We start from the raw sequence: 53,914 nt of genomic DNA, 5'->3' as shown, positions 1-53,914 counted from the left end.
GCCACTCGTGTTGTGTTATTTATCGTGCCGGAATCACAATAAATATACAACGCTTGTGGCCTTATTGCATTCTTTAAGTGAGAAATACGGGTTAGCCCAAGAAGTGGAAGGAAGGGCACCCCTTGAACCCGTACAACAGAACGACCTGGACGAACTCAAGCGATTGACGGAGCCGAAGCCGTGAACAAAGAAGGTGCGGAGGCCATTGCCCGTGACTATTTCAACACGCGGATCAAATTGGAATTCTTTTCAAAATTGCCGACCGGGTTGTACAGGTTCAATCCAGAGGATGAAATTTTATTCAGATTCGATTTGTTCGAGACGCCTCATCTTGGCGATTCGAAGTATGTGGCTGTTTCCAAGGTTACAAGACAAGCGAGATATGTCGGAAGGATTGGAGAGTAATCTGTCGCGCACCTGGAGAGAATTATGCTGATCAACCCCGAGTCGACCGGCATCTATCCTGTCTGAGTTGTTCTCGCGCCATGCCCTTGGAAGAAAAGATGGGTCTTCGGGATTGAGCGTTCGTGCAGTGAAAAATGAGTAGAAAAAAGAATGGACATACAGTCCTTATCAAAAGCGACCAAGGGGCAGCCTGTTCAATCTATCGTCGAGGACAGGGACCGGAGGGCGGGGACAGACAGGAAGGAGACTGCTGGAGTCCGCCGGCGGGGAAGGATTGACCAGAATTTGCCTACAAGTTCTGAAAAGAGAAAGCCCGCTGCATATTCTGCAACGGGCTTTTATATAAAACGCCTTAATATTCGGCTATTTATGAATGGTGGCGATGCAGGGACTTGAACCCCGGACACTGCGGATATGAGCCGCATGCTCTAACCAGCTGAGCTACATCGCCTCACGATAAGGTCAGTTTAAATACATCATTCCGCCCTTCGATGTCAATACCTTTTTCCCTGAAAGGACAGAGATGGCGGATCGCCATCGGCAGTTCGATTTTCCGTGTATCCATGACGTAGTGCCGCCGAAAAGAAAAAGGCCTCTTTGCAAGAGGCCTTTTTCTTTATTTACAGGCAGACCCAACCTCTACACGGCAGGTCGGGTCGCAGGGTATTACATCATGCCGCCCATACCGCCCATGCCGCCCATGCCGCCCATGCCGCCAGGCATACCGCCGGATGAATCCTTGTCCTCCGGCAGATCGGCGATCACGCATTCGGTGGTCAGGAGCATACCGGAAACGGATGCAGCATTCTGCAACGCGGTCCGGGTGACCTTGGCCGGGTCGATAACACCGGCGGCAATCAGGTCCTCGTACTCCTCGGTGGCGGCGTTAAAGCCCATCGCACCGGTGAGGCCCTTGACGTGCTCGACGATGACCGAGCCTTCACGGCCGGCATTGTTGGCAATCTGGCGTATCGGCTCCTCGAGGGAACGAAGCAGGATATTCTTGCCGAGCTGCTGTTCGCCTTTCAGCTTCAGCTCAGCCAAGGCCGGCAGGCAGCGGATGTAGGCAATGCCGCCACCGGGAACGACGCCTTCCTCGACCGCGGCGCGGGTGGCATTGAGGGCATCCTCGACGCGGGCCTTCTTCTCCTTCATCTCAACCTCGGTAGCGGCACCGACGTTGATGACGGCAACGCCGCCGATCAGTTTCGCCAGCCGCTCCTGCAGTTTCTCGCGATCGTAGTCGGAGGTCGTGTCCTCGATCTGGGTGCGGATCTGCTTGACCCGAGCCTCGAGTTTGGCCCTGTCACCGGCACCGTCAACGATGGTGGTGTTGTCCTTGTCGACAACGATGCGCTTGCAGGTACCAAGATCATTGAGAGTGACGTTCTCGAGTTTGATGCCGAGATCTTCGGTGATGACCTGGCCGCCGGTGAGGACGGCGAGATCCTCGAGCATCGCCTTGCGGCGATCACCGAAACCGGGAGCCTTGACGGCGGCGACATGCAGGGTGCCGCGCAGCTTGTTGACGACCAGGGTGGCCAAGGCCTCGCCGTCGACATCCTCGGCGACGATGAACAGGCCCTTGCCCATCTTGGCGACCGACTCGAGTACCGGCAGCAGGTCCTTCATGCTGGAAACTTTCTTCTCGACAAGGAGGATATACGGGTCTTCCATCACGACTTCCATCCGGTCGGGATCGGTGACGAAGTACGGCGACAGGTAGCCGCGGTCGAACTGCATGCCTTCAACGACCTCGAGGGTGGTATCCATCGATTTGGCTTCCTCGACGGTGATGACGCCTTCCTTGCCGACCTTGTCCATGGCCTCGGCGATGATGTTGCCGATGGTCTCGTCGCTGTTGGCGGAGATGGTGCCGACCTGGGCGATTTCCTTCTGCTCCTTGGTCGGGGTGGCGATCTTGGCCAGTTCAGCGATAACAACCTCGACACCCTTGTCGATGCCGCGCTTGATCTCCATCGGGTTGCCGCCGGCGGCGACCAGCTTGACACCCTCGGTGTAGATGGCCTGAGCCAGAACGGTGGCGGTGGTGGTGCCGTCACCGGCGACATCGGAGGTCTTGGAAGCGACTTCCTTGACCATCTGGGCGCCCATGTTCTCGAACTTGTCCTTCAATTCAATCTCTTTGGCTACGGTGACACCGTCCTTGGTGATGGTCGGGGCGCCGAAGGACTTCTCAATCAGTACGTTCCGGCCCTTGGGACCGAGGGTCACCTTGACGGCATCCGCCAGCGTGTTCACGCCCTTGAGAATCGACTCGCGAGCCTTGACTCCGTATTTGAGTTCTTTTCCAGCCATTATATCTTTCTCCCTAAGTAGTTATCCGTTTAAAATTCAACAATGCAGCATCCGTCGCTGCCTGATTTATTCAATTACGCCAAGGATATCATCTTCGCGCATGATGAGGTAATCATCACCGTCGAGTTTCACATCAGTGCCGCCATATTTGGAGAAGAGGACCCGATCGCCCTCTTTAACCTGCAGGCCGACACGCTCTCCCTTGTCATTGAGCTTGCCGGGACCAACGGCGACAACCTTGCCCTCGGCCGGCTTCTCTTTGGCGGTGTCGGGGATGATGATCCCACCTGCGGTCTTTGCCTCTTCTTCCAGACGTTTCACCAGAAGACGATCATTCAATGGACGAATTTTCATTACTACCTCCTACATGACATATATTGATTTCCGAACGGGCCCATCATGCAGAAATGTGTGGTTTCCCAATTCGATTTTTGCCCGATTTTCGGGCAGCTACCTCAAACTGGGCACACTATATGGCCAAAATCACAAAAATCAAGGGACGGCCGGGAAAAATTTCAGTAACACGAAAAAATTATAAAATCGATAAGTTATCGATAATGATCACGATATCCCCAATGATCAGCAGACCCGTACGACCCACTTGAACGGATCGTCGCCATAACCGCACTGGATGGCCTGCAATTCGGTGAACAGCCGTTGCGAAAGGGCGCCGATCTTCCCATCGTTGACATGATACACCTTCTCCCTGTACATCAGTTCCCCGACCGGTGAGATGACAGCGGCCGTACCGGTGCCGAAGGACTCCTGCAGGCGACCGTCGGCACAGGCCGCCAGGACCTCGTCGATCGTGATCCTGCGCTCGGCGGTCCTGATCCCCCAGCCGGCGGCCAGCTTCAGCACCGAATCACGGGTGATGCCGCCGAGGATCGACCCCTCCAGCGGCGGGGTAATCAGCTCGTCTTCGATCAGGAAAAAGATATTGCTCGTCCCCACCTCCTCCACATACCTGTGTTCACAGCCGTCAAGCCACAGCACCTGGGTATAGCCGGCCTTTTTGGCCAGCTGGGTGGTGAACAGCGAGGCGGCGTAATTGCCGCCGGTCTTGACGTTGCCGACTCCGCCCTTGACGGCCCGGACATACTCGTCGCTGACATAGATTTTTGTCGGGTTGAAACCCTCGGCATAATAGGCCCCGACCGGCGACAGGATAATATAGAAATAATAGGTTTCGGAAGGCCTGACCCCAAGATAGGGGTCGACGGCGATCATCGTCGGCCGGATATACAGAGACGCCCCCGCTGCCGATGGGATCCACTGCCGCTCCAGGTAGAGGAGGGCCTTCAATGACTTCAAGACCTTGTCAACCGGGAAACGGGGCATGCACATCCGCAATGCCGAGTTGTTCATCCTGTCGAAATTGTCCTGCGGCCGGAAAAGGAAAATCTGGTCGTCCTTGCCCCGGTAGGCCTTCATGCCCTCGAAAATCGCCTGACCGTAATGGAAGACCATCGAGGCGGGGTTGAGGTGGAAATCCTGATACGGGCAGATCTTCGTATCATGCCAGCCGTCCTGCCGGTTCCATTTCATCCACAGCATATGGTCGGTGAAATGAAGACCGAAACCGAGTTTGTCCTGCGGCGGCTTGGCCTTCATCCGGTCCTTTGCCACCTTCTCGAGCGCCACATCAAGATTTTCCCACATCCTGTGATTCTCCTTGCTGCCGTCTGTTTGTCTTTTATAAATCGACCGAACCATATATACTTGGTCCGGATTACATGCTCAGCAAACTGCTTACGATACCTCAGCTCTCTCGCTCATTGCAACGTTAATTGATGCCGACAAACAACGCCAGCCGCCCCACCGGCCCCGATCTGCAGCCGATCGAACCGCCCTCCCGGCAGCAATCCGCCAATCTCCAGCCGGTCAGGTATTTCCTCGCCGTCTTCCTCATCTCGACCTTCTTCCTCGGGCGGATCCTCTGGCCGTTCTGGTCGATCCTCGTCCTCTCCTTCCTGCTCACCAGCATGTTCCGGCCGGTGTATGCCTTTTTCCATCGCTGGCTGCCGGAATACGCGGCCTCCATTCTCACCTGTTTTTTGATCGTCGCCCTGGTCTTCGTCCCGTTGATCTTCTTTACCGGCTCCCTTGCCGGCGAGGCGCTGAATCTTTACAACTGGGGCAGGGACGCCCAGGTCGGCCTCAAACTCCAGACCTTCCTCCAGGAAAGCCCCCTCATCGTCCGCCTGCAGCAGCAGCTGCTCGAGTTCGGTCTCGAGTTCAAACCCACCATGGTCACCGACACCCTGACCTACCTGGCCAAGGAGGGGGGACTGTTCCTCTACAAGCAGGCGAGTGCCTGGGCCGCCAACATCATGCAGTTCCTCGGTCTGTTCTTCATGATGATCCTGGTGATCTTTTTCCTGCTGATCGATCTGCCGCGCCTGATGGAGTACCTGATCCGCCTCTCCCCCCTGCCGGACGACGAGGACCGCCTGCTGCTGGAGAAGTTCGAGCAGATCGCCAATGCGATCCTGATCGGCAACGGGATCTGCGGACTGACTCAGGGCATACTCGGAGGAGGGATTTACTCGATCATGGGGCTCAACTCGCCGATCCTGTGGGGGTGCATCATGGGGGTGCTGGCCTTCCTGCCGATCTTCGGCATCGGCCTGGTGATGATCCCGACGGCTATCATCCTGGCGATCAACGGCCGGGTCGGCGAAGGAATCTTCCTGTTCTGCTACTACTTCGCCCTGTCGATGTCGGTCGAGTATCTCCTCAAACCGAAACTCGTCGGCCGGCAGGTAAAGATGCACACCCTCCTGGTACTGCTGGCGATCCTTGGCGGACTGGCGGTCTACGGCATCCTCGGCATCATCTACGGACCGATTATCGTCACCGCCTTTCTGACCTTGTCGGATATTTATCTGAAAAAATACGCCCAGAATATCGAGAGGAACTGAGCCTTACGGCTGTCCGTCAACTCCGGGCGACCGGCAACCTGACGGTGAAACTGGCGCCGCCGCCGGCCGCCGTGCCGACGATGATCCTGCCGTGGTAATGGTCGACGATCTTCTTGACGCTGTACAGCCCCACGCCGCTGCCTTCCTTGCTGTCCGGGGCCTGAAAATACTCATCGAAGATCTGCTCGCGATACTGTTCCTGTATCCCCATGCCGTCATCTTCGATCACCAGGATCAGTTCATCATCCTCCCGGGTCAGCAGGATGTTGACCCGGCTCCGCGCATACTTCACCGCATTGCCGACCAGGTTCTCGATAAGGGTTTGAATCCTGGCGCAGTCGCCGGTAAACGGCATCGCCCCGGCATCATCTTTCCCCCTGCATTCCATCCCCAATTCGATATGCTCGACCTCGGCCTGCGGCCTGAAGCTTTCGACCACCGATTCCAGCAGGCCGCCGATGTCGAAGACTCCGTTGGCGAAATTGGGCTGCAGCCGGTCGCCGCGGAGATCGGCCGATACATGGTCGATGGTCGACGCGAGTTTCATCGCCGAATCATGAATGGCCCCGGCATACTCGACGATCTTGTCCCGATCGATCTCTTTTTGGGCCGACAGCTTGCGTGAAAATCCGATGATCGGCACAAGCGGTCCCTTGAGGTCATGAATCAGCATCGAGGTGAACCGCTTCCGTTGGTCGCTCAAGGCCCCGGTTCTCTCGTCGATCAACTCCTCGAGGTGAAAGCGGTGCTGCTCCAGCTCTTTTTCGCTGGCCTGCAGATGCTCCACCATGGTGTTGATATGGGCGCCGAGGATACCGATTTCGTCCCGCCCCACCTTTGTGATCCTGGTCGTCAGATCGCCGCCGGCAACACTGTCGATCGTTCGGGTGAATTCCCGCAGGGGCCGGACGATCCCCGCCGTGAGCACGGCGACGAGCAGACCGCTGATCAGCAGCAACAGACAATTGGCGACCAGCAGGACCATCCTGGTCCTGTCGAACACCCGCCCGGCCCTCTCGACGGCGGCAGATGCCGCATCTTTATGGAAGTCGGCCATCGCCGACAGGTTGTCGAGCCACCGGCGCTGCAGAGTCCGGACGGAGTCGAGCAGCATGGCCACCGCCTTCTCCTGGTCGCCGGCCCCCCCGAGTTCGATGACCGTTCGCCAGAGATCACGAACCACAGCGCCGTCGGTCTTGACCGCGACAAGCAGTTCCTTTCCTCCGGCCTCCATTTCCAGCGCCTCCAGCCTGTCCAGGCACTCCTGGTATCTTCGTCCATCCGCCGCCAGCCTCTCGAGCTCATACTCGATCGTGCCCGTATCCTTTGTCAGGAGGACGTTGCGGACTATCACGGCGCTGTTCCTCGCCAGGAAACGCAGATCCTGAGCCAGGACCAGCTGTTCGCCGCTCTTCAGCACGATCTCGTCAAGATTGCGCTTGATAGTGGCGAGAGATTTCATCTCAACCAGCATCACGGCCAGCATCAACAGGAAGACGGTGCCGACGACGAGGCCGATCCGGACGATAATCCGTACATTGCTGAAAGACATTATGCTGTACAGCCCTTTAGATTCATATCAACCTTCGCAATATGGACCAATATCCGTAAAAAAACGGACACTGCTCACGTGAAATCGATCGGGATCACATCCCAACAGGTCACAATGTCGCCGTTCCAGGTCACCGCCCGGACCTCGGCATCCTGGGAGACAACGATACCGAGAGCCTGATGCAGTCGGTTGCAGAGATAGTAGAGCGAGCGGTGGCGGGTGCCGACGCCCTCGATCTTCTCGATCTTTTTCCGTTTCCCTTCCGGGTCAAGGGCCCGCGCCACCTCGCCGCCCATCTCGAAGGTCCCCTGGATGATCCCGCCGAAACCGATCAATTCCGGCCCCTCGGTGGTCACCACCGCCCCGTCGATCCCGGTCAGGCGGGCAACAAAGCGGGCAAACTTGAATATCTGCTCATCCAGGGCGGCGACCTCGTCTCGCGGCAACTGGACGTAATCCCTCCAGCCGGCGACATAGGTGGGGCCGTGGCGTTTGCCGCACCTGATCGCCATCGTCTGCATGATCTCGAGAACCAGTCTCTTGAGCTGGCTGCGCGCACCTCCCTCGGCGAAGCGGTATTTCATCGAAATATACGGATTATCGTTAAAAACCATGTCTCCCAGGCCGGCCGGAAGGGAGATGATGGTCCCGCCATGACCGGAACGCCGAACCGTACTGATGACATGCTTGAAAAATTCAAGGTACAGAGTGCCGACAAAGGCGGGGTCGATCTGCGCCCACATCTCCCGGTCGTACAGGGGGTTGTCGGCATGCAGCGACGCCAGCTGCATCTGGACCTTGGCAAAACGCCGGCTCATCCAGTGCGACTTGAAGACATTGGCCGACGGCGAGATGATCGTCCCGCCGGTCAGCTGGGCGAGGATCGTCAGCCCCCGGCAGACGGTGATACGGCCGGGGCCGGTGACGTTGAGGCCGAGGGCCGGCGGCAGCGGCGTCGGCTGCTTGCTGCCGCCCTGGATGGCGTGGGTCCAGCGCGAACCGGAATGGATGAAGCCCCAGATCTGCAACCCTTCCTCCCGGTCCAGGCGGATGCCGATGATCGAGTTGTTGAAGTCGACAGCCGGGCCGAGCTTCATGATCTCGTATTCATTGTAGGGCCGCAGCTCGGAAAACCGCAGGGTGAAGAGGTCACGAAACGGACCGAAACATTTCGGGTTGAAGGCCTCAGGTTCGCACAGCATGACCCGGAACAACAGGCCGCGCGACTCCTCCTTCATATGGCTGACCTGGTAACAGGTGGAGACCAGCTCCTCGAGGATCTCTACCGCCGGCAGCTCAAAAGCTTTGTCCGCCTTGCGGCCCTTGGCCGGCATCGTTGTCTGCCACAGCTCGATAATTTTATCGACCAGATCTTTCGGATATTTGTGCAACATCGATCATCCCGCCGGAGCAACAGCCCTCGGTCCTCATGCTGCCGCTATCAGGCCTTTTCCTAAGGGCATGCGTATATTCGACCATTCTACAGGCAGAACGAGGTGAAAGCAAATCGACGGGCAGTTGACGGCCGACGCTACCCCTTGCCGGCGGCCTTTTCCCGGGCCAGGATGATCTTTTCGAAAAGTTCGTCGAAATCGACCGGTTTGAGGCAGTAGTCGAAGGCCCCCTTTCTCATGCCGATCAGGCCGGCGTTGATGGAGGCATGACCGGTGAGGATGATGACCTCGAGATCGGGCTTGACCTTCTTCATCTCGGCCATGCACTCCAGCCCGTCCAGACCCGGCATGCTGACATCCATGATCACGACGTCGAAATCGTCCCGGCTCAGCCAGTCCAGGGCCTCCATGCAGCCTCCGGCCAACTCGAAACCGATCCGGCGACGGGAGAAAAATTTGCTCATGATGGTACGGAAATCGACTTCGTCGTCAACGAGCAGCAGTTTCTTGTTCTCCGGCATGACCTGACTCCCCGAAAATTGGTGTTGTACAACAGGCCAGCATCTCTTCGATGTCGGCGATAAATTTGTCCCTGTACTGTCCAACCGTGCCGGAGTTGTTCATGACCATATCGAGCTGGCGGGCGTGAAGGGTGAGGTAGCCGAGAATCTGCAACCTCTGCTTCAGATACTCCGTCGGTTTCTTCTTCAGCGTCGCCAGCAGCGAGTCCGATTCCAGTTCGATCCGGAATTCATACGTCTCCAGGACATCGGCCAGCAGTCTGGCGCGGACCGCCTTGCGCCCGAGGTCGGCGGCCCCGCCTTTGAAGCGGAAGGTCACGTAGCTCTCGGTCAGCAGGTCGCTGAGGTAGGCCTCGATCATCGCATAGTGATACCCCAGCCGTACACTGAGGTTACAGAAATTCTCCGAAATCAGGAAGTAATTTTTCACCGTCAGCGCCGAGGCCACTGCCGGATCGAGTTCGGGTCGCATCGTCGACTGGAAGATGATCGAACCGAAGCCCCTGACGCTGACCGGCGGCGGTCCCTGCCAGGGAAAGGCGGAGATTCCCTTCCAGATCGCCAGCATCGGCACCGAGACGATATCCTCGATGCGGACGGTCTTTTCCTCGATATTGATCCCTTCCCGAAAACCATCGGCAAGGTCGATGACCCACCACTCCAGCGGCACCTTGCCGACCAGCCGTTTCGCCGCAGCCTGGTCAAAACCGTGGCGCTGCCCGAAATTGAACATCTCCGACACCGATTTTTCATGACAGAAACGGGTGATGTCATGCAGGGTCTCGCACCACGAGGGTTTGAACTGCGGCGAGGCGGGATCGTTGAGGTTGAGCGGGGTGACGTGCTGCAGGATCTCGGTCACGATCCGCTGCACCGGGCTGCCGGCCATGATGTCCTTGCGCACGGTCCGACGGCGGAGCAGGTCTTCCCGCCGCCCCCGGTAGATGGCACGGGAGCCGGCGTTGACGGTGATGATCTCGCCGTCGACCAGACCGGCCATCGCCCCCGGCAGACTGAACAGGGCCGGGATGCCGAATTCACGCGACACGGTGGCGAGATGGCCGGCCTCGCTGCCATGCTCGGCGATGACGGCCGTGGCCCGGCTCAACAGCGGGGCCCAGTCCGGCAGCGGATGCTCGAGGACCAGGACCGCCCCCTCCGGGAACCGGCGCATCGTCTCGGTAGTGTCGACCCGGAAGATCGGACCGCTGGCGATCCCGGCGCTGGCGCATATCCCGCCGAGCATGAAGGGGGCCTCGCCACCTTCTTCGACCTGGGGTGTCCGGTTGTCGTCGTCGTCACTGTCCTCGACTTTGACCGTCAGCATCGGCCGGCTCTGGAGAATGTGGAGCGTGCCCTGATGGTCAATGGACCATTCGATATCCTGAGGGGCGCCGAAATGCTGCTCGAGCCGCAGCGCCGCCTCGGCCAATTTCTTGATCTGGCCGTAGGTCAGCGCCGATGCGGTCTGATCCTGCCGCATCTCCCGATACACCACGGCGTGGGGTGTTTCCCGGCTGACCAGGTAGAGATCGGTGATCGTCGTCCCATCCACCACCCCCTTGGCGATCCCGGCAGTGGCGTTGATCCGGATAACCTCGCTTTCCTCCTCGCCGGGGTCACGGGAATACGTGACACCACTGACCAGAGAATCGACCATCACCAGACAGCCGACGCACATTTCGATATCCTCATGCCGATATCCGCGTTTGCGCCGGTAGGAAATGGCCCTCGCCCCGTACTTGCTGGCGACGATCTCCTTGTAGGCGGCAACGAGCGAATCCCGGTCGACATTGAGGATCGTACGATACAGGCCGGCAAAGGAGACCCCGGCGGTATCCTCGCCCAGGGCGCTCGAACGCAGGGCGACCCGGCAGTGCGGCACAGTTCCCCGTTCAAGGCGGGCGTAATGGACATACAGCAGCTCTTCGAGGTCAGGCGGCAGCGGGCTTTCCCTGACCATTTTCTGGATTTCCTCGCAGGTCCGGTACAGATCCTCGAGGTTGTCGGGATCGAGGACCTGCAGGCGGCGGTTGATCTCGGCCAGGTTCGCATCGGTGAGAAAATGCCTGGTGGCGGAAGCGGTGAGGACAAAGCCCTTCGGGATGACAAGACCGTCGATGGCCCCAACCTCTCCGAGATTGGCCATCTTCTCACCGACCTGGTCCCTGACCTCGCGCTTGACCTCGTCGAGCGGCAGCACCATAGGCCCCTGATGCAGGACCGGTCTGCGCTCGACGATGTTCTCGATATCCTGGCTGATCCGCTCGAAGACCGTCTCGAGATCCTTGTACTTGCCATCCGACATCGCCAGCAGGTTGCTGATCATCTTGTAGACATTGACCAGGATCGTGGTGATCTTCGAGCGGACAACGGCCATCCGGTAGCCCTTGCTGCCGTAATAGAGCTTCTCCAGTTCCGCCATCGCCTGCAGGGCGTTGTTGTTGGCCGTCAGCAGGCTGCGGAAATTTGCATACCGCTTCCTGAAGGCGTCGCGGAGTTCTTCGGGGCTCAGCCGCTGCTCCTGAACCGGTGAAAACATATTCCTGAAAAACGAGACGATTCGCTGCATGGCCTTCCCCAGAAAGCACACGGCGGACTGCAGGCAGGAGACGCTCCCATCCACAGTCCGCCGCGTGCGTTGCGTGAACTCCTGTACCCCGGTCAATGACCGATCTTCAAACCCAGTCCCTCGAAGAGCCACATCAGGCCGAACCCGTACCACAGGGTGTAGACCACATAGAAAGCCAGGGCGACAATGATCAAAACCATGTTGTCCTTCCAGTTCTTGGCCTCGACTCCGTAGTAGTTGTACGAAGGCTCGAGGGCCTTCTTCTGGATATTGGCGAAGGTTTTGGCCTCGGCAAATTTCTCCTGCTTCGTCATTTCCTTGCCGACCACGCCAAAGAGGGTATGCCAGTTGTACATGACCGCTTTTTCCGGCAGCCCGTATCTGTCGGCAATCGGCTGACCATCGTTCTTGAACATGGCGTCGGCGTCGGCCAGGCTGGCCTTGAGCATGGCGCCCATGTCGCCGCTGACGGTCAGGTCCTTGCCGGATGCGGCAGCCTGTACCCCGACCGTCCCCAGTATCTGGGCAGTCTCGCCGGCCTGTTTGTCATCCTTCATCGCCACCTTAACATCGATCATCTTTCCTGCATACTTCTCACTGTCTGAAATTTCTTTGGGAATGAAATAGGAGGATCCCTTGGAGATCATGTTGAACAGGTTGTCCATGAAATCCAGACCGTTGACCTTGCCCCCCGATCCCGGAAAGATCGGCGAGAAGATCAGCCCCAGCACCACCATGAAACTGATAAGCATCAGTATTCCGCGGGTTTTCAATTTTGACTGCATGCTCATATCAATGGCCCTCCTCTGTCAGTTTCGAAATATTGCTGAAGAATGCGTAGAATACCCAGACGGCGAAGGCCCCGATAACGAGGAAGAACAGACTGTTGCCGACTGTGCCGAGAATCCCGCCGAGCTCCTTGGTAATCTTGATGTAACCCAGGCTCTGCAGCTTCTCGGGCAGCGCGAAGAAACGGTTGATGAAACCGGCGGTGACCGCCAGGGCGAAGAAGCCGCGGATCTGGATGGCGGGGACGACCTTCGTCACCAGCGAACCGATCTGGACACCGATCAGCGACCCGAGCAGCATCCCCATCGCCAGGGTGTAGAAGACGAAACCGTAGAAGGCATACTGGCCGAGGGCGCTGTAGCCGGCGGTGAAGACGATCTGGAAGATGTCGGTGCCGACCGTCGTCATCGAGGAGACGCCGAGGCCGTAGACGAAGATCGGGAAGGTCAGGAAACCGCCGCCGACGCCCATGATCGAGGCCGCCATACCGACGATGAAGCCGCTGAGGATCAGGAAGATCGCCGAGATCTTGCGGCCGCCGGGGGTCACGCCCTCGTCGAAGGTCAGCATCGGCGGGATATGCACGGACTGGATCCGCTGCCCCATCGGCGAAACCTGCTCACCGCGGCCCTCCTGCTTGCCGGCCGAACTGCCCCGGCGTGCCTTGAAATAATCGGACAGGGCGTAGAAGGAGAGGAAGCCGAGGATGAAAACGTAGACCGCGGTGATGAACAGGTCGCTCAGGACCGGGTTGGCATCGTACAGGGCGCGGTTCAACCAGCCGCCCAGCGTCGCCCCGGTAATCGACCCGATCAGGAAGGTCACCGCCAGCGACACCGAAATGTTGCCCATCTTCCGGTGCAGGACGCTGCCCATGATCGCCTTGGCGAAGATGTGGAAGAGGTCGGTACCGACCGCCAGGATCCCCTTGACGCCGGCGCTCATCAGGGCCGGGGCGATGATGAAGCCGCCGCCGGCGCCGATGCAGCCGGTGATCAGCCCGGCGCAGAGACCAACGAAGACCGAGGCGAAAAAGATCAGGTTGGTGTAATGCGACGGCATATAGGCGTTTTTGCCGCCGAGCGCCCCGGGCAGACCAAGACCGTCTCCGGCGGCGATGGCAATGCCGCCGATAATGACCGGCAGCAGGAGGAGGAAAAGCGCGACCTGCCGCTTCCGGCTCTTCATGATGTTGGTGGACATCTCCAGTTCCCAGCGGGCATGGGCCTGCGAGCCCTTGAGCAGCAGCTGGTAAAACTCTCTGCAATTGTTCCTCATGTCGTTTTCCCTTTGTGATAAAAAGTTTATTTTCAACACACAGCCAGCCGTTCCCCGGGGGGATATCAACTCGGCATCGACAGGTGCCGTTTCATCTGAGCCTGTTCGATCTTGTCCTGGTGCAGGCGTTTTTTCTCATAGGCATCACCAAGTTTTTCCAGCAACGGTTCGAGCTCGATCGGTTTCATCAGATAATCGAAGGCACCCAGCTTCATCCCCTCGATACCGGAATCGACGGAGGCATGGCCGGTCAGCAGGACGACCTCCACCAACGGCCGCATGATGCGGATCTGCCGCAGGGTCTCGATGCCGTCCATGCCCGGCATCTTCACATCGAGCAGCACGACATCGGTATGGCTGTGCTCGAGAATCTCCAGGGCCTCCTTGCCGCCTGCCGCGCCCTTGGCCTTCAACCCGCGCTTCTCCAACCGTTTCACGGTCAGGTCACGGAACTCGTCTTCGTCATCGACAACCAGCACATTGAATTCCCTCATGATTTTTCTCCTTTTGTTTTAATTTGCCGTGTAGAGACGCCATCCGGCCCCATCATCGCGACGACCCCAGCGTGATGACCGGCAGGACGATGGTGAAGACGGCGCCGCCACCTTTCCTGTTTTCAACCTTGACCGTACCGCCAAGTTTCTGGACAATGTCGTAGGTGATATACAGCCCCAACCCCGTTCCCTTGCCCGGCTCCTTGGTGGTAAAAAACGGATCGAATATCTGCTTCAGGTTCTCCGGCTTGATCCCCGGCCCATTGTCGGCGAACTCGAGCACCAGCCTGCCCTCCCCGTCGACCGTCGTCCTGATCTCGAGCCTGCCCCCCTTGCCGACCGCATCGACGGCGTTGTTGAGCAGGTTGAGAAAGACCTGCTGCAGCTGGGACCCGTCGGTCATCGTCGTCGGCAGATCTTCCTTGTAGTCCCTGGCGATCGTGATGTTGTTGTAGCCGGCCTCGCGCTCGACAAAGGTAATCGCCTCCTCGATCAGGTCGTTCATCTGGACGTTCTGTTTCTCCGACGACAGTTTGCGCGAGAAACCGAGGAGCCGGTGGGTGATGGTGCCGGCCCGCCGCACATGATGCCGGATCTGCTCGATCGCCTTCGTGTACTCGTCCATGTTCTTGACCAGGGCCGGGTCCTCGTCCGGCAGCAACTCGGCGATCCAACCGGCCTGGTTGGTGATCATCTGCAGCGGGTTGTTGATCTCGTGGGCGATGCCGGCGGCGAGCCGGCCGACGCTGGCCATCTTCTCCATCTGCCCCATCTGGGCCCCGAGTTCAGTCCGTCTGCGGTCATAGGACTCGAGGCGGTGAAGGAAATAATGGGCCAGCAGGGCCGCCAGGCCGAGAAAGGCCATGCCGGTCAGGAAGATGATGATGAGAACGCTGTTGCGGGTCTGGTAAAAGGCGGCGAGGGAATCCTCGATCCGGGTCTTGACGTAGAGGCACCACTGGCCGTCCTTGACCCAGCGGGTGGCGGTGATGGTCTTGCCGTTGTTGATGATCGCGGTCCCCTCATGGTGCTCGAGATACCCCCGGTCTTCGGCGCTCAGTTCCTTCACGCCCTGGCGGCTCGGGGTCTGCAGCTCTCCGTCGCGGTTGACGATGAACGAGTCGCCGTTCGGCCCGATCAGCGAACTGAGCAGCAGGTTGTTGAAGGCCTCGGAGTTGATCGTCGCCCGCAGCACATAGGTCTTCAGCGGATCGGTGACGGCAACGACAAAGTGCGGCACATTGCGGAAACCGAGAAAGATGTCGCTGACGTGGCTGCCCTTGATCAGGACCTCCTGAAACCATTGGGCGTCGTGGTAGCTCTTGCCGGTGATGCTGCTCGCATACGGTCCGACATAGGCCAACTGGTTGCCGGCGGAATTAATGACATGGAGATCGACGATGCTTCCCTCCTGATTCAGGGACCTGAACAGGTTGTTGAGATTTTCCTGGTGGCCGAGATACTCGATCGGGTACATCCCGACCATCATCGCCAACAGGTCTGCCTTCTCTTTCAGGAACAGCGAGATCACCTCGTTCTTGTGATCGACAAGCCGGCCGAGGGACAGCTCTATTTTTTTGACCGCCGAATCCTTGAGATTGCTGATCGTAAAGAGAGCGAGAATCACCATCGGCACGGTGATCAGCAGACAGAAGATCGCGGTCAGACGCACCTTGACAGCCGAATAGTAATTTTTCTGTTCCATGGCCGGCCTGCCTATTTGGAGGTATCCCCGAGGGAGTTCAAAACCCGTTCGAGACAGCGGAGCATTTCCTTCCATCCCGTATTGCGCTCGATCACCGCATGCGCCCCGCTCCTCAGCAACTCCGCCCTTCTCGCCACCGCCATGTTGCGCCGCACCAGGACGACGCTGCGCATGCCGCCGATACTGCGGACAAAGCGGACTACCCCCAGGGCCTCGTCATCGGCGTGGACCGCATCGACCAGCACGAGATCGGGGACAAAATTGAGGATCTTGTATTCGGCGCTCTTGCCGTAGGTGACGGAATCGGTGATGTTGCGGAATTTGCTGCCCATCTTCTCGGACAGGGTTTTGAGAAAACTGTAGATTGCACCGCGGCCCCGCCCCTCCGAATAGATCAGCAGCATCTTTCTGGCGTTGACCGGAAGTATTCCTTTGGGAATCGGCATATTGTAGTGCAGTAGAAATTCCACCAGATCCTCCTGCCGTACTTTCCTGTTTTCGCTGTGATCGACGACTTTCAGGCCGTTTTTCTCGATCCAGTTGCCGACGCGGGAAACCGAGACGCCGCAGAGGATCGCCACCTGCTCGATCTTCAACGCCGGCCCCTGTTCTTTTCCCCCGCTCTCCGTCATCGTCCCGGCCACCTTTCGATTCAGTCCCGTCCGCTGCCGTCTGTCCTGTCTTCCTCCTGAGATCAGGCGACCAACCATTTCCTCTACCCTGTATGAGCAACATCGAGGCCAACATGAACAACTCACCCGCAAATTTATTGATATCCTGTTATTTCAAATCATTAACATTGAAATCGGAGATTTTCCGCTCCTCGCGTCAACCGGAGACCCATCCGCCGCTGTCACCCCGGAGTGTCACGGAAAAGGTCTGTTGTCAATCTATGATCTTGTAATTACGATCAAAACAGGTTATGTATAGAAAATGTGACAGATTCCGGGAGCAGGCCGGCTGTCGTGTAGATAAGGTGACAGGGAGGAATCGTGGATACCCCGGAACACAACCGTGACGAAACCGGCAACAACCGTGACGAAACCGGCAATGGCCTGGTGAAACTTCTCGAAAAACAGAAGAAAGACCTGGTCATCCGGGTGCTGAAAAAGCACGAGGAGCTCCAGGCCGGCAAGGAATTCACCAACAAGATCCTCACCAGCCTGTCGGAAATCTTCTTTCTGCTGGACAAGGATTTCTACGTGGTCCAGAGCAACAAGGAGTTCAACAGCTGCCTCGGCTACACCCCGGACTGGAACCACCCTCTGCATCTGGAGCAGCTGGTCGGGCGCGAACATTACGATATGGTCGTCGACGCCATTGCCGCGGGGGAATGCAACATCACGGAGATTTTTCTCCAGGCGGAAAACGGGCGGGAGATCCCGGTGACCCTCAAGGGCTCGACGTATGTCACCGAGTCCGGACGGGTCCTGCACATGTTCATCGCCTCGGACAAGAGCGACTTCTACAAGATGATGACCAGGATGCGCGAGGTTCAGGACCAGCTGACCCACTCCGCCCGTCTGGCCAGCCTCGGCGAGATGGCCGCCGGGATCGGCCACGAACTGAGCCAGCCGCTGAATGCGATCCTGCTGCTGTCCCGCAACTGCCTGAAGGCGATGCAGACGCCGCTGCATCATCAGAAGATGATCGAGGAGAACCTCAGCATCATCATCGATCGAGTCAACAAGGCCTCGAGCATCATCAACAGCCTGAAGAGCTTCGCCACCAAGGCCCGCGACACCATGGTGCCGGTCAACATCAACTCGATTCTGCTCGATATCCTCCAGTTTTTCGAATCGCAGCTGACCCTCTCCGACATCGGCCTCGATCTCGACCTCGACACCCGGCATACCATCGAGGTCATGGGACAGGAGGTCAAACTCGAGCAGGTTTTCTTCAACCTGATCCAGAACGCCATCCTGTCGCTGGGCAAGACCTCGCAGCCGCGTCTGGCCATCAGCACCGGCATACAGGAATCGATCAATCCGGCGACCCTCAAGGAAGAACCGTATGCCCGGATCACCGTCCGCGACAACGGCGAGGGGATCCCCCGCGAGATCCAGGAGAAGATCTTCGATCCCTTCTTCACCACCCGCGCCGCCGGTTCCGGGATGGGCCTCGGCCTGTCGATCGTCGACCGGATCGTCCGCGGCTTCAACGGCTATATCAGGGTCGACAGCGCCCCCAATGCGGGAACCAGCTTCACCGTCTTTCTCCCCGCCCACCAAGGCGACAACATCGCCGCATAACCCGCCCGCAAGGAAGGATACCCCATGCCCACCCATCAGGAAAACCGTCCCGCCGAGCAACGGATCATGGTGGTCGACGACGACCGCTATCTGCTGATGGCCATCGACCAGACCCTGGCTCTGAACGGGTATGCGGTCGATACCTTCGCCTCGCCGATCGAGGCGCTGGAACAGCTCGACAAAAAGGAATACGCCGCCGTCGTCACCGACATCAAGATGCCGGTCATGGACGGGTTGCAGTTCCTCAACCACGTCAAGGCGGTCGACCGGGAACTGCCGGTGATCATGATCACCGGCCACGGCGACATCGCCCTCGCGGTGACCGCCATCCAGGGCGGGGCCTACGATTTCCTCCAGAAACCGGTCGACGAGGATGTCCTCCTCGCCTGCCTTGTCAGGGCGATGGAGAAACGCCGGCTCGTCCTCGAGAACCGCCGGCTCAGCCTCAGCCTCGCCGAGCAGCGCCAGGACCTGACCCGCTTCTACGGCCTGATCGGCAACCACCCGGCGATGCACCGGCTCTACGACATCATCAAGGCGGTCGCCGCCGAGAGCGATCCGGTGATGATCTACGGCGAGACCGGAACCGGCAAGGAACTGGTGGCCCGCGCCATCCACGAGACAGGCAGCCGCGCCGGCCACCCCTTCGTCGCCGTCAACATGGGGGCGATGCCGGCCGAGATGATGGAATCGGAATTTTTCGGCCATCTCAAGGGGGCCTTCACCGGGGCCATCCAGCGCAAGATCGGCAAGTTCGAATATGCCGACGAGGGGACCCTGTTTCTCGACGAGATCTGCAGCCTGCCGGTCGCACTGCAATCCAAGCTATTGCGGGTCCTCGAGGAGAAGACCATCACCCCCCTCGGTTCCAACACCCCGATCCCGGTGGGGGCGAGGATCATCGCCGCCACCAACAAGGATCTGGAGCAGGAAATCGCCAGGGAGACCTTCCGCCAGGACCTGTACTTCCGGCTCAGCGTCCTGCCGGTCCGGATCCAGCCGCTTCGCGAACGCAAGGAAGACATCCCGCTGCTGGTCGAGTTCTTCCGTCAGGAGTACAGCTACGGCAAGATGCAGGCGCCGCCGCCGTTTTCGGCGGCGACCATCCGCAGGATCTGCGACAATCCCTGGCCCGGCAACGTCCGTGAACTGCGCAACCACGTGCGCCGGCTGTGCATTCTCGGCTCGATCGAGCCCAATGAGACAAAAGAGCGGGGAAAGAAAGAGTCGGCAGCGGAACCAGAGAATGATCTGCCGCTCAAAATCTACATGGACAGGAGGGAGAAGGACTACATCGAAGCGTCGCTGCGGAAAAACGGCGGCCAGGTCATGAAGACCTGCAGCCAGCTCGCCATCTCACGCAAGAGCTTCTATGACAAGATCAACCGGCTGGCCATCGATCTCAAATCGTTCCGGGCCGGCTAATCGCCGGCCGGGCGGGGCCGACGGCCCGTTACAGACTGAGATCGCCCCGCGTCAGCGGCAGCATGTCGCCGGGATGGAGGTCGCCGGCCAGGAACTGGTTGAGGACCGATTCATAGTCGCCGATGACGAAATCGATGACCCGGATCTTCTTCCAGGTCAGGAACTGGTACTGGCGGTCCTCGATGCCGCCGCAGATCACGGTCGAAATACCCTCTTCCATGATCAGGTTGCTGAGGTCCTCCGGCGACGGCCGATCCATGATGATCGTGCGCGGCTTGCCGGCCAGCATCCCTCTGTCGACGGTGGCGATGACGACCTCGGCGGTCAGGTCGAAGCGTGGGGCGACAAAATCGCCCTGGGCGGTGATGAGGATCTTCATGGTTGCGCTCCGCAGTATCCGGCCGTTTAGCCCAGACCGTACTGGACAATCTTGCGCCACAGGGTCGTCCGCCCCCAGCCCAGCAGTTCGGCGGCCCTGGTCCGGTTGCCCCGTGTCGTCTTCAAGGCCTGGAGGATCATCTCCCGTTCGACCGCCGGCCAGTTGTCGCCGCCGGCCTTCGTCTCCGAGGCAGTTCCAGTCCGGGTTTCGGCCCGCTCCTCCTTTCCTGCCGGCGCCAGCGGTAAAGCCGCGGCCTGGTTTTCCCGACCCTGTTCAAAGAGATAGCGCGGCAGATCATCCTTTTCAATTTTCGTTTCGCGACAGACGTTGGCGCAATACTCGACGATATTCCGCAATTCCCGGATATTCCCGGGATAATGATAATTGAGCAGGAGATCGAGGGCCGTCTCGGAGAAGGACTGGACCTCCTTGCCGAGACGGGTCGCATAGTCCTTGAGAAAGTAATCGAGGAGAAAGCGGATGTCGCCCTCCCGCTCACGCAGCGGCGGCAGGTGGATCTGCAGGACATTGAGACGGTAGAACAGGTCCTCGCGGAAGGCCCCGCACTCCACCTGTTCCCGAAGGGAGCGGTGGGTGGCGGCGATGACCCGGACATCGACCTTTTCCTTGCGCTCGCCGCCGACCGGGTAGAAGGCCCGGTCATCGAGGACCGACAGCAGCTTGACCTGCAGCGGCAGCGGCATGTCGCCGATCTCGGTCAGGAAGATCGTGCCGCGGTCGGCGAGTTTGAACATGCCGAGCTTGTCGCGGACCGCCCCGGTAAAGGCCCCCTTGACGTGGCCGAACAGTTCCGATTCGAGCAGTTCCGGGGGCAGGGCCCCGCAGTTGATCTTGATGAACTGGAACTTGCCCCGTGGTGAATTGCGGTGGATGGTCTCGGCGATCTTGTCCTTGCCGGTACCGGTCTCGCCGGTGATCAGGATCGAGGCATCGGTCCGGGCCATCAGCGGCATGATCTCGAACACCGCCTGCATCTTCGGGCTGTGGCCGATGATATCGGTGCTCCAGTCCCGATAGAGGGTGGTCTGGCCGGTGGCGCGCAGGGCGGAAATATCCTCGGCGACCAGCAGCACTCCCCGGGCATGGGTGCCTCTTCGCGTATGCAGCGGCGACACGGTAAACCGCACCGGAATCCGCTTGCGGCTGCGATTGATGATATCGCCGTCGATCGTCGCCGTTTCGCCGGTCTCGACAACCCGCTGGAAGATCTGGCCACGGCTGTTGCCCATATTGCTGCGGAGGATGAAATCGGCATAGACGCCGACCGCGATATCGTGGCCGTAGCCGGTCAGGGCCTCGAACAGGCGGTTGAGGGTGACGATCTTGAAGCCCTCGTCGAGGACCGCCGAGGCATGGGGAAAACCCGCCAGCAGGTCGTCGAGCGCGACCTCTCCCGGTACGGCATAGGTTTTTTTCATCATAGCGAGCAACAGGGAGCTGAAATATCGGGCAACAGCGCGCTGACGATGGTCACTCCACCATCAGCCGGACTGCCGGGTTCTTCGCTAGCAAATCAGAGAAAGACGGGAGGTGCAAGGTTAAAGACGGAAAAGGAAGAAGGAAAAGCCGGAACCGGCCCGGCCGACCGTTGGGTCGAAGAGCGAAGATGGCACCTTATTTTTCCCTCATTTTTTTCTGATACGCGTCGCCGATCAGCGCTATCAGCTCGTCCAGGTCCACCGGTTTGAAGATGTAGTCGAAGGCGCCAAGCTGCATACAGGCGATGCCGGCATCGAACGAGGCGTTGCCGGTCAGGAGAATGACCTCGATCGCCGGATCGCTGTCCTTGACCCGGGCCAGCACTTCGAGGCCGCTCATATCCGGCATCTGCAGGTCGAGGATCATGACGTCGGGCTTGAAGTGCTGCACGGCAGACAAGGCCTGGCTGCCGGAATAGACACTTTCGGCCGAGATCTTTCTTCCCTGCAGGTGACCCGCCAGGCTCGAGGCAAACCCTTCTTCGTTGTCGACGACCAGGACTTTCATTGTGTGGATCCTAACCGGGATGTTTTTTCGACTGGTGCAACAGGCTCAATACGGCGACAGGGGAGCAGTGGGGAAACCGGGAAGGGGCGGGTGAGAGCCTGACCCCTTCCCGGGCAACGATACCGACTATTTCAGAAACACTTCCATCCCCATCAGCGGCCAGATAAAGGCCACGGCCAGGTAGACGACGACCATCAGCAGGATGCTGGCGGCGATACCGAACTTGAAGAACTCGCCGGTGGTAAACTGCTTCGAGTTGTAGGCGATGGCGTTCGGCGCCGCCCCGATCAGCAGGATAAAGGGCATACCGGCGGTCATCAGGGCGGAGAAGAAAATGACCTCGCCGGCCACCCCGAGATAGGGGGCGATGACCAGGGCCACCGGCAGCGAGATGGCGATCGCGGCGACGTTCATGATGAAGTTCGTCATGATCATGACGAAGAAGGCCATGCCGAGGATGAAGACGACCGCCGGGGCGGTCTTGAACAGCTGCAGCCAGTTGACCGCCATCCATTCGGCGGCATGGGTCTGCCACAGGCAGAAGCCGATCGACATCGCCCCGCCGAAGAGGAGGATGATGTTCCAGGGGATATCCTCGAGATCCTCGACCTTGAGGATGTTGAAGATGAAGAACAGCAGGGTCGACGACAGCAGGATCGCGGTCTTGTCGACGGTCTTCAGGGCCGGGACCCAGTTCTTCAGGGCGATCAGCAGGATGACCGACAAAGTGATGACCAGGGTCAGGATCTCCCTGCGGTTCCAGCCGCCCAGTTCGGTGTACATCCGTTTCGCCTTCTCCTTGAGTCCCGGGATAACCGCTTTTTCCGGCTTGCAGACCAGCATGATGAAGCCCCAGATCAGGAAGACCATCAGCCAGCCGACTGGCGCCATGTAGTAGGACAGCTCGAAGAAGCTGATCTCCTTGCCGGTCATCTCCTTGAAGAAGCCGATCGCCACCGCGCCGCGGGCGGCGCCGAGCAGGGTGATGATCGAGCCGGCGCCGGCGACATAGGCCATGCCGATGAACAGGCCCTTGCCGAACTTCGTCGGGTGATCGCTGTCGGAGTAGAAAGCGTTGATCGCCATCAGCAGCGGGAACATCGTCGCCGCCACCGCCGTATGGGCCATCAGGTGGGTCAGGGCCGCGGTCATGACGAAGCAGCCGAGATAGATCATGCTCGTCTTTTCACCGACGATCGCCAGCATCTTGTAGGCCATCCGCTTCGTCAGCCCGCTCTTGGTGAACACCAGACCGATGACGATCGAACCGAAGATGAAGAGGACCGAAGGATCCATGAAATCCTTGAAGGCCACCTCCGGCTTGCGGATCAGAAACATCGCCTGGGCCACGCCGATGGCGATGCCGGTGACGCCGATCGGCAATACCTCGAAGATCCACCAGGTCGCGGCCAGGGCGAAGACCGCCAGGGCCCCCTTGCCCTCGGCCGACAGGGTGAAGTGTTTGCCCATCGGGTCGATCGCATCCGGCCAGGGCGGGGAATAGTAGATGATACCGAACAGCACGACTCCCAGGACCAGAAAGAACACCCTTTTCCAGTCGAACGGGGCCTTGGCCTCCGCCGCCTCCACGTATGTTGATGACATATTCTCCATCCTCTTTTGCTATTTGCTGTTCATTGCGATGAGCCGATCGCCGAGGGCCCCGAAGACCTCCGCCAGTTGGATCACGCCGACAAGCCTGCCGTTCTCCTCGACCGGCAGCACCGTTTCCCTGCTGATCACCATGACCGACATCGCGTGAATCAGGTCGGTGGACGCCGGCAATACCCGGATCCTCGTTTCGATGACCTTCGTCAGCGATGCATTGAGGTGGTTGACCCCTTCATTGATCAGCACCCCGTTCAGCAGAGTCGTGAGATCACTGTACTCGGCCGTCCTGCCCTCGAAAGGTTTGATATCGATCGGGTCGAGCAGGGTCGAAAAGAGGACCCGCAGAATCCCCTGCTGGGTGACCCGGCCGATCAGGCCGCCCTGGTCGTCTACAACCATCAGCTCGCTGAATCCGCAGGGGCCGGTGCTGCCGAGCGGGCAGAACGACCGCAGCTGCCGGATCGCCTCCTGCACCGTCCCGCTTTCCTTCATGCAGGGAAAGCCGGAGAGGGGGAGCATGATGTCACGCACCGTCTGAATTTCCGTGCTCACAATGTTTCTCCTTCTATGAATTTGTTGCTCTATCTCTTGATCCGCTGGCCACCAGGACCGGAATCTCTACGTGCTTTCTACCAACCCTTTGTATGGAGGATCTTCTCGATCTCGGCGATGCTCTTCGTTTCCAGCATCAGCATCCGTTTTTCCTTGGCCTCGCCGATCTTGCCCATCAGTTCATTGATATCCACCGGCTTCTGCAGGAAATCGCAGGCCCCCAGTTTCATCGCCTCGATACTGGTCCGGATCGAGCCCTGGCCGGAGAGCATGATGATCTCGGCCTCCGGCTGTCTGGCCTTGATCCGTTTCAGGGTCTCTATGCCATCAAACCCCGGCATCGCCAGATCGAGGACGATCAGGTCATACTCCTGCCCCTCGACGCTGGCCAGCGCACTCTCGCCACTGGTGGCGGTGGTGACGTTCAATCCCCGGCTCTCCAGTCTCTCGGCCAACATCGTGAGAAAATCCTCCTCGTCGTCCACCAGCAGCACCCTGGCCTTCAATTCTTCCGCCATCTCAGCTCCTCTCTTGATTCAATTATTCTCGCTGCCATGACCAAGCCCGCAATACTCCGCCGGACTCGCCATGACATAGTATGCCATTCCGTCAATCCGATCTCAGCCGTGCATCAACTTGTACTGGACAATGTACACGATGATTCCGGAGAAATAGCCGAGGGCGGCCAACGCCCCGATCTTGCGGGCGTACCAGAAGAAGTGGATCTTCTCCAGCCCCATCGCCGCGACACCGGCCGCCGAGCCGATGATCAGCATCGAGCCGCCGGTCCCGGCGCAGTAGGCCATGAACTCCCAGAGGAAGCTGTCCTGCGGGTAGACCGCCATGTCGTACATCCCCATCGAGGCGGCGACCAGCGGCACGTTGTCGACGATGGCGCTGAGAATGCCGATCAGGGTGACGATGATATCCTGACGGCCGACCGCCATGTCGAGCCAGCTCGCCAGGGCAGTGAGAATGTGGGTATGCTCGAGGACGGCGACCGCCAGCAGGATGCCGATGAAGAAGACGATGCTGGCCATGTCGATGCGGCTCAGGGCCGAAACCAGCCGCAGGTGCCGTCTTTTATCCTCATGGGTGTTGCGATGGACGATGTTGCCGACCAGCCAGATGACGCCGAGGCCGAAGAGGATCCCCATGAACGGCGGCAGGTGGGTGATGGTCTTGAAGATCGGGACGTTGATCAGGGCGCCGACCCCCATGCAGAACATCAGGTTCTGCTCGAAACTGGTGGTCTCGACGCCATGGCCGCAGGTGCCGCTTTTCGGGGCGACGACTTCTTTGCCGCGCAGAGTGAAGGTCAGGAAAATCAGGGGCACGATCAGGCAGGCCAGCGAGGCCAGGAACACGCCCTTGATGATCGCCGTCGTCGTGATCTGGCCGCCGATCCACAGCATCGTCGTCGTCACGTCGCCGATCGGCGACCAGGCCCCGCCGGCATTGGCGGCGATGACGATGACGCCGGCGAAGAACAGCCGGTCCTCGTGACGGTCGAGCAGTTTCTTCATCAGAGACACCATGACGATCGTCGTCGTCAGGTTGTCGAGGGTCGCACTGAGGAAGAAGGTCACGAACCCGACCAGCCAGAGGAGCGAGGTGATCCTGGTGGTCTTGATCCGCGAGGTGATGACCTGGAAACCGTTGTGGGCGTCGACGACCTCGACGATCGTCATCGCCCCCATCAGGAAGAAGATGATCTGGGCGGTTGCAGCCAGCGATTCATGGAGGTTTTCGGTGACCTTGTGGGTGTCGCCGCTCATCAGGGCATAGACCGTCCACAATAGACCGGCGCCGATCAGCGCCGAGGCCGATTTGTTGACCTTGATCGGGTGCTCGAGGGCAATGCAGGCGTAAGCCAGAACAAAGATGAGGATCAGGGCGGAAATCATGACTACTCCTTTTTTATTAAACGTTTACCTGTATATTGAAATCTCTTCCTACAACTCGGCTCTTTGTCCGGTAGTGCAGCAGAAAAGCGGCCTGCGAATCAGGCAGATTTCCGTTTCACCCCACCCGGGTCGGCGATTGGTACGGTGAAGGTGAAGACACTGCCTTGCCCCGGATCGGATTTGACCCAGATCGTTCCCCCATGGGCGCGGACAATCTCCCGGCAGATCGCCAGTCCCAACCCGGTTCTGCCGCTCTCCTGTTTGTCGACCCGCACGAATTTCTGGAAGATCCGGGACTGGTACTCAGCTGGAATCCCAACCCCATTGTCTTCGACGGAAAGGTGGATGAAATCGCCGATCATCTCTGCCGCGAGCCGGATGTATCCCCCTTCCTCGACATAACGGAGGGCGTTGGAAACAAGGTTCGACAGCACCCAGACAATCTTGTTGGTATCGGCCCGGACCTGGGGAAGATGCCCGACATCGGCAATCTGCAGCCGTATCTGCTTCATGTTGATCTGTCCCCTGAAAATTTCCCGGGCGTTGTCGAACAACAGCGCGACCGGGACACTTTCGAATTCGAGATCGATCCTGCCGGCCTCGATCTTCGACAGATCGAGAAGATCATGAACCATGGCCTTCATGCGATACACCTCGTCATGGGCCGCCTGGAGCAGCTCCTTCTCCCGTTCGGGAAGGTAGCGGGAGGCATGCTCGATGAGGAGATCGATGCTCATCCCCAGGCTGGTGAGCGGGGTCCGCAGTTCATGCGATGCGGCCATCACAAACTCGCTCTTCAGCCGTTCGAATTCCCGTAACTGTGTGATATCCTTGAGTAGCAGGACCACTCCGGTAAGTTTCTGATCCTTCTGTCCGATGGCCGTCGCCGAAAACAGAAAATGCCGGGTCTCCGCCCCGCAGCTCAGGGTGATGATCCGCCGGTCATCGGCAATTTCCGGCTGACTGCCGGAGCTGATCGTCGCCGCGACGACCTCGCAGACAGTGCGAACCGGCAGAATCTGCTCGCAATACAAAAGATCCTGCCCCTGGGGCTCGACGCGGAGGATACGGCGCCCGGCGGGGTTGATGCCGGTCACCCGCTGATCGGTATCGAACACCACGAGACCGTCTTCGATACTGGCCAGGATGGCATCGGCCTTGTTCTTTTCGGCGACGATACGATCGACGTTCATCATATGGTATCGCCGCAGTTCGGTTGTCATCCGATTGAATTCCAGGGCCAGTTCGCCCAGTTCGTCTCTGGTTTCGACCGAAAGCTCAACGGAGAACTCTCCGGCGGAAATTTTCCTGACCGCCTCGACAAACCGCCGCAGCGGCAGCACCAGCCGTTCGGCGAAGACCAGGCTGAAGAACAGGGCCAGGACCGAGGCGATCGAGGCGACCATGATCGTCGACCAGATGGTCTGCTTCGCCACCCGTCGCGCTTTTTCGCTGACGGCATACATCGTCTTCTCGTTGATCGTCCGCAGTTCGATACAGGTGGCCTTCACCTGGCTGAACACCGGCAGGATCGACTCCCGGTATATTTTGAGCGTCTCCGGGAGAGAAGCCCGCTCAGGGTCCGGCATATCGGTCAACAGCTGGGAGCGGCGACGGTACTCCCCATAGTTCGCCTGAATGGCCTGGACGGCCTCCAGTTCGCCCTTGACGGCGATACTGTCCTTCGACCGCCCCAGCCATTCAAGAAAAATGGCCTCATTTTCACGATACTGTGAAACACCTTTACGGGTATCCCCCATGACCATCAGCAGAACGCCGCTGTCCTGCCGCCCGAGGGCGTCGAGCATATTCTCCACCGCCAGGATGCTGCGGTAATAATCACGCAGGATCGCATCGGTGGTTTTGCCAAGAGACCAGAGATTGATAATCGCCCAGGTCACGACAAGTCCCATCAGTGAAAAGGCGACTCCATAGCCGATCAGGATCTTTTTCTTCAAGTTCATTGGATGGCCCTTTGCTCAGCCACGGCTGGCAGCGTTCTGACACCACTCTCCACGCAAATGGCGTGCCAAAATTTATGTCGTTGAATTTACGGATGAATATACGCCATAGTGGCGTTGCGTCGTGCAGTTTGAAAGGTCGGGGAACAGGGAATCTTGCAATTTGCAAGATGAAGGGAATGAGCTCAGATGCCGTAGGCCTTCCTGCGTCGCCACAGGGTGGCCTGGTCAATGCCGAGGGTGCCGGCCGCTTCCTGGATGGAAGGAGACTTTTTGAGGATCTTTCTGATATGCAATTCTTCGATCGTCGCCAACGGCACCGCATCTCCGATTCCCGGGAAGGCGATCGCGGGGACGATGCTTTCCGGCAGATCATCCTCCGTTATCCGGTCGCCGCTGCCGAGGATCACCGCCCGCTCGATGGCGTTGCGCAATTCCCGGACATTGCCGGGCCAGGAATACTCCAGCAGCGCCCGCTCGGCCCTCTCATCAAATCCTTCGATATTCTTATGGTTGGCGAGGCTGAAGAACTTGCAGAAATCCCGGGCGATGGGCATGATATCGTCGCGCCGTTCGCGCAGCGGCAGGACGTTGACGCTGATGACATTGATCCGGTAGAAAAGATCCTCCCGAAACCGCCCTTCGGCAACCCGCTGTTCAAGGTTGACATTGGTGGCGGTGATGATGCGGACGTTTGCCTTGCGCGACAGCGTCTCCCCCAGGCGCTCGTATTCCTTGTCCTGGATGAAGCGGAGCAGTTTGGCCTGGATCGGCAGCGCCATGTCGCCGATCTCGTCCAGAAACAGCGTTCCGCCCTCACAGGCGGCGATACGACCTGGATTTTCCTTCACCGCCCCGGTGAAGGCCCCCTTGGCATGACCGAACAGCTCACTCTCGAGCAGTTCCGAGGGTACGGCAGGACAGGAGACGATCATCATCGGCTTTTTCGCCCGCCGGCTCCAGCCGTGGATGGTCCTGGCGAACACCGATTTGCCGGTGCCGCTCTCACCGCGCAGCAGGATCATGGCCTCGGAGGCCGCGGCCTTGTACAGCATGTCGATGATCTTCAGCATCTGCGGATTCCGGCTCTGCAGCAGGACCTCGGGCGCAAACCGCCGCCGGTCTTCCCTCAGGACCGTGATCTCGTTTTCCAGATCGCGAATGTGCCCGAGGGTCCGAATCAGCAGGCGCACCTGGGCGCTGGTGAACGGTTTTTCGATATAATCGGCTGCCCCCCGCCGCATCGCCTCGACGGCGGTCTCGATCGTCGCATTGGCGGTGATGACAACGATCTTCAGCCACGGCGACTCGACCAGCAATGGGGGGATGAGATCCATCCCATCCTCTCCCTCCAGCCGGAGATCGATAAAGGCGATATCGAAAGACCGCTGTTTCGCCTCCCTCAGCGCTCCCTGGGAATCGGCGACGGCGACAACGGAGTGCCCTTCCGTCTCCAGACAGTAGGCAAGCGTCTTACGGATATTGATCTCATCATCAACGATGAGGATGTTGAGGATTCCCGGCGACAGTGTCATAGCTCATCCGCTTCTCGAAAAGGTGGCAAATACCGTCGATCATTGTTCGACAAAGGCGCCGCCCCGATATCGACTCAGCGAGCCGTAGGTTGCAGCCTCTCAATGAACTTCGACTGTATCATCTTTTTGAGGTCGGCTCTACTGTTCTCTCCATGCCGGCCAGGTGCAACCGCATCCCGGCCGAACGGGGAAAACGACACCGCCTGCCATCGATCGGCGGCAGGCGAGGATGTCATCCGGCAAACATTTCGGACTGTCGCCGGCTGGAACCTGGCTCCTGCCGATTGAAGCGGCAATGCGGTCGGCAGGAGATTCTTCTGACGGATTGGATGATAAAGCAGGACCAGGACTAAAGAAGGAGTTGCCCGGGACCGCCGGGACAACGGCGTCGTGTTATTTCCGTAGTGATTTTTTCTGGTAGGCCTCGGCGATCTTTTCCATCAGCAGGACCAGATCGATTGGTTTGACGAGGTAATCGAAGGCCCCCAGTTCCATGCCGGAGATGCCGTCCTCGAAGCTGCCGTGCCCGGTCAGCAGGATCACTTCGATGGCCGGATCAAGGACCTTGACCTGGGCCAGCACATCCAGCCCCCCCATATCGGGCATGCGGAGATCGAGGATCATGACATCGGGATGAAAGACGGAAACAGCCGCCAGACCTTCCTGGCCGGAAAAGGCGGTCTCAGTCTCGATCTTGCGCAGGCGGAGACGTTCCGCCAGGGTCGAGGCGAACTCCATCTCGTTGTCGACGATCAACACCTTCAATTTTTTGATCCTAACCAAGATGTCCCTCTCTACTGTTGCAATGAACTTTATACCGGCGACATGACACAGACGGGGAATACGGGAAGGGGCGGATGAGAGCCGGCGCCCCTTCCCGATCGGCCATACAGGCTACTTCAGGAACACCGGCATCCCCATGATCGGCCAGATTACCGCCACGGCCAGGTAGACCACGACCATCAGCAGGATACTGGCGGCGATACCGAACTTGAAGAACTCGCCGGTGGTAAACTGCTTCGAGTTGTAGGCGATGGCGTTCGGCGCCGCCCCGATCAGCAGGAGGAACGGCATGCCGGCGGTCACCAGGGCGGAGAAGAAAATGACCTCGCCGGCCACCCCGAGGTAGGGGGCAACGACCAGGGCCACCGGCAGTGAGATGGCGATCGCGGCGACGTTCATGATGAAGTTCGTCATGATACAGACGAAGAAGGCCATGCCGAGGATGAAGACGACCGGCGGGGCGGTCTTGAACAGCTGCAGCCAGTTGACCGCCAGCCATTCGGCGGCATGGGTCTGCCACAGGCAGAAGCCGATCGACATCGCCCCGCCGAAGAGGAGGATGATGTTCCAGGGGATATCCTCGAGATCCTCGACCTTGAGGATGTTGAAGATGAAGAACAGCAGGGTCGACGACAGCAGGATCGCGGTCTTGTCGACGGTCTTCAGGGCCGGGACCCAGTTCTTCAGGGCGATCAGCAGGATCGCGGCCAAGGTGATGACCAGGGTCAGGATCTCCCTGCGGTTCCAGCCGCCCAGTTCGGTGTACATCCGTTTCGCCTTCTCCTTGAGTCCGGGGATAACCGCTTTTTCCGGCTTGCAGACCAGCATGATGAAGCCCCAGAGAAGGAAGACCATCAGCCAGCCGATCGGCGCCATGTAGTAGGACAGCTCGAAGAAGCTGATCTCCTTGCCGGTCATCTCCTTGAAAAAGCCGATCGCCACCGCGCCGCGGGCGGCGCCGAGCAGGGTGATGATCGAGCCGGCGCCGGCGACATAGGCCATGCCGATGAACAGGCCCTTGCCGAACTTCGTCGGGTGATCGCTGTCGGAGTAGAAGGCGTTGATCGCCATCAGCAGCGGGAACATCGTCGCCGCCACCGCCGTATGGGCCATCAGGTGGGTCAGGGCCGCGGTCATGACGAAGCAGCCGAGATAGATCATGCTCGTCTTTTCACCGACGATCGACAGCATCTTGTAGGCCATCCGCTTCGTCAGCCCGCTCTTGGTGAACACCAGACCGATGACGATCGAGCCGAAGATGAAGAGGACCGAAGGATCCATGAAATCCTTGAAGGCCACCTCCGGCTTGCGGATCAGAAACATCGCCTGGGCCACGCCGATGGCGATGCCGGTGACGCCGATCGGCAACACCTCGAAGATCCACCAGGTCGCGGCCAGGGCGAAGACCGCCAGGGCGCCCTTGCCCTCCACCGACAGGGTGAAGTGTTTGCCCATCGGGTCGATGGCATCCGGCCAGGGCGGGGAATAGTAGATGACAAAAAACAGAATGATCCCCAGAAACAGGAAAAACACCCTTTTCCAGTCGAACGGGGCCTTGGCCTCCGCCGCCTCCACGTATGTTGATGACATATTCTCCATCCTCTTTTGCTATTTGCTATTCATTGCGATGAGCCGATCGCCGAGGGCCCCGAAGACCTCCGCCAGTTGGATCACGCCGACAAGCCTGCCGTTCTCCTCGACCGGCAGCACCGTTTCCCTACTGATCACCATGACCGACATCGCGTGAATCAGGTCGGTGGACGCCGGCAATACCCGGACCCCCGTTTCGATGACCTTCGTCAGCGATGCATTGAGGTGGTTGACCCCTTCGTTGATCAGCACCCCGTTCAACAGAGTTGTCAACTCACTGAATTCAATAGTTTTTCCTGAAAACTGCTTGATGTCGAGAGGATCAAGCAGGGTCGAAAAAAGGACCCGCAGAATCCCCTGCTGGGTGACCCGGCCGATCAGGCCGCCCTGGTCGTCTACAACCATCAGCTCGCTGAATCCGCAGGGGCCGGCGCTGCCGAGCGGGCAGAACGACCGCAGCTGCCGGATCGCCTCCTGCACCGTCCCGCTTTCCTTCATGCAGGGAAAGCCGGAGAGGGGGAGCATGATGTCACGTACCGTCTGAATTTCCGTGCTCACAATGTTTCTCCTTGTTGGTATATGCAATGATCCCTGGTCCCGGTCCGTGGAGAGGGAAGCCAGGATATCTGGTTGATCCTGTTACCAGCCTTTGGAATGGATGATTTTCTCGATTTCCTTGATGCTCTTCGACTCCAGCACCAGCATGTGTTTTTCCTTGGCCTCGCTGATCTTGTCCAGCAACTCGGAGATGTTGACCGGCTTCTCGATGAAATCCTCGGCCCCCAGCTTCATCGCCTCGATACTGGTCCGGATCGAGCCCTGGCCGGAGAGCATGATGATCCCGGCCTCCGGCTGTCTGGCCTTGATCCGCTTCAAGGTCTCGAGCCCGTCGATCCCCGGCATCGCCAGATCGAGGACGATCAGGTCATACTCCTGCCCCTCGACGCTGGCCAGCGCACTCTCGCCACTGCTGGCGGTGGTGACGTTCAATCCCCGGCTCTCCAGCCTCTCGGCCAGGGTCTTGAGAAAATCCTCCTCATCGTCCACCAGCAGCACCTTGGCCTTCAGTTCTTCCACCATCTCATCTCCTCTCTTGGTTCGTTTATCGTCGCCGCCATGGCGAGCCCGCCGTTGCCGGCAAGCTCCACCATGACATGTTATTTCAATCTGCTTATCCGGTATCAGCCGTGCATCAGCTTGTACTGGACAATGTACACGATGATTCCGGAGAAATAGCCGAGGGCGGCCAACGCCCCGATCTTGCGGGCGTACCAGAAGAAGTGGATCTTCTCCAGCCCCATCGCCGCGACACCGGCCGCCGAGCCGATGATCAGCATCGAGCCGCCGGTCCCGGCGCAGTAGGCCATGAACTCCCACAGGAAGCTGTCCTGCGGGTAGACCGCCATGTCGTACATCCCCATCGAGGCGGCGACCAGCGGCACGTTGTCGACGATGGCGCTGAGAATGCCGATCAGGGCGACGATGATATCCTGACGGCCGACCGCCATGTCGAGCCAGCTCGCCAGGGCGGTGAGAATGTGGGTATGCTCGAGGGTGGCGACCGCCAGCAGGATGCCGATGAAGAAGACGATGCTGGCCATGTCGATGCGGCTCAGGGCCGCCACCAGTCGCAGATGCTTCCTCTTGTCCTCATGGGTGTTGCGATGGACGATGTTGCCGACCAGCCAGATGACGCCGAGGCCGAAAAGGATCCCCATGAACGGCGGCAGGTGGGTGATGGTCTTGAAGATCGGGACGTTGATCAGGGCGCCGACCCCCATGCAGAACATCAGGTTCTGCTCGAAGGTCGAGGTCTCGACACCATGGCCGCAGGTGCCGCTTTTCGGGGCGATAACCTCCTTGCCCCGGAGGACGAAGGTGAGCAGGAGCAGCGGCACGATCAAACAGGCCAGCGAGGCCAGAAACACGCCCTTGATGATCGCCGTCGTCGTGATCTGGCCGCCGATCCACAGCATCGTCGTCGTCACGTCGCCGATCGGCGACCAGGCCCCGCCGGCATTGGCGGCGATGACGATGACGCCGGCGAAGAACAGCCGGTCCTCGTGACGGTCGAGCAGTTTCTTCATCAGCGACACCATGACGATCGTCGTCGTCAGGTTGTCGAGGGCGGCGCTGAGGAAAAAGGTCACGAACCCGACCAGCCAGAGGAGCGAGGTGATCCTGGTGGTCTTGATCCGCGAGGTGATGACGTTGAAGCCGTTGTGGGCGTCGACGACCTCGACGATCGTCATCGCCCCCATCAGGAAGAAGATGATCTGGGCGGTTGCAGCCAGCGATTCATGGAGGTTTTCGGTGACCTTGTGGGTGTCGCCGCTCATCAGGGCATAGACCGTCCACAGCAGACCGGCGCCGACCAGGGCCGATGCCGACTTGTTGACCTTGATCGGGTGCTCGAGGGCAATGCAGGCGTAGGCCAGGACAAAGATGAGGATCAGGGCGGAAATCATGACTACTCCTTCACGTTGATGAAACTTAAGTTTCTCTACCGACAACCTCCAAAAACCATCAACCGCAGCGAAGAATCGTATTGAACCAAATCCAAACAAGGCAAAGACTAGCAATCGCCATGCCACCCGCACGAAATCATTCTTTATCGAATAACATGATATGTTTATTATATATTTAACACAACAAGCCATATACCGGCATTTCCCGCACATCCAAGCCAAAGGCGGAAGTTCCATTTAGTTTCACTACGTCCCATATATCATCCCCCGTCTCCCTTCCCGGCCAAACTGGGACCATCCACGTCCCATCCTCTCCGAGGCCTTCACGTCTATGTCAAACAACCCCTTATTGTCAGAATATTTTTGCTCCAACCCACGACCGCCGCCCATCGCCGCGACTGCCACCCGTATCCCCGGTGCAGCCGCAAGCAGCAATCATGGCAACATATCGCCCTCTCCACGAGACGTATCATTATGAAACATATTGATACAATTCGTTTGACCGCTTCGACCGCCGGCAGAGACAGCCGACGCCTCTGCCATGCTGCATCCTCACCCCCAGAGTTGCTGCATTTTCAAGACAGGCTCTTGCCATGGGCCGTTTTTTCCTGTACATCGTACAGTCTTGGTGACGGTTCTTCTTTCGCGGATGTGCAGCCATCGATGCCGCCTGCCGGACACGAACAGCAGCGCATGTGGCTGCCGCCTTCGCGTGCCGTGGCGATCATGTGCAAGCGCCGCCGCCGGCTCTTCAGACCATTGGAGTTCACACATGGCGTATACCTACCTCTTTGGCCCTGTCCCATCGCGACGACTGGGGATGTCGCTGGGCGTCGACCTCGTGCCCCGAAAAGTGTGCACGCTTGATTGCGTCTACTGTGAAGTCGGCAGAACGACGACATTGACCAGCGAGAGAAAAGAATACATCCCGGCAGCGGCGATCATCGAGGAGCTGGGCCGTTTTTTCGCTACCAATACGACGGCAATCGACTATATCACCATTTCCGGCTCCGGCGAACCGACGCTGAACAGCGGCATAGGCGACATTGTCGGGTACATCAGACGCAACATCCGGGATATTTCTCTGGCGGTCCTTACCAACGGCACCCTTCTGAACGATAAAAACGTGCGGGAAGCCCTGCTGGCGACGGATGTCGTCCTTCCCTCGCTCGATGCGGCGACCGCGCCCGTATTCGCCAGGATCAACCGGCACCATCGATCGATCACCGTCGACCAACACATTGCAGGCCTGGTCTCCTTCAGACAGGAATATCGCGGCAAGATCTGGTTGGAAGTCTTTATCCTGCCGGGATACAACGACAGCGATGCGGAGCTGCAGGCGATTCGCCAGGCGATATTGAAAATTCAACCCGATTCCGTACAGTTGAACACATTGGACCGCCCCGGAACAGTGGCCGGACTGAGAGGGGCGACGCCGGCGGAACTGGAGACAATAGTCCAGTCACTCGATCTCAAGTACGTCGAAATCATCACCGCCGGCGGCGCATCCGGAAATGTAACGTCATGCCGGAAGGAGGCTGAATCGGTTCTCCTGGAAATGATCTCGAGAAGGCCCTGCACCCTCGACGATCTGGTCTTGACGCTGGGGATGTCGCCCCATGCCGTAAAGAAGATTGTTGCTGCGTTGCAGACAGCGGAGACGATTGAATCGGTACGGCAGGAACGGGGTGTGTTTTATCAGCTGAAGAACAAATGAAGCATCCTGCCGCCAACCCCACACCACCTGCGGAAAAACAAGGGATGCAGGGGATCGTGCGGCTGCGGGTCGTCGCCCTGCTGCTGATCGTCCTGTTCGTCGGCGTGATTGCCCTGCCGCCGGATCTGACCTTGCTGATGGTGGTTGAAAATGGGCCGGTGGAGATGCTGTCGGCGATCGGCCTCCTGGGCGCCGCCTTCTGGCTCTTCTGCCGGGCGGGCCGTGATGGTTCCGGTCAGCCCATCGCCGCCGGATTCCTGGTGTTGCTGCTGGGGTTGCGGGAACTGGATTTCCATGCCCGCTTTACCATCATGGGGGTCTTCAAGACCAAATACTACCTCAGTCCTCTGGTACCGGCAGGTGAGAAGATCATTGTTTCAGTGTTGATGGTGATGATCATCTTCATCGCGATCCGCTATATCGTCGGCAATTTTCGCCGTTTCACCCTCGCCCTGCGCCGGCGGCATCCAGCGGCCCTGGCGCTCCTCGCCGCCTTCGGCTACGGCCTTCTCGGCAAAGGGCTGGACAGCCTCGCCACCCCTCTCGAACCCCCCATCGCCTGGTTCTCCGCCGATCCCAAGCTGGTTCTGCGGACGATGGAAGAGTTCACGGAGCTTGGAGTCCCCCTCTGCATCCTGCTGGCCGTATGGTATACCTCCTCTCCCGACGGAATGGACGAGCGGGAAAAGGGATCGCCCGAGGCGGAAAAGACAACGGGATATTCACATACCATCGACCAAGGTCAACGCCATTGAACCTCGCTGTTCCGGACTGGGCCGAACCGCGGCTCAAGGTGAAATTCATGCACCGCGGCCTCGGCCGGGGACGATCGGCCGACTACTTTCTCCGCCAGTTTCCCGGCACCCGGCCGCAGTGGGCAGAGTGCGCCTTCGATTTCGATCTCGACTGCCGGGAGTACGACTGGCTGGTGGTGTATCACGATCTGCCGCCCGGGCCGACGCTGTTCACCGAGGAAAGGCTCGCCTGCCCCCGCGAACGGACCTTGCTGATCACCGGCGAGCCGTCGACGATCACCGTCTTCGGCCGGGATTATCTGCGCCAGTACGGCACTATCCTGACCTTCCAGGAACCGTGGGCGATGCGGCACCCGAACGTCGTCTTTCATCATCCCGGCCTGATCTGGCACTACGGGATGCCCTTCGACCGCAACGGCTACATCACCTGGGACCGGTTGGCGGCGACGCCGCCGCCGGCAAAGACCAGGGTCATCTCCACCGTCTGTTCCGAGCGGACCGGCAACATCACCCTTCATTCGACCCGGGTCGCCTTCACCTGGCGGCTCAAGGACGAGTTGCCGGAACTCGAGATCTTCGGCCATGGGGTCAGGCCGATGAACGACAAGGCCGAGGCCCTCGATCCCTACATGTTCCATATCGCGGTGGAGAATCACGTCTACCGCCATCACCTGACGGAGAAACTGCCCGATGCTTTTCTGGGCTACACCCTGCCGTTCTATCACGGCGCCCCCAATGCGGCCGCCTATTTTCCCAAGGACAGCTTCATCCCGATCGACATCAACGATTACCGGCGCACCCGGGACATCATCCGCCACCACCTCGCCAACAACGAGTACCGGGATCGATTGCCCCATATCATCGAGGCGCGGCGCCGGGTGCTGGAAGAACAGAACCTGTTCGCCATCGTCAGCCGCACGATCTGCGCCCAGGAAGAAAGGATCGCCGCCACGACCCCGGGCAGGGTCATCCGCAACCGCTCGACCATGCGCCTGAAAAATCCGCTCGCCGGGCTGCGCAGCCTGGTCGAGAAGGGGGTGACCAAGACCTATCACCGGCTGACCTTCAAGGCCCGCAACAAACCCCTGGGGCTCTGACCCGCACCTGCGCTTGCCGCTTCCCGCTATTTCTGGGGTTTGTAGAGCAGGGCCGCACATCCCGCCCGCTTGACGACGCGCTCGGCGACACTGCCCAGCAGGATCTTCTCGAGTCCCTTGGCGCCGTGGGTCCCGATGATGATCAGATCGGCGCCCTCTTCCCTGGCATAATCGACGATGCTGTCAACGACATCGCCGCTCTTCACCTTGCCGGAGCATCCCATCCAGGTTTTTGAATTTTTCTCCACCAGTTCGGCCATCTTCCTCTCGGCATGGGCGATGGTTTCCTCGTCTTTCACCGGCATATACGCCGGCACGAAATCCGAATAAAATATTACGGTCTCGACAACATGCAGGAAAACGACCTTGGCCGCCAGTTTGTTGGCCGTCGCCGTGGCGAACTCGGCGATTTCATCGGTATACTGTTGGAAATCGACTGGAACGATGATCTTGCGAATCTCATACATGGCATTCCTCCTTCACTGTTGAACAGCAGTCCGCTCTCCTCCCCTTCCTACATCCTGATTTTGGCCTCCGTTTTCTTCAGATTCTTGGCCAGATGGAGGTAGCGGTGCGTCGCCGTTTCGGACAACCGGGTGATGATGCTGGAAAGATCCGAGTTATTCCAGACCGAACTGAAGGCCTCATCGGCCTGGATCTGGTCGCTGATTGCAAAGGGTGGCTGATTGTCTGGCATCAACCGGACATCCTCCTGGCCGATCTCGATTTTCCCGGCAAAAATTTGACGAAACAATTCCTGAACACTGTATCTGAAGAAATTCTTCAGATCCTCGGTCGATTCAGCCTCACTGATCTGTTTTCTGAACTTGGGGAGAATGTCGTTTTCTATCCTGGAATACGATACCGAATCATCCATACTTCCTCCTCCTGGCGTGGAATTGTGCGGCAGTCGGCAGCTCGCCACCATGAATGCAAAGGGAACCCGCCCGGCCGGAATCGGCCTGAGGTTCGCACATTCAGACTGTTCAGCCCTTCAGTCTATTTTCCTGCTATCGAGCAGGAGATATCAAGGGAAAATTGTCGAGTGCCGGAACGCGGTTGCAAGAACCTGCGTCGATTGCTCCGGAACTTGCCGGAATCCTGGGGCCTTGGTCATCAGTCCCGATAGAGGCGGCGCAGCAGCGCGATTTCTTCGGCGTAGCCCGGCAGCTCGTTGGGGGTTTCCAACAGAAAGGGGAGATGGCGCAGGCGTGGATGGTTGATGATCCGGGCAATCGCCTCGACACCGATGTGGCCATGGCCGATCCGGGCGTGGCGGTCCTTGCGGCTGCCGCGCGGGTTGAGGCTGTCGTTGAGATGAATCGCCCGCAGCCGCCCCAGGCCGATGACCGCGTCGAACTCGGTCAGCACCCCGTCGAGATCGTCGACAATGTCGTACCCGGCATCATGGACGTGACAGGTGTCGAGACAGATCCCCATCTTGTCCTGGAGGACGACCCCATCGAGAATCCGGCGCAGTTCCTGAAAACTGCGGCCGACCTCGCTGCCCTTGCCGGCCATGGTTTCGAGCAGGACGGTCGTCGTCTGTTGCGGCGTCAACACGGCGTTGAGCTGGGCGGTGATCAGGGCGATGCCGGCCGCCTCGCCCTGGCCGACGTGACTGCCGGGGTGGAAGTTGTAGAGGTTGCCCGGCAGCAGTTCGAGGCGCGCCAGGTCGTCCTGCATCGTCGCCAGTGCGAATTCCCGGGTCTTCGGGTCGGCCGAGCAGGGATTGAGGGTGTAGGGCGCATGCGCCAGCAGCGGCGCGAAGTGATGGTCGGCGGCAAACTGAAGAAAGGCGGCGATATCGGCGGGATCGATGTCCTTGGCCTTGCTGCCCCGCGGGTTGCGGGTGAAAAACTGGAAGGTGTCGGCATCGATCGCCAGCGCATCGCGACCCATGGCCATGAAGCCCTTGGAAACGGACAGGTGACAGCCGATGCTGAACATGGCTTTTCCGTTCATCGACTCGCCGCGATTCCGCCGCCGCAGTATTTTCCCCGAAGTCTGGGTTTTTCAATCTTGCCGGTGGGATTGCGCGGCACCGCATCGAAGATGATCCGGCGCGGCCGTTTGTAGCGCGGCAGCGAGGCGCAGAACGCCAGGATCTCCTCTTCGCTGCAGCGGCGGTCCGGCTTGAGTTCGATCACCGCCGCCGCAATCTCGCCGAGGCGGTGGTCGGGGATGCCGATCACCGCCGCATCCTTGATCGCCTCATGTTCGCGGAGAAAATTCTCGATCTGGACCGGATAGATGTTTTCGCCGCCGGTGATGATCACATCCTTCTTGCGATCGACCAGATAGATGAAGCCGTCCTCGTCCATGCGCGCCATATCGCCGGTCAACAGCCAGCCGTCCTTGAGCACGGCGGCGGTCGCCTTGGGATCGTTGAAGTAGCACTTCATCACCCCCGGCCCCTTGACCACCAGTTCCCCGACCTCGCCCGGCCGGACCGGGCGGCCCGCCTCATCGGCGATCATCGCCTCCCAGCCGTGGCCGGTGGTGCCGATCGCCCCGACCTTGTGGACGTTTTCGACCCCGAGATGGACACAGCCGGGGCCGCTCGACTCGGTCAGGCCGTAGTTGGTGTCGTAGAGGTGGTGGGGAAAATATTTCTTCCAGCGGTGAATCAGGCTGGGGGGCACCGGCTGGGCGCCGATATGCATCAGCCGCCACTGGTCGAGGGCATAGTCCTCCAGCTTCAGCTCGCCGCTTTCGATCGCGTCGAGAATGTCCTGGGCCCAGGGGACGAGCAGCCAGACGATGGTGACCTTTTCGGCGGAAACCGTCTCCAGGATCCACCGGGGTTTGACCCCGCGCAGCAGCACCGCCCGGCTGCCCGCCAGCAGGCTGCCGAACCAGTGCATCTTGGCGCCGGTATGGTACAGCGGCGGGATGCAGAGGAAGTTGTCCTCCCGGGTCTGGCCGTGATGCTGCTGCTCGGTGACGCAGGCCGAGGTCAGGCTGCGGTGGGTATGGAGGATGGCCTTGGGAAAGCCGGTGGTTCCGGAGGAGAAGTACAGCGCCGCCTCGTCGTCGTCGGTGATGGCGATCCGCGGCGCGGTGGGAGCACAATCTGCCGCCAGCCGGTCATAGCTTTCGGCGAAGGAGGGACAGTCGGCGCCGACGAAGATCCGCTCCCTGACCCGGGGCATCCGGTCGCAGATCGCTTCGATCCGGCCGATGAATTCGGGGCCGAAAACCAGCAGCACGGCCTCGGACAGATCGAGACAGTATTTGATCTCGTCGGCGGTGTAGCGATAGTTCAGCGGCACCGCCACCGCCCCGGCGCGGAGGATGCCGAAATACATCGGCAGCCACTCCAGGCAGTTCATCAGCAGCAGGGCGATTTTGTCACCTTGTGTGATCCCCATGCCCAGCAGCAGGTTGGCGACGCGGGAGGCCTGCTCGTCGAACTGGCGCCAGGTCATCTCCCGGCGGTGGGGTGACGACGGCCCGGCCTCCACCAGTTCGAATTCGCGCCAGGTAACTTCGCGTTTCTCCTTGATTTCCGGATTGATCTCGATCAGGCTGGTGTCATCGGCATAAAGTCTGGCATTACGGGCCAACAGTTCGGTGATCGGCATTCTTTTTCATCTCTCCTTCATAAAACTTTATATATCGATAACGTATCCATGATATGGCAAACGACGGTCCCAGGCCGGAAAACATCTTCAGCCTCCCCCGGGGAAAGTACATCCCCCCATACACCATTATGCGCTATCCGGCAACTCAGGCACTCTGAAAAATTGGCCGGGCCGTGATGTCGAAAACCCGCCGCCGACCTGCAGCACCGGCTTCGCTGCCGGGTCGACACCGGCAGTGGCAACGCAAGGCAGACAGAGAGAAGGAAAGAGATCGTGACATGAACTTGCGAGGTTGGGAATGGGCAAAACCGCCGAAGACGGTGTATGCTGTCATTCGCTCTTGGTTGAGACGGGAGGGGAAGCCGCAAAGACACTCTTCTCCCCGGCAGGCGATCTCGCCCCGGCGGTCGAGAGGACGGAAAGACAATCATTCTGCAGAAGGCTCCCCATATGGAAACCGGTAATTTCAACGAATACTTCAAATTTTTCATTGCCCTGCTGGCGATCGTCAATCCGGTCGGGACCATCCCGATTTTCATCAACATGACCGCAAATCAGGATGAGGCGACCCGCAACACCAACGGCTCGATCGCCTCGCTGTCGATGGGGATCATTCTTGTTATAGTCCTGTTCACCGGCGAAGCCATTCTTCGCTTCTTCGGGATATCGGTCGGTTCTTTCCGGGTCGGTGGCGGGATCCTGATCCTGCTGATGGCGATATCGATGCTCAATGCCAAGATGAGCAATGTCAAACAGACGAGGGAGGAGGCCCTCGACTCGGCCGACCGGGACAGTGTCGCCGTCGTGCCTTTAGGCACACCGCTTCTGGCCGGACCGGGGGCGATCAGCACGGTCATCCTCTACGCCCAGCGCCACACCTCCGCCGCCCACTACGTCTATCTGTTCGGCGCTATCGTGCTCCTGACCGGCCTGACGATCCTGTTGTTCCGCCTGGCCCCGACCATTTCGCGACTGCTGGGCAAAACCGGCATCAACATCGTCACCCGGATCATGGGGTTGATCATGGCCGCGATGGGCGTCGAATTCATCACCCATGGCCTCAAACAACTGTTTCCAATCCTGGCGAGCTGACCGGGGAGGTGCATATCCGGAACCTCAGTTCCTGGGTAAAAAAACATACGAGGATCAGGGGAAACCTGTGCATTTCCGGCCGGTGTTATCGCCTGAGCCTGTCGCCGGCCTTTTCCGTGATTTTCCAGCCCACGGTCTCCAGCATCTTTCGGGCGCCGCCATCGACCCCTCCGGTCAACCACAGTTCTCTGTCGGCAACCTTGCCGGTTTGCGTCAGTATCTCATCGATACGCTGGAATTTGCCGGCCACTGCTTCGGTCTGGAAAACATTATCCAGCGGCAGAATCACAATCACGGCGCCGTCGTCTCTTTGCAGATACGGGATGCTTCCGGCCTGTCCGACTCCGGCAACGGGAGTTATCCGGGAGTGATACCCGGCCATGAGTTGCGCCATCACCCGTTAAAACACGGCGACGGATGGGCGAGTAACCACCGCGGCCACGGCAAGGAAGGAGGCGCGAGATACCTGACAAACGAGAGAAACTCCTGTTCCGCGGCAACCCGCCTCACAAAGGCACCAGGCCTTTGACCGGGGTGGATTTGCATTGTCTCTTGCCGCCTGACACGATATGGTCTCGGGTAGTATTGTGCTGATACAATCCGCATCGGGAAACCCGGACCAACATTTCACCCGCGATCAGTCTCATGACCCCCGACAAATTCATCGCCACCTGGCAGAACAACCCCCTCACCGAGCGGGCCGGGGCGCAGGCCCATTTCGATGACCTCTGCGATCTCCTTGGGGTCGAGAAGCCGCGTGACCCCGAGAACTACTGCTTTGAACGCGGGGCGAAGAAGGCCGGCGGCGGCGACGGTTGGGCCGATGTCTGGAAGCGCGGCTGTTTCGGCTGGGAGAACAAGAAGCCCGGCCGGGATCTCGACAGCGCCCTCAAGCAACTCACCGACTACTCCCTCCATCTCGACAACCCGCCGCTGCTGGTCGTCAGTGATCGGGAGCGCATCATCATCCATACCGCCTTCACCGGCTACCCCGATCAACCGAAAAAGATACTGATTGAAGATCTCAAAGAAGAGAGCGTCAGGGAGATGCTCCGCTGGGTCTTCGAAGACCCTGGCAAACTCCGCCCGGAAAAATCCACCGCCGCCATAACCGGCGAAGCTGCTGGACAGTTCGCCGATCTTGCCAAGGCCATGCGCGGCAGAGGTATCGACGGCCAGCAAACGGCACACTTCCTGGTCCAATGCCTGTTCTGCATGTTCGCAGAAGATGAAGGGTTACTGCCAGGCCAGGTGTTTACCAATATCCTGGAAAACGCCGCCTCCGACCCCGCCAAGGCGTCGGGACGCATCGAAAAGCTGTTCTCGGCCATGGCGGACCCAGGTGGCGAATATGGCGACCATGACATACCATGGTTCAACGGCGGTCTCTTCGCCATGATTGCCATTCCCACTCTTGCCTCCGGCGATATTAAAGCCTTGAGATCGGCGGCACAAATGGACTGGCTGGCCATCGACCCGACGATCTTCGGCACCCTGTTCGAGCGCAGCCTCGACCCGGCGGCCAGGGCGCCGCTCGGGGCCCATTACACCGATACCGCCACGATCCGCAAGCTCATCACCCCGTTGATCACCGAGCCGTTGCTGGCGCAATGGGAACAGGCCGGAAAGATCATCGCCACAGGGGCCGGCAAGGGACCGAAGACCAAGGCCAGAAAAGACGGCGACGCGGCGTGGCAGGAATTTACCGCCAAACTCCAGTCGTTCCGGGTCCTGGACCCGGCCTGCGGCTCCGGCAATTTCCTCTACCTGGCGCTCGAGGCCCTGCGCGATGTCGAGCGACGGGTGTTCCGTGAAGCCAACGAACTGGCCGGACACCAGCAGGGCCTGTGGCTGCTGACTGGACCGCATAACATCCTCGGTATCGAGATCAACGAATACGCCGCCGAACTGGCCCGGACAACGGTGTGGATCGGCGACATCCAATGGCGGCGGCGCAACGGCCGGCCGATCAACAACAGACCGATCCTCAGCCCGCTCGACGGCATCGAACATCGCGACGCATTGCTTACCGAGGACGGGCAGGAGGCTGAATGGCCAAACGCCGACGTCATTGTCGGCAATCCGCCGTTTCTTGGGGATAAAATGATGCGTAAAGAGCTGGGCGACCTCTATGTAGAGACTTTGCGTAAACGGTACGAAGGCCGCGTTCCGGGCGGGGCCGATTTGGTGACCTACTGGTTTGAAAAGGCAAGAGCGCAGATCGAGGCAGGAATGGCATCGGCTGCCGGTTTGGTGGCCACCAACTCCATCCGACAGAAACGAAACCGTGTGGTATTGGAACGTATTCTGGCAAGCACCCGTATATTCGAGGCCTGGTCGGACGAGGAGTGGGTCAATGAAGGGGCTGCGGTGCGGGTGAGCCTGGTTTGTTTCGGCCAGGGCGACAAAACCCGCCTTGACGGGAAAGATGTGGCCGTCATCCATGCCGATTTGACCGGCAGCGGCCAAGAAGGTCAAGCGCTGGATCTGACCCAGGCGGAGCCACTCGCCGCCAACAAAAGCCGCTCGTTTTTCGGTCTCTGCCTGGCCGGTCCTTTCAAGGTGGACACACCGACTGCGCTGACCTGGCTACAGGACACCGGTAATCCCAACGGTCGCCCCAACAGCGACGTGGTCCGCCCCATTTACAACGGCTCCGACATCACCCGCCGCTGGGCTGGTAACTGGGTGGTTGATTTCAGCGCTTTGGAACAGAACGAGGCCGCTGATTACCTGGTGCCCTTTGCCTATGTCGAAGAAATGGTCAAGCCTGTCCGTATTTCAAACAACCGACCGGCCAGAGCCAAAAAATGGTGGCACCATGGCGAGAAACGTCCGGGAATGCGGATTGCTCTGAGTGACCTTACCCACTTCATCGCCACACCTGAAACCGCCAAGCACCGTTTCTTTGTGAAATTTGCTGTACAAGTGGCTCCTGAACATAGCCTGATAGTCATTCCTCGCCAAGATGATACAACACTGGGTATTCTCTCCTCCCGTATCCACTGCATTTGGTCGTTGGCCAAAGGAGGGCGCATGGGTATGGGAAATGACCCACGGTATAACGCCAGCCTCACATTTGAAACATTCCCGTTCCCTTCTGGTTTTGACCTCGCTGAGATTGAACCACCACAGATTCAGGTGTTTCAGGACATTGCCGCTGCCGCCAACGACCTCAACGACTGGCGGGAAAAATGGCTCAATCCGGACGGCTGGCTCACCTGGGAGATCACCCCCGAGGAACAGGCTGCAGGTTTCCCCCCTCGTCCCATTCCCACGCCGGATCACGCCACAGAATGGAAGAAACGAACACTGACAAATCTTTACAATTTAATGCCATCAGGTCTGAAGCTGCGACAGGAACACCTCGATAACACCGTCGCCGCCGCCTACGGCTGGGACGACTACACCCCCGCCATGCCTGATGCAACTCTTCTGAAACGGCTACTGTCCCTCAACCTCGAGCGGGCCAGGCATTGACGAAGCAATTCTCGGCTTTCTCCTGCACCGCAACCTGACCGCGTAATTGCGAACGGGGTATTTGGCCTTCCATTCCCGTGTCCCGAAAAACTGGAGCCGCTCTACTCCATAGCGATAGTGAAGCGTGGGTGGACGCCGTCATCGATCCCGGCCAAAGAGATTGACGATTCGCCGATAATATTGAAGACTGACACCCATAGGAGAACCTGAAAGCGATAACCAATCAACAGGGAGATCAGCACATGGAATCGAAAATTGCCACCACCGTCAGGCTCAAACATGCTCCGGTTGCGGTCATGCTGGCGGACGACAAGCCGGCGGACGCCGTCCAGTTCACCCCGGGCAAATGGGGGTGCGTCATGTTCATGTTCGCCAACGCGGTCAAAGGCCGAACCGCCGTATTCGACAAGGAAACCTATGGCTGCTGGGGCGGCGGGGTCGGGCTGGGATTCGGCAATGCCTATCTCCAGTTTCCGGGCGGGGTCGACTGTTTCGCCCACTTTCTGTCGTCCGGCAACAAGCAGTGGGAAAAGGGCCGGGAGGTCGGCAAGGCTGTGGCAGGGGCCGCCGGCAAGGAGTTCGCCGACAACTTTCTCAACGGAGAAGGGTATATGCAAGGCCCGGATCTCGTGCACCAGTGGCTGGAAGAGATCCCGATGACGGAGAATCGGGCCCCCTATGTCGTGTTCAAACCCCTGGCCGGGGTCGACACCGCGGTGGAACTCCCGCAGACCGTGGTTTTCCTGGCCAATGCCGACCAGTTGTCGGCGCTGGTGATCCTGGCCAACTATGGCCGGGAAGGCATGGAGAACGTCATCATCCCCTGGGCCGCCGGCTGCCAGACCATCGGCATCCTCCCCGGGCGCGAAGCGGCCTCGGAGAAGCCGAGGGCCGTCGTCGGACTGACCGACATCTCGGCGCGAAAATACGTCCGCAAACTCCTCGGCGCGGAGTACCTGACATTTGCCATGCCGTGGCAGCTGTTCGTGGAGATGGAGAACAATGTCGACGGCAGCTTCCTCCAGCGGCACACCTGGCAGTCGCTGCTGGAATAAGCCGGGCCGGTGGCGATCTCCGATTCCGAGAGCCTATTTCAGCCGCGGATCGATCCCGGTGAAGCCGCATTCCGGGGTGTAGCAGGTGACATTGAGAAACTCGCATTTCTCATGACAGGCCGGGCACTCTTCCGGCGGCAGCGCCACCTGGATCGTGTTGCCGCAGTTTTTGCATTTCCAGTAGGGGTCGGGGATTGTCTGGTTGTTGTCGGTCATGTTGTTCCTCCTTGCCGTTCGAGCTTTCCATGCCCCTCTTCTGACGGGTGATCCGGAATCCTTTTTACGTGTGCCGCATCGGGTGCGGGCGGAACTGCCGAAACCCACTATCGATGGATCGGTTTTGCCTCGAGCCGTACGCCAAGCGCCGCACACACTTTGTTGATAGTGTCGAAGCGTGGACTGGCGTTGGGGCGTAGTGCCTTGTACAGGGCTTCGCGGGTGATGCCGGCCTTCTTCGCAACCTCGGTCATGCCGCGCGCTTTGGCGATGTCGCCCAGGGCCGCGGCCAGGAACGCGGGGTCGTTGTCTTCGATCACGACCGTCAGGTACTCGGCGATGGCCTGTTCGCTGTCCAGATATCGGGTAACGTCGAACTCGGGCAGCTCGGAAATCTTGATCTTCTTTTCCATTATTCATTCCTCCATGGCCGCGGCCATCTTCACGGCGCGGGAGATGTCGGCGGCTTGGCTGGATTTATCGCCACCACCCAGCATGAGCACCACAACTTCCCCGCGCTTCACATACTACATCCGCCATCCTGGCCCGAAGTGCTCGCGCATCTCGAACACTTCCTTCCCAACCGGTTTGACATCGCCGAGATTGCCCATCTGAGCCTTGCGTAAGCGCGCCACCAGACGCCGCCTGGTCAGGCCGTCCCTGATACCCGCAAGCCATCTGTCAAATTCCGGAGTGGTCTTTATCGTGTACATGGTACATGTGTAATCGTTCGATTACGGGATGTCAATCCCTCTTTCTTTTCTCAGCCACCACAGCGTTCAGTTATAGATAGATGATTTCATCTGCACCTAACACGAAAAAAGGGCTACAGCAAAAGCTGTAACCCTTTGATATCTGGTCGGGGCGGAGTGATTCGAACACTCGACCTCCTGCTCCCAAGGCTGTTTTATAGCCTTTTCGCCCCTTTTCATGCTTCTTCTCTCTTCATCACTAATCTATTGACAATCATTGGTATTTTGTGCTATTTGAATAGGTATGAAAAGTGATGAATTTTTCACTGCTCTACGCCAAAAAGGTGGACAAAAGGTGGACAACTTTTGAGGGGTAAAGACATGACAAAATGGAAAACAGCGGGGCCAGGAATCCGCTACAGAGAACACCCGACCAGAAAGCACGGGATCAAACCTGACAGGTACTATGTCATTCACTACCGGATTGACGGGAAACGAGTTGAAGAGGCCATGGGTTGGCTCTCCGAAGGTTGGACGCAAGAGAAATGCGAGGAAAACAGAAACGCCCTCAAGAGAAGCGCGAAGGAAAGCGGACCAAGAACACTGAGGGAACGGCGGATCATCCATGCGGCGGAAGAAAAAGCAGCACCTACTGTGATGGATCTTCTTTCCGAGTATTGGGACATGGAACTGAAACACACTCCCTCCGGCAAGGAACGGAAACGGTTGCTGACCAAGGATATTATTCCAGCATGGGGAACCCGTAAGATTTCATCCATTACCCGGCGGGATGCTGTTCTGCTCTTGGATAATGTCCGCGATAGGGCACCCGTGGCGGCAAACAGGCTTCAAGGTGTACTTGTGCGGATGCTCAACTTTGCAGCCGAGAGAGGGATACTTGAACACTCGCCATTGGTTGGATTGAAGAAGAAACCGGAACAGGCCAGGGCGCGAGTACTTGCAAACGATGAAATAAAAATGCTTTGGGATGCTCTCGACCTGAACAATGAATCGATAGATATGTTCCACGTCACAAAACTGGCGTTGAAAATGATACTCCTGACCGGACAGCGACCGGGCGAGGTATGCGGCATGGCATGGGAGGAAATTTCAGACGGAACGTGGAATATCCCTGCGGGGAAAATGAAGGGGCGCGAAGCTCATAGCGTCCCGTTAACCGATATGGCCTTAGAGGTCATCGAACAGGCGCGGCCATACACTGGAGGGCACCCCTTCGTTTTTTCATCACCACGGGGCGATGGGAGCCAAACCAGAACGCATACACTTTCCAAGGGTGTCTCTCGCCACTGGCAACAAATCGGATTCAAGGAACAATTCACTCCCCATGACCTGCGGCGGACGGTACGCACCCGGCTTGCGGAGATCGGTATTGACGATGTTGTTGCCGAGCGTGTTCTCGGGCACAAACTACAAGGGATCATGGCCGTCTATAACCGGCACGGATACGACGCGGAGAAACGACAGGCACTTGATAAATGGAATCGTGCTTTACGCCGGATATTAGGCATAGAAGAGGCAGAACGGGGCAAGGTTATTGAATTCAAGCGTTTTGCGACGAGATAGGGGCAATCATGGCGAATCGAAACAGGAAGGAAAAGGAATTGCCGATCTACATGGAGTCTGCCGAGAAATTTTCTAAAGACGATGATTCCATTGAAAATTCAATACAATTCATTATTCGCAAACAACAGGCTTGGAATGATCGACACAGGGCGTTAATCGATGATGCAGAGGTGGAGTATCGCAAAGACGGAAACCCAATGCACGCCTGGGACATTTTCATGCTTTGCAGGCGGGACAAATGGCCAATTCCAGAATGGGTTATGCGCTATCTCGACCAGACAGCGGACCGCCTGACCGCCACCGATGCCGGACCCGACGAGCTAGGCGAGTGCCTGGGATTCAAGGCAAAGAAAACCCCATGCCGCGGCGGTCGTCAAGGGATGAGTCAATACAGGCTTGCTGTGATCCGGCGGGAGGCTATCGCTCACATCGTCAATTGGTTGCGAGAGCACCCATTGGAAACAATCGAGGAAGCCTGTCAATACGCTTACGACAAGATCAATTCAAGATGGGGATTCGTGTCTAAAGACCCGATTCTAACCCTCAAAAAATGGTACAACACTCACAAGTAATACCACATCGTAGGATGATGCAACCTGTATAGTTGCGTCTCTTTTTCAAGCTATTTCATAGAGTTATTGTGTTCAGCATAGAGCAGCACATGTTGAACCTTAACCGTGAGGTAGCGAAATGCAGACACTCCCTTCCCCCGACAAGCAAACCCTTCCTAAACATTGCTTCGACAGAATTCTCCGCAAGCCTGAAGTATTGAGCCGATCCGGACTGTCAGACCCGACCATCTGGCGAATGGAAAAAGCCGGTAAATTTCCAAGGCGTGTTCGTCTTGGTGGGAACTCCTGCGGCTGGTTTGAGTCAGAATTTGACGCCTGGCTGAATGGTCTTGCAGCGTCCCGAGAGCTTGACGTCGCGGAGGCATGAGGCCATGAGAAAAAACAAAACGCCGGACCTCTTTCCCCAGAGATCCGGCGCACAAAACAAGAACCATCGATGCCTACAATGTAGCACATTCCTCCCCGCTTGGCAACGATCCATTCGCCGGACACAGGCCCGGCAGAGGGGGCGGCGATGAACGCCGAAGCGTTTTCAAAGGAAGACCTCAAGGCAAAGATGCGGCAAGCGATGGCCGACGAGAAACGCCGACACCCCCCTGGTGGAGAGAAACAGAAGACCACCACCAAAAAGGCCAAAGGCTCGGCATCTCCGGCGGGAAGTAAAAAGGGTTTAATCCTCTACTATCAGAACCCGCTTGACGCCGCAAAGAAGTTTTCCGGGACCGGGCGAAAGAAAATTTACTGGCAAAGTTGCCTTTATGAATACACCGGATCTGCCTATCAGGAAAAAACCACTGATGACGTCAAAGCGGATATCTATCGTTTTCTTGAAGGTGCCAAGGTCATAAACCCGAAAACTGAAGCAATTCAGCCATACAATCCCAACCGAAATCGCGTAGGCGAGATCCTTGAGGCTTTACGCGCAACGGTAAATCTACCCGACACCCTCAAGCCACCATGCTTCATCTCCGGCAGCGATTACCGGGAATACCTGGCTGTCAAGAACGGTCTGCTTGATATCGACAACAGGCAGCTTATTGAGCCGACACCGGATTTTTTCACCCTGAACAGTCTCCCATTTTCCTATGACCGGGACGCCGCAGATCCGGCTGAGTGGCTAAAATTCCTTGAGTCGATATGGCCGGATGACCGACAGGCCATAGACTGCTTGCAGGAGATCATTGGCTACCTTCTCACCGCCGACACATCACAGCAGAAAATATTTTCTATCGTTGGACCAATGCGAAGCGGCAAGGGGACGGTAGGCCGGATCATGACCGCGTTACTCGGGCCGGACAATGTATGCGCCCCGACACTTGGAAGCCTGGCGCAACAATTCGGCCTTGCCGGGCTGATCGGTAAAAAGGCGGCGATCATATCAGACGCCAGACTATCCAGCAAAGCCGACCAAGCGGCGATAGCAGAGCGTCTGCTGTCTATCTCCGGCGAAGATCACCAGGGAGTGCCCCGGAAATTTCTGTCTGACTACAACGGGCCGTTGCAGGTCCGGTTTGTGATCTTTTCAAATGAGATTCCCAGACTTGCAGATGCAAGCGGCGCGCTACCGTCGCGGTTTATCCTGCTGACGATGAAAAAATCTTTTCTCGGGCAAGAGGATCATGGACTTACCAAACGCCTGATGAGGGAATTACCAGCTATCCTGAATTGGAGTCTTGACGGTCTCGACCGATTAAACAGGCGCGGTTTTTTCATCCAGCCGGACAACGGCAAAGAAGCCATACAAGAATTGGCGGATCTGGCGAGTCCCATATCTGCTTTTCTCAGGGAAAAGTGCGTGCAAGGCCCGGAGCATACTGTCAGCGCGAAATCACTTTACACCGCCTGGTGTGCCTGGTGTGAAGATCAAGGGCGCGATTATCCGGGGAATTTACAGAGTTTCGGGCGTGACCTTAGAGCGGCGATTCCAGGATTGTCACTGGTTCGACCAAGAACTTTCGACGGGCGGCAAAGGATGTACCAAGGGGTAAGTTTATGCTAGCGGTCCACAGTGGTCCACGGACATTACCATTGCAGGAGATACTTGAGGTTTTAAGTAAATATATAAGTAGAGGGTGCAATGCAATGGGACGCGGACCATCGCGGTCCAAGCTGGTTTTTTCTTTGCCAGGCAAGGAGGCATTCCCATGCTGACAACCCTACTCGAAAGTGACGGATTCCTTGCAAAGCGGAAAGGCCCGAACGAGTACGCTTCCTCTTGCCCGGCCTGCGGTGGGAGAGATCGATTCATCGTCCGCACCGATGGCAATGCGCGGTACTGGTGCCGTCAATGTGATATCTCCGGCGATACAATCGAGTACCTGCGGAAATTCAGAGCGATGCCATACCGAGAAGCCGCCGAGTTTGTCGGTAAGCATATCGATGAACCTGTTACGCGGAAAATTCGTCAGGATGACCGCAGCGCACCGATTACGCCACCCTCCGATATATGGCTCAAGAAGGCCGATCAATTGACGACATGGGCGCATGACCGTCTTCTCCGCAACGATGAAACATTGAATTGGTTGGAGACCGAGCGAGGGCTTAACCGGGAGACCGCAAAGAAATTCAGGCTCGGATGGATTGACCGCGATGTTTTCGATGAGCGGGGAAAATGGGGCCTACCGGAGACAGGAAAGAAAATGCTTATCCCTTCCGGCTTGACGATACCCGGACCAGGGCGGATTCGTATCAGGCGCAACAATCCCGGCGATTATGGCCGCTACCACGTTTTACCCGGATCATCATCATCGCCATTGACGATAGGCGACCCCTACGAGAATGTCGCCGTCATCGTCGAAAGCGAGCTGGATGCCATTCTCCTTTGCCAAGAGATCCGCAGGCCGGTCTATGTCGTCGCCACTGGAACGACATCCATAAAGCCTGATTCCAGTATCGCCGCCGAGCTGGTGATGCAATTGAACGAGTGCCCGGTCGTTCTGATAGCGATGGATACCGACGACCCCGGCTCGAAGGCGGCAAGGCAATGGCTGGATGAGATGCACAACTCCTTCCGGGCAATGGTACCGGCGGAGCTTGGCAAGGATATCACTGATGCCTATCTGCAAGGCATGGACCTGAATATCTGGATCTCTGCGGCGGTGGATCTTTACTGCGATGAAATCACAGCAGAGCATGACAACGGCGAGAACGATTTTTTTCCGGAAATCCGGACAAACTCAATCGATGAGGTACGAAAATGCAATTGACTGAGAGAGCAGCATGGATGTTCAAAGAGGCTGAAGCGGTGACGAGATTGATACATGGCGGAGAACCGGACCTTGTTGAGATCAAGACCGCGTTGGGCAAACTATCGGCGGAGGTTGCCGCCACGCTGACCGAGATCAGGCAGAGGCTGATAGAGCAACGGCAGGCGGCGGCGGAGTGATGGCGAGGGACCGGGGGCACGTTGCATCTCTGACGCCGACAACGCTGGCGACCGATCCCCAGCCCGAACGACAACGCATGCTGCAAAATCCTACCAAAACGAGGTGAAAAATATGTCCAAACGAAAGACCGCCCCTGCAAACAGCATTTCCGAACAGGGAAAACTTTTCCGGGCCGCAGTCCGGGCATTACCGGAACCGCCGGAAGATCTCCGAGAGAGCGACTTGCACTTCTGGAATTCGATTATCCTTTCAAAACGT

50 protein-coding genes, 1 tRNA gene and 1 pseudogene (1 of these 52 only partly in view) are annotated in these 53,914 nt (G+C 58.5%); 17 read left to right on the top strand and 35 right to left on the bottom strand.

Annotation, left to right across the window (positions count from 1 at the left end; all coding sequences use genetic code 11):
* Positions 1-184: hypothetical protein (locus HNQ81_RS17350; protein ID WP_221270856.1), on the top strand; the 184-nt coding region annotated here is incomplete at its 5' end.
* 595 nt (positions 185-779) lie between these two features.
* On the opposite strand, the gene HNQ81_RS10015 is transcribed toward HNQ81_RS17350, so the two are convergent.
* From HNQ81_RS10015 to HNQ81_RS10000, 4 genes are all read right to left on the bottom strand, one after another.
* Positions 780-856, bottom strand: a tRNA-Met gene (locus HNQ81_RS10015).
* A gap of 215 nt (positions 857-1,071) precedes the next feature.
* Positions 1,072-2,724 carry a chaperonin GroEL gene (groL, locus tag HNQ81_RS10010; RefSeq protein WP_183350922.1) on the bottom strand — a complete coding sequence of 551 codons (1,653 nt, stop codon included), beginning with the start codon at positions 2,722-2,724 and terminating at the stop codon, positions 1,072-1,074.
* Between the two features lie 66 nt (positions 2,725-2,790).
* Positions 2,791-3,078 carry a co-chaperone GroES gene (gene groES, locus HNQ81_RS10005; RefSeq protein ID WP_183350920.1) on the bottom strand — a complete coding sequence of 96 codons (288 nt, stop codon included), beginning with the start codon at positions 3,076-3,078 and terminating at the stop codon, positions 2,791-2,793.
* 225 nt (positions 3,079-3,303) lie between these two features.
* Positions 3,304-4,386, bottom strand: a complete 1,083-nt coding sequence (locus HNQ81_RS10000; RefSeq protein WP_183350918.1) for a branched-chain amino acid aminotransferase — start codon at positions 4,384-4,386, stop codon at positions 3,304-3,306.
* A 131-nt stretch (positions 4,387-4,517) separates the two neighbouring features.
* Between HNQ81_RS10000 and HNQ81_RS09995 the strand changes: the two genes are divergently transcribed.
* A complete protein-coding gene (locus HNQ81_RS09995; protein WP_183350916.1) occupies positions 4,518-5,648 on the top strand; it encodes an AI-2E family transporter in 1,131 nt (376 codons plus the stop codon).
* Positions 5,649-5,664: 16 nt separating this feature from the next.
* On the opposite strand, the gene HNQ81_RS09990 is transcribed toward HNQ81_RS09995, so the two are convergent.
* From HNQ81_RS09990 to HNQ81_RS09950, 9 genes are all read right to left on the bottom strand, one after another.
* Positions 5,665-7,200, bottom strand: a complete 1,536-nt coding sequence (locus HNQ81_RS09990) for a sensor histidine kinase (protein WP_183350914.1) — start codon at positions 7,198-7,200, stop codon at positions 5,665-5,667.
* Between the two features lie 74 nt (positions 7,201-7,274).
* A complete protein-coding gene (locus HNQ81_RS09985; protein WP_183350913.1) occupies positions 7,275-8,594 on the bottom strand; it encodes a putative sensor domain DACNV-containing protein in 1,320 nt (439 codons plus the stop codon).
* Between the two features lie 137 nt (positions 8,595-8,731).
* Positions 8,732-9,115, bottom strand: coding sequence for a response regulator (locus tag HNQ81_RS09980; protein ID WP_183350911.1), 384 nt, complete (start codon positions 9,113-9,115; stop codon positions 8,732-8,734).
* Positions 9,084-11,687: a PEP/pyruvate-binding domain-containing protein gene (locus HNQ81_RS09975; RefSeq protein WP_183350909.1), complete on the bottom strand. Its 2,604-nt coding sequence runs from the start codon at positions 11,685-11,687 to the stop codon at positions 9,084-9,086. Before HNQ81_RS09975 ends, HNQ81_RS09980 begins: the two co-directional genes overlap by 32 nt.
* Positions 11,688-11,779: 92 nt before the next feature.
* The gene (locus HNQ81_RS09970; RefSeq protein WP_183350907.1) at positions 11,780-12,478 is read right to left on the bottom strand and encodes a hypothetical protein; all 699 of its coding nucleotides are present in this window, start codon (positions 12,476-12,478) and stop codon (positions 11,780-11,782) included.
* 1 nt (position 12,479) lies between these two features.
* A complete protein-coding gene (locus HNQ81_RS09965) occupies positions 12,480-13,754 on the bottom strand; it encodes a sulfite exporter TauE/SafE family protein (protein ID WP_183350905.1) in 1,275 nt (424 codons plus the stop codon).
* A 65-nt stretch (positions 13,755-13,819) separates the two neighbouring features.
* Positions 13,820-14,248, bottom strand: a complete 429-nt coding sequence (locus HNQ81_RS09960) for a response regulator (protein ID WP_183350903.1) — start codon at positions 14,246-14,248, stop codon at positions 13,820-13,822.
* A 52-nt stretch (positions 14,249-14,300) separates the two neighbouring features.
* Positions 14,301-15,953: a sensor histidine kinase gene (locus HNQ81_RS09955; RefSeq protein ID WP_183350902.1), complete on the bottom strand. Its 1,653-nt coding sequence runs from the start codon at positions 15,951-15,953 to the stop codon at positions 14,301-14,303.
* 11 nt (positions 15,954-15,964) lie between these two features.
* Positions 15,965-16,585 carry a helix-turn-helix domain-containing protein gene (locus tag HNQ81_RS09950; protein ID WP_183350900.1) on the bottom strand — a complete coding sequence of 207 codons (621 nt, stop codon included), beginning with the start codon at positions 16,583-16,585 and terminating at the stop codon, positions 15,965-15,967.
* 360 nt (positions 16,586-16,945) lie between these two features.
* Between HNQ81_RS09950 and HNQ81_RS17930 the strand changes: the two genes are divergently transcribed.
* Positions 16,946-18,205 carry an ATP-binding protein gene (locus HNQ81_RS17930; protein WP_183350898.1) on the top strand — a complete coding sequence of 420 codons (1,260 nt, stop codon included), beginning with the start codon at positions 16,946-16,948 and terminating at the stop codon, positions 18,203-18,205.
* Between the two features lie 24 nt (positions 18,206-18,229).
* A complete protein-coding gene (locus HNQ81_RS09940) occupies positions 18,230-19,630 on the top strand; it encodes a sigma-54-dependent transcriptional regulator (protein WP_183350896.1) in 1,401 nt (466 codons plus the stop codon).
* Between the two features lie 28 nt (positions 19,631-19,658).
* Here the strand turns inward: HNQ81_RS09940 and HNQ81_RS09935 are convergent, their stop codons facing one another.
* The 14 genes from HNQ81_RS09935 to nhaD (HNQ81_RS09870) all read right to left on the bottom strand — a co-directional run bounded on the left by HNQ81_RS09935 (position 19,659) and on the right by nhaD (HNQ81_RS09870) (position 34,423).
* Complete coding sequence (locus tag HNQ81_RS09935) at positions 19,659-20,009, bottom strand: NifB/NifX family molybdenum-iron cluster-binding protein (protein WP_183350894.1); 351 nt, start codon at positions 20,007-20,009, stop codon at positions 19,659-19,661.
* Between the two features lie 26 nt (positions 20,010-20,035).
* A complete protein-coding gene (locus tag HNQ81_RS09930) occupies positions 20,036-21,451 on the bottom strand; it encodes a sigma-54 interaction domain-containing protein (protein ID WP_183350892.1) in 1,416 nt (471 codons plus the stop codon).
* A 193-nt stretch (positions 21,452-21,644) separates the two neighbouring features.
* Positions 21,645-22,016 (bottom strand): response regulator, encoded by a 372-nt coding sequence (locus tag HNQ81_RS09925; RefSeq protein ID WP_183350890.1) that lies wholly within the window; start codon positions 22,014-22,016, stop codon positions 21,645-21,647.
* A gap of 126 nt (positions 22,017-22,142) precedes the next feature.
* Complete coding sequence (locus HNQ81_RS09920; protein ID WP_183350888.1) at positions 22,143-23,621, bottom strand: SLC13 family permease; 1,479 nt, start codon at positions 23,619-23,621, stop codon at positions 22,143-22,145.
* 18 nt (positions 23,622-23,639) lie between these two features.
* On the bottom strand, positions 23,640-24,179 hold the full coding sequence (locus HNQ81_RS09915; protein ID WP_183350886.1) for a CBS domain-containing protein: 540 nt from the start codon (positions 24,177-24,179) through the stop codon (positions 23,640-23,642).
* A gap of 77 nt (positions 24,180-24,256) precedes the next feature.
* A complete protein-coding gene (locus HNQ81_RS09910) occupies positions 24,257-24,697 on the bottom strand; it encodes a sigma-54-dependent transcriptional regulator (protein ID WP_183350878.1) in 441 nt (146 codons plus the stop codon).
* A 102-nt stretch (positions 24,698-24,799) separates the two neighbouring features.
* The gene (nhaD, locus tag HNQ81_RS09905) at positions 24,800-26,086 is read right to left on the bottom strand and encodes a sodium:proton antiporter NhaD (protein ID WP_183350876.1); all 1,287 of its coding nucleotides are present in this window, start codon (positions 26,084-26,086) and stop codon (positions 24,800-24,802) included.
* 98 nt (positions 26,087-26,184) lie between these two features.
* The gene (locus HNQ81_RS09900) at positions 26,185-28,050 is read right to left on the bottom strand and encodes a sensor histidine kinase (RefSeq protein WP_183350874.1); all 1,866 of its coding nucleotides are present in this window, start codon (positions 28,048-28,050) and stop codon (positions 26,185-26,187) included.
* A 182-nt stretch (positions 28,051-28,232) separates the two neighbouring features.
* Positions 28,233-29,582, bottom strand: coding sequence for a sigma-54-dependent transcriptional regulator (locus HNQ81_RS09895; RefSeq protein ID WP_183350872.1), 1,350 nt, complete (start codon positions 29,580-29,582; stop codon positions 28,233-28,235).
* Between the two features lie 393 nt (positions 29,583-29,975).
* The gene (locus HNQ81_RS09890; RefSeq protein ID WP_205240175.1) at positions 29,976-30,365 is read right to left on the bottom strand and encodes a response regulator; all 390 of its coding nucleotides are present in this window, start codon (positions 30,363-30,365) and stop codon (positions 29,976-29,978) included.
* Between the two features lie 111 nt (positions 30,366-30,476).
* Complete coding sequence (locus tag HNQ81_RS09885; protein WP_183350870.1) at positions 30,477-31,955, bottom strand: SLC13 family permease; 1,479 nt, start codon at positions 31,953-31,955, stop codon at positions 30,477-30,479.
* Between the two features lie 18 nt (positions 31,956-31,973).
* Positions 31,974-32,513, bottom strand: coding sequence for a CBS domain-containing protein (locus HNQ81_RS09880; protein ID WP_183350868.1), 540 nt, complete (start codon positions 32,511-32,513; stop codon positions 31,974-31,976).
* Between the two features lie 81 nt (positions 32,514-32,594).
* Positions 32,595-33,035 (bottom strand): sigma-54-dependent transcriptional regulator, encoded by a 441-nt coding sequence (locus tag HNQ81_RS09875; RefSeq protein ID WP_183350866.1) that lies wholly within the window; start codon positions 33,033-33,035, stop codon positions 32,595-32,597.
* A 101-nt stretch (positions 33,036-33,136) separates the two neighbouring features.
* The gene (nhaD, locus tag HNQ81_RS09870; protein ID WP_183350864.1) at positions 33,137-34,423 is read right to left on the bottom strand and encodes a sodium:proton antiporter NhaD; all 1,287 of its coding nucleotides are present in this window, start codon (positions 34,421-34,423) and stop codon (positions 33,137-33,139) included.
* Between the two features lie 772 nt (positions 34,424-35,195).
* On the opposite strand from nhaD (HNQ81_RS09870), the gene HNQ81_RS09865 reads away from it, so the two are divergent.
* Genes HNQ81_RS09865 through HNQ81_RS09855 form a run of 3 tightly spaced genes read left to right on the top strand, consistent with a single transcriptional unit; the run spans position 35,196 to position 37,992 of the window.
* Positions 35,196-36,140 (top strand): radical SAM protein, encoded by a 945-nt coding sequence (locus HNQ81_RS09865; protein WP_183350862.1) that lies wholly within the window; start codon positions 35,196-35,198, stop codon positions 36,138-36,140.
* Positions 36,137-36,895 carry a hypothetical protein gene (locus HNQ81_RS09860; protein WP_183350860.1) on the top strand — a complete coding sequence of 253 codons (759 nt, stop codon included), beginning with the start codon at positions 36,137-36,139 and terminating at the stop codon, positions 36,893-36,895. Before HNQ81_RS09865 ends, HNQ81_RS09860 begins: the two co-directional genes overlap by 4 nt.
* A gap of 47 nt (positions 36,896-36,942) precedes the next feature.
* Complete coding sequence (locus HNQ81_RS09855) at positions 36,943-37,992, top strand: glycosyltransferase family 10 domain-containing protein (RefSeq protein ID WP_183350934.1); 1,050 nt, start codon at positions 36,943-36,945, stop codon at positions 37,990-37,992.
* Positions 37,993-38,018: 26 nt separating this feature from the next.
* Here HNQ81_RS09855 and HNQ81_RS09850 read toward each other — a convergent pair whose 3' ends face one another.
* From HNQ81_RS09850 to HNQ81_RS09835, 4 genes are all read right to left on the bottom strand, one after another.
* Positions 38,019-38,459 (bottom strand): universal stress protein, encoded by a 441-nt coding sequence (locus HNQ81_RS09850; protein ID WP_183350858.1) that lies wholly within the window; start codon positions 38,457-38,459, stop codon positions 38,019-38,021.
* Positions 38,460-38,506: 47 nt separating this feature from the next.
* Entirely contained in the window at positions 38,507-38,869 is a 363-nt protein-coding gene (locus tag HNQ81_RS09845) for a hypothetical protein (protein WP_183350856.1), read from the bottom strand.
* A gap of 239 nt (positions 38,870-39,108) precedes the next feature.
* Positions 39,109-39,942, bottom strand: coding sequence for a deoxyribonuclease IV (locus HNQ81_RS09840; protein ID WP_183350932.1), 834 nt, complete (start codon positions 39,940-39,942; stop codon positions 39,109-39,111).
* 11 nt (positions 39,943-39,953) lie between these two features.
* A complete protein-coding gene (locus HNQ81_RS09835; protein WP_183350854.1) occupies positions 39,954-41,579 on the bottom strand; it encodes a class I adenylate-forming enzyme family protein in 1,626 nt (541 codons plus the stop codon).
* 450 nt (positions 41,580-42,029) lie between these two features.
* On the opposite strand from HNQ81_RS09835, the gene HNQ81_RS09830 reads away from it, so the two are divergent.
* Complete coding sequence (locus HNQ81_RS09830) at positions 42,030-42,671, top strand: YchE family NAAT transporter (protein ID WP_183350852.1); 642 nt, start codon at positions 42,030-42,032, stop codon at positions 42,669-42,671.
* Positions 42,672-42,756: 85 nt separating this feature from the next.
* Here the strand turns inward: HNQ81_RS09830 and HNQ81_RS09825 are convergent, their stop codons facing one another.
* A complete protein-coding gene (locus HNQ81_RS09825) occupies positions 42,757-43,053 on the bottom strand; it encodes a hypothetical protein (protein WP_183350850.1) in 297 nt (98 codons plus the stop codon).
* Positions 43,054-43,316: 263 nt separating this feature from the next.
* Here HNQ81_RS09825 and HNQ81_RS09820 point away from each other — a divergent pair, with 263 nt between their 5' ends.
* Together HNQ81_RS09820 and HNQ81_RS09815 are read left to right on the top strand one after the other, a co-directional pair.
* Positions 43,317-46,151, top strand: a complete 2,835-nt coding sequence (locus HNQ81_RS09820) for a class I SAM-dependent DNA methyltransferase (RefSeq protein ID WP_183350848.1) — start codon at positions 43,317-43,319, stop codon at positions 46,149-46,151.
* Between the two features lie 242 nt (positions 46,152-46,393).
* Entirely contained in the window at positions 46,394-47,206 is an 813-nt protein-coding gene (locus HNQ81_RS09815; protein ID WP_183350846.1) for a DUF169 domain-containing protein, read from the top strand.
* A 33-nt stretch (positions 47,207-47,239) separates the two neighbouring features.
* Here the strand turns inward: HNQ81_RS09815 and HNQ81_RS09810 are convergent, their stop codons facing one another.
* The 3 genes and pseudogenes from HNQ81_RS09810 to HNQ81_RS18130 all read right to left on the bottom strand — a co-directional run bounded on the left by HNQ81_RS09810 (position 47,240) and on the right by HNQ81_RS18130 (position 48,135).
* Positions 47,240-47,422, bottom strand: coding sequence for a rubredoxin-like domain-containing protein (locus tag HNQ81_RS09810; protein ID WP_183350845.1), 183 nt, complete (start codon positions 47,420-47,422; stop codon positions 47,240-47,242).
* Positions 47,423-47,529: 107 nt separating this feature from the next.
* Entirely contained in the window at positions 47,530-47,835 is a 306-nt protein-coding gene (locus tag HNQ81_RS09805) for an addiction module antidote protein (RefSeq protein WP_183350843.1), read from the bottom strand.
* Between the two features lie 3 nt (positions 47,836-47,838).
* Positions 47,839-48,135, bottom strand: a pseudogene (locus HNQ81_RS18130) (type II toxin-antitoxin system RelE/ParE family toxin).
* A 360-nt stretch (positions 48,136-48,495) separates the two neighbouring features.
* On the opposite strand from HNQ81_RS18130, the gene HNQ81_RS09795 reads away from it, so the two are divergent.
* From HNQ81_RS09795 to HNQ81_RS09765, 7 genes are all read left to right on the top strand, one after another.
* Positions 48,496-49,698: a tyrosine-type recombinase/integrase gene (locus tag HNQ81_RS09795; protein WP_183350841.1), complete on the top strand. Its 1,203-nt coding sequence runs from the start codon at positions 48,496-48,498 to the stop codon at positions 49,696-49,698.
* An 8-nt stretch (positions 49,699-49,706) separates the two neighbouring features.
* Positions 49,707-50,270 carry a hypothetical protein gene (locus tag HNQ81_RS09790; protein WP_183350839.1) on the top strand — a complete coding sequence of 188 codons (564 nt, stop codon included), beginning with the start codon at positions 49,707-49,709 and terminating at the stop codon, positions 50,268-50,270.
* A gap of 118 nt (positions 50,271-50,388) precedes the next feature.
* On the top strand, positions 50,389-50,637 hold the full coding sequence (locus HNQ81_RS18125; protein WP_183350837.1) for a helix-turn-helix transcriptional regulator: 249 nt from the start codon (positions 50,389-50,391) through the stop codon (positions 50,635-50,637).
* Between the two features lie 147 nt (positions 50,638-50,784).
* Complete coding sequence (locus tag HNQ81_RS09780) at positions 50,785-52,269, top strand: DNA primase family protein (protein ID WP_183350835.1); 1,485 nt, start codon at positions 50,785-50,787, stop codon at positions 52,267-52,269.
* Between the two features lie 145 nt (positions 52,270-52,414).
* Positions 52,415-53,476, top strand: a complete 1,062-nt coding sequence (locus HNQ81_RS09775) for a primase-helicase zinc-binding domain-containing protein (protein WP_183350833.1) — start codon at positions 52,415-52,417, stop codon at positions 53,474-53,476.
* Between the two features lie 17 nt (positions 53,477-53,493).
* Entirely contained in the window at positions 53,494-53,655 is a 162-nt protein-coding gene (locus HNQ81_RS09770) for a hypothetical protein (RefSeq protein ID WP_183350831.1), read from the top strand.
* A 112-nt stretch (positions 53,656-53,767) separates the two neighbouring features.
* On the top strand, positions 53,768-53,914 hold the 5' portion of the coding sequence (locus HNQ81_RS09765; RefSeq protein WP_183350829.1) for a TerS protein. Its footprint extends 306 nt past the window's final position; 147 of the gene's 453 nt are visible here — the first part of the coding sequence; the start codon lies at positions 53,768-53,770; its stop codon lies off the right edge, out of view.

The organism is Desulfoprunum benzoelyticum (genome assembly GCF_014201505.1).
GTDB classification, from domain to species: domain Bacteria; phylum Desulfobacterota; class Desulfobulbia; order Desulfobulbales; family Desulfocapsaceae; genus Desulfoprunum; species Desulfoprunum benzoelyticum.
This window is presented reverse-complemented; position numbering and strand designations above follow the sequence as displayed.

Bases quoted from the DNA above. Each gene is read 5' to 3' on its own strand.
- groL (WP_183350922.1), bottom strand. From the start codon at position 2,724: ATGGCTGGAAAAGAACTCAAATACGGAGTCAAGGCTCGCGAGTCGATT.
- groES (WP_183350920.1), bottom strand. From the start codon at position 3,078: ATGAAAATTCGTCCATTGAATGATCGTCTTCTGGTGAAACGTCTGGAA.
- HNQ81_RS10000 (WP_183350918.1), bottom strand. From the start codon at position 4,386: ATGTGGGAAAATCTTGATGTGGCGCTCGAGAAGGTGGCAAAGGACCGG.
- HNQ81_RS09995 (WP_183350916.1), top strand. From the start codon at position 4,518: ATGCCGACAAACAACGCCAGCCGCCCCACCGGCCCCGATCTGCAGCCG.
- HNQ81_RS09990 (WP_183350914.1), bottom strand. From the start codon at position 7,200: ATGTCTTTCAGCAATGTACGGATTATCGTCCGGATCGGCCTCGTCGTC.
- HNQ81_RS09985 (WP_183350913.1), bottom strand. From the start codon at position 8,594: ATGTTGCACAAATATCCGAAAGATCTGGTCGATAAAATTATCGAGCTG.
- HNQ81_RS09980 (WP_183350911.1), bottom strand. From the start codon at position 9,115: ATGCCGGAGAACAAGAAACTGCTGCTCGTTGACGACGAAGTCGATTTC.
- HNQ81_RS09975 (WP_183350909.1), bottom strand. From the start codon at position 11,687: ATGCAGCGAATCGTCTCGTTTTTCAGGAATATGTTTTCACCGGTTCAG.
- HNQ81_RS09970 (WP_183350907.1), bottom strand. From the start codon at position 12,478: ATGAGCATGCAGTCAAAATTGAAAACCCGCGGAATACTGATGCTTATC.
- HNQ81_RS09965 (WP_183350905.1), bottom strand. From the start codon at position 13,754: ATGAGGAACAATTGCAGAGAGTTTTACCAGCTGCTGCTCAAGGGCTCG.
- HNQ81_RS09960 (WP_183350903.1), bottom strand. From the start codon at position 14,248: ATGAGGGAATTCAATGTGCTGGTTGTCGATGACGAAGACGAGTTCCGT.
- HNQ81_RS09955 (WP_183350902.1), bottom strand. From the start codon at position 15,953: ATGGAACAGAAAAATTACTATTCGGCTGTCAAGGTGCGTCTGACCGCG.
- HNQ81_RS09950 (WP_183350900.1), bottom strand. From the start codon at position 16,585: ATGACGGAGAGCGGGGGAAAAGAACAGGGGCCGGCGTTGAAGATCGAG.
- HNQ81_RS09940 (WP_183350896.1), top strand. From the start codon at position 18,230: ATGCCCACCCATCAGGAAAACCGTCCCGCCGAGCAACGGATCATGGTG.
- HNQ81_RS09935 (WP_183350894.1), bottom strand. From the start codon at position 20,009: ATGAAGATCCTCATCACCGCCCAGGGCGATTTTGTCGCCCCACGCTTC.
- HNQ81_RS09930 (WP_183350892.1), bottom strand. From the start codon at position 21,451: ATGATGAAAAAAACCTATGCCGTACCGGGAGAGGTCGCGCTCGACGAC.
- HNQ81_RS09925 (WP_183350890.1), bottom strand. From the start codon at position 22,016: ATGAAAGTCCTGGTCGTCGACAACGAAGAAGGGTTTGCCTCGAGCCTG.
- HNQ81_RS09920 (WP_183350888.1), bottom strand. From the start codon at position 23,621: ATGTCATCAACATACGTGGAGGCGGCGGAGGCCAAGGCCCCGTTCGAC.
- HNQ81_RS09910 (WP_183350878.1), bottom strand. From the start codon at position 24,697: ATGGCGGAAGAATTGAAGGCCAGGGTGCTGCTGGTGGACGACGAGGAG.
- nhaD (WP_183350876.1), bottom strand. From the start codon at position 26,086: ATGATTTCCGCCCTGATCCTCATCTTTGTTCTGGCTTACGCCTGCATT.
- HNQ81_RS09900 (WP_183350874.1), bottom strand. From the start codon at position 28,050: ATGAACTTGAAGAAAAAGATCCTGATCGGCTATGGAGTCGCCTTTTCA.
- HNQ81_RS09895 (WP_183350872.1), bottom strand. From the start codon at position 29,582: ATGACACTGTCGCCGGGAATCCTCAACATCCTCATCGTTGATGATGAG.
- HNQ81_RS09885 (WP_183350870.1), bottom strand. From the start codon at position 31,955: ATGTCATCAACATACGTGGAGGCGGCGGAGGCCAAGGCCCCGTTCGAC.
- HNQ81_RS09875 (WP_183350866.1), bottom strand. From the start codon at position 33,035: ATGGTGGAAGAACTGAAGGCCAAGGTGCTGCTGGTGGACGATGAGGAG.
- nhaD (WP_183350864.1), bottom strand. From the start codon at position 34,423: ATGATTTCCGCCCTGATCCTCATCTTTGTCCTGGCCTACGCCTGCATT.
- HNQ81_RS09865 (WP_183350862.1), top strand. From the start codon at position 35,196: ATGGCGTATACCTACCTCTTTGGCCCTGTCCCATCGCGACGACTGGGG.
- HNQ81_RS09860 (WP_183350860.1), top strand. From the start codon at position 36,137: ATGAAGCATCCTGCCGCCAACCCCACACCACCTGCGGAAAAACAAGGG.
- HNQ81_RS09855 (WP_183350934.1), top strand. From the start codon at position 36,943: ATGCACCGCGGCCTCGGCCGGGGACGATCGGCCGACTACTTTCTCCGC.
- HNQ81_RS09850 (WP_183350858.1), bottom strand. From the start codon at position 38,459: ATGTATGAGATTCGCAAGATCATCGTTCCAGTCGATTTCCAACAGTAT.
- HNQ81_RS09845 (WP_183350856.1), bottom strand. From the start codon at position 38,869: ATGGATGATTCGGTATCGTATTCCAGGATAGAAAACGACATTCTCCCC.
- HNQ81_RS09840 (WP_183350932.1), bottom strand. From the start codon at position 39,942: ATGTTCAGCATCGGCTGTCACCTGTCCGTTTCCAAGGGCTTCATGGCC.
- HNQ81_RS09835 (WP_183350854.1), bottom strand. From the start codon at position 41,579: ATGCCGATCACCGAACTGTTGGCCCGTAATGCCAGACTTTATGCCGAT.
- HNQ81_RS09830 (WP_183350852.1), top strand. From the start codon at position 42,030: ATGGAAACCGGTAATTTCAACGAATACTTCAAATTTTTCATTGCCCTG.
- HNQ81_RS09825 (WP_183350850.1), bottom strand. From the start codon at position 43,053: ATGGCCGGGTATCACTCCCGGATAACTCCCGTTGCCGGAGTCGGACAG.
- HNQ81_RS09820 (WP_183350848.1), top strand. From the start codon at position 43,317: ATGACCCCCGACAAATTCATCGCCACCTGGCAGAACAACCCCCTCACC.
- HNQ81_RS09815 (WP_183350846.1), top strand. From the start codon at position 46,394: ATGGAATCGAAAATTGCCACCACCGTCAGGCTCAAACATGCTCCGGTT.
- HNQ81_RS09810 (WP_183350845.1), bottom strand. From the start codon at position 47,422: ATGACCGACAACAACCAGACAATCCCCGACCCCTACTGGAAATGCAAA.
- HNQ81_RS09805 (WP_183350843.1), bottom strand. From the start codon at position 47,835: ATGGAAAAGAAGATCAAGATTTCCGAGCTGCCCGAGTTCGACGTTACC.
- HNQ81_RS09795 (WP_183350841.1), top strand. From the start codon at position 48,496: ATGACAAAATGGAAAACAGCGGGGCCAGGAATCCGCTACAGAGAACAC.
- HNQ81_RS09790 (WP_183350839.1), top strand. From the start codon at position 49,707: ATGGCGAATCGAAACAGGAAGGAAAAGGAATTGCCGATCTACATGGAG.
- HNQ81_RS18125 (WP_183350837.1), top strand. From the start codon at position 50,389: ATGCAGACACTCCCTTCCCCCGACAAGCAAACCCTTCCTAAACATTGC.
- HNQ81_RS09780 (WP_183350835.1), top strand. From the start codon at position 50,785: ATGAACGCCGAAGCGTTTTCAAAGGAAGACCTCAAGGCAAAGATGCGG.
- HNQ81_RS09775 (WP_183350833.1), top strand. From the start codon at position 52,415: ATGCTGACAACCCTACTCGAAAGTGACGGATTCCTTGCAAAGCGGAAA.
- HNQ81_RS09770 (WP_183350831.1), top strand. From the start codon at position 53,494: ATGTTCAAAGAGGCTGAAGCGGTGACGAGATTGATACATGGCGGAGAA.